Genomic DNA, 56,691 nt, shown 5'->3' with positions numbered 1-56,691 from the left:
AACAATTCTGCTTTCTCCATTCCTGAGGCGACAGGCCGTAGCATTTTTTGAAAGCTTGGGAGAAATAGAGTTGATTGGGATAACCGCATTGATCGGTTATTATTTTAATAGGCAGATCGGTGAATCGCATCAACTCTGTTGCATTCGTCAGGCGCTGATGAATCAGGAATTCCTGAGGAGAACAGCCCATCACTTTTTTAAATTTTCGGCTGAAATGATTTCGGTTCAGTTTGCAAAAGTCGGCTACCTCATCAATCGTCAGTTTACGGTTATAGTTTTGCTGGATATAAACGACGGCTTCATTGATATAAAAATCCTTCTGTCCTTTTTCTGCAAAATTCTGTCGGCTGGATGAAAATTCGATTAATTCGTCCAGGAACAGGTATAATTGCCCTATCAGATGGATGGGGGATTTCGCAGAGTTTTCATAAAAGTAAAGCATCCGATCCCGCAAGCGTTCTCCATGTTCTATACTCTGCGGAAGATAAATGGGCGGATCCCACTCAAGGCCGGCATGAAGCAGGCATTCTTCTGCATGAATTCCGTCAAATTCTATCCAGACATATTTCCATGGCTCCTTCTCATCGGCGGTATACATGTTAACCTGTCCGGGGCAGATCAGGAATGCCTGGTTGGCCGCCAGATTATACTCATGTATCTTGCCGTTGGTGGAGTGTGAGTATAGCATTCCCCGCCCGCTGATGATATAGTGAAGCAAATAGTGGTTACGCACAAAAGGACCGAAAGAGTGGAGGGGCTTGCATTCCTCCCAACCGTATTGATAGGGCCGTATATCCAAAAAATGCTCGTCGGGAAAAAGCGAGATGTGGTTTGTTTCCATAAATACGCAGCTCCTTCTAAACACCAAAAATTTTGGATATATTTAATCAGGCTGTTGGTCAAAACGTCTGTCTTTAAAATAATACTCTTCATCCCGTTCGTTGATTTCTCGGTATACTTTGCATGGGCTTCCAAATGCGACCACATTGTCCGGAATATCCTTTGTTACGACCGAGCCTGCCCCTATCACAGAATTTTCTCCGATTGTAACGCCTGGAAGAATGATTACATTTGCCCCAATCCATACATTATCTTTCACGGTAATTGGAAATGAATACATGCCGTCTGCCCGGCGCTTCGGATGGATGGGATGCCCGGTCGTGCTGAATGTTACGTTAGGGCCAATGAGGACATGTTTTCCGATGGTTATTTTCCAGTCGTCAATCAAAGTCAGGTTCATATTAGCATAGGTTCCCTCTCCAATGGACACATATTTCCCGACCGCAGCCGTAAGCGGCGGGACAATCCATACATTTTCGCCAACGTATCCAAAAATATCCGTAAGGAGAGCGGCGCGTCCTTCCATATCTTCCGGCGGCAAATTGTTGAACTGATTCACCAGACCCTTCGTATGGGCCTGCAAAGCCATATTTTCTTCATCATCGCCCCAAAGGTATCCCTTTTTCATTTTTTCTTGTTCTGTCATTATGTACCTCCCAAAATTAAGTTTTATCTATTGTAACATAAAAACGTGATTTTATCACGGAAGGATTTTCTGGAATCGGCTATGATAAATCCATCAAAAAGATTTGAGGTGATGAGATGAATTTTTTCAATTTATTCCAAAAGCCGGATATTGACCAAGGCATCCGGGAATATGAGTCTGCGTCCGGGGCAATTCTTCTGGATGTGCGTACCTCCAAGGAATATCAGGAGGGGCATATTTCCGGCAGCAAAAATGTTCCTCTCCAATCTCTTGACGGGATAGGGGCGGTTGCAGGCCAAAAGGACGCTCCTATTTTTGTCTATTGTTATTCTGGAAGCAGAAGCCGTCAGGCGGTAAGCATTCTTCAAAGGATGGGGTATAATAATGTGAAAAACATAGGCGGAATTGCCTCTTATACTGGAAAGGTGGTGCGGTAAATGAAAGTTGTTATTGTCGGAGGGGTAGCGGGCGGCGCTACTGCGGCTGCCCGTATCCGCAGGCTGGACGAAAAGGCAGAAATCGTAGTTTTTGAACGGTCAGGTTATATTTCCTATGCCAACTGCGGTCTTCCCTATTATATCGGCGGAGTGATTACCGACCCGGACGAATTGACCTTGCAGACGCCCCAGAGTTTCTTTTCCCGTTTTCACATAGAAATGAAAGTTCACCATGAAGTTACTGCTGTTCACCCGGACAGAAAGACGGTTTCCGTAAAGAATACAGAATCAGGAGAAGAATTTGAGGAAAACTATGACAAACTGATTCTTTCGCCGGGAGCAAAGCCTTTAAAACCCCGCCTGCCGGGTGTGGAAAGTGACAAACTCTTTACTTTGCGGACCATGGAAGATACTTTCCGGATAAAACAGTATATTGATAAAAACCATCCAAAGTCTGCTGTACTGGCAGGCGGCGGTTTTATCGGACTGGAACTGGCGGAGAATCTGCGCAAGCTCGGAATGGACGTCACTATTGTCCAGCGTCCGAAACAGCTTATGAGGCCCTTTGATTCGGATATGGCGGCTATGATTCATGGCGAAATGAGAAAGCATGGCGTGAGGCTTATGCTGGGATATACTGTGGAGGGATTCCTGGAAAAAGATAATGGCGTGGAGGTACTGCTAAAGGACGAAGCGCCGCTTTGTGCCGATATGGTAGTGCTGGCCATTGGCGTTGCCCCAGATACCAGCCTTGCAAGGGAAGCGGGACTTGAACTGGGAATCAAAGGCAGCATTGTAGTGAATGACAGAATGGAAACATCTGTTCCGGATATCTATGCTGTGGGAGATGCAGTACAGGTGAAACACTATGTCACTGGGGAAGATGCGCTTATTTCACTGGCAGGCCCAGCAAACAAACAGGGCCGTATTGCGGCTGATAATATATGCGGCGGCGACAGCCATTACCTGGGCAGCCAGGGAAGTTCTGTTATTAAAGTATTTGACATAACAGCGGCCACGACCGGCCTCAATGAGTCAAATGCTCGGAAAGCGGGGGTGGATGCGGATAAAGTCATTCTATCGCCTATGAGTCATGCGGGTTATTACCCTGGCGGCAGGCTGATGACAATGAAGATTATCTTTGAAAAAAACACCTATCGGCTGTTGGGTGCGCAAATCATAGGGTATGAAGGCGTTGATAAGCGTATTGACGTACTGTCTGCCGCAATCCATGCAGGAATGTCGGCAATTCAGCTAAAAGACCTTGATTTGGCATATGCGCCGCCATATTCTTCGGCAAAAGACCCGGTGAATATGGCCGGATTTATGGTGGAAAATATTGCGGCAGGTATTTTAAAGCAGTTCCATATGGAGGATATTGCCGAGCTGCCCCGTGACGGCAGTATAACTTTGCTGGATGTCCGTACCGAATGGGAATATCGCCGCGGGCATATAGAAAGCTTTGTGAATATCCCGGTGGATGAACTCAGGGAGAGGCTGGATGAAATCGAAAAGGAAAAACCAGTATATGTCATCTGTCAGAGCGGGCTGCGCAGCTATATTGCATGCAGAATTCTGAACGGATACGGCATAGAAGCGTACAATTTTTCCGGAGGATTCCGGTTCTATGAGGCAGCCGCACAGGACAGAAGCCTGGCAGAATCTTCTGCCGCATGCGGCATGGACAGATAACAAAAGGGGGAAGGGGTGTCTGAAAATTTCATTTCCCGACAACCCCTCTGCTGCGTATGTACGAAATTCAGGAATCGCAGATTGCGTTTAATTTTGGGATATCCGTAACTTCGACAACACCGCGGGCTAACCTAAGTATTCCCTCCTTCTGGAAATAGTGGAGCATCCGGGTAACGACCTCGCGGTGTGTACCCAGATGGCAGGCAATGCTTTCATGGGTGATTTTCAGCTCGTTCGTACCTTCAATAGCGGTTTCCTCCAGAAGAAAGGCGGCAATGCGTTTGTCCATACTTTTCCACATAATCTGTTCCATGAGCCACATGACCTCAGAAAACCGGGCTGCCATAATTTCGTTTGTATAGTTTGCTGCCGGGGCCGAAGTTTCCATGATTTGTTTATAGATTTCTGCCGGAATGATCCAAAACTTGGTATCCTTTTCCGCCTCAATCGTAATATCGAACTGGATACTGCGTATCATGCAGGAGGCGGAGAGCAGGCAGATATCTAAATCAAACAGGCGGTAAATGGTCACTTCCCGCCCCTCGTCAGAAAGGATGTATGCCCGAAACTGCCCGGATTTTATGACAATAAGGCCGGTACAATCCATTCCGCCGCTATGTATGGTTTCTCCCTTTTTTACAGAGCGGCGGATAAGGCTTTTGTCGATTGTATTTTGCTGTGAAGGTGTCAGTTTCTTCCATATTGGAAAACAGTCTTGAAATTCCATCTGCTTTGCTCCTCCTGTCATATATGATACTCTGTCTATACGACGGCATCAATGATAAGTTTATCACCGATGACAATATTTTCAAGAATACGCCGCATATTCAGATGGCCGTCTAGGATGAACTATACCGTAGTTTTGCCGAACGGTCTTCCGCGGTTTATTGGAAAATATGAGCCTTCATCGACCATGCCTCATTTTAACATAGAGAATTAGGATAAACAAGTCTGCCATTCTTAAAATGCTCATTGGCGTTTTACACCCGTTACAATTCACACCCACATCAATCAACAGTGTGATTGGCGTAGGTGTGAAAAGTAACTTGCACGCCATTACTTTTTGAGCTGTAAACCGTCTTTGAAGGCTTCGCCTACTCTTTCAGCCACTTTGTAATAGCCGTGGGTATAAGGGTCAAAAGCGATAGCGTTTACCAGATTCATATCAATCTTATCGCCCGCCATAACACGTTCATCTGCCGTAATATTTACAACTTTACCAATCACGCCGCAGCCATATGCATTGTTCTGATATTCGATAAATTTACATTCTAAGCAGAGCGGAAATTCATTGATAACCGGTGCGTCCAACAGTTCGGATTTGGATGCCGTAAGACCACTGTTTTCAAACTTATTTGCAACCCGGTTGCCAGACTCGACGCCAAAATAATCTGCTTCAACTACATGGGCGGCATCGGCAATACTTACGGTAAAAGCGCCTCTTGCCTTGATGTTCTTCACTGTTTTATGTGTTTCTGTTAAATTGAGAGCTACATTGCCTCTCTCCTGCATAGTTCCCCAGGCGGCGTTCATAACATTGACGCTGCCGTCTTCGTTGTAAGTTGCAACCATTAAAACGGGCATTGGGAAAATACCTTCGGTTAAGTTTAGTTTTTTTCTCATTGTCATTACCTCTTTTCTTATATGGAATTGACAGTACTTGTATCTGCATATATAATTATAGACGGTAACAGAAAAAGAACAAGTACTGTCTTATAAGAAAGGTACTATTATTTAAGAAAGTATAAAATGATAAAGAATTATATTGAAAATGCAAATTTTGAAGATACAGGATTTAGTTATACATTATCGCTGATATCCGGCAAGCACAAGATGGTAATCCTCTATTGCCTGATGGAATTTGAAGTTGTGAGATTTAATGAATTAAAGCGATATCTCAAAAATGTGACGGATAAGACGCTCAGCAATAATTTGAAAGAATTGGAAGCAGACCATCTTATTGTTAGAAAAGAATATCCCCAGATTCCGCCAAAAGTGGAATACAGTCTTAGTGGCAAAGGAAAATCTTTGATGGTTATTTTAGATCAGTTATGTGTTTGGGGTGAAAATAATAGAGAGGAGAAAAACATATAGCAGAGGTTTTCTGAATCCAAGGTATTGGCTGTATTCATGGGACTGGAATTGCCAGAAGGCGTATCTGTGCAGACGCAGATTATTCCTGATGTAGACCGGGTTTTAGGGAAGAGGGAGGGTGTGATTAGTGGAGATGCTATTATTTTAAACCGCTGTGAGAACTAGCTGAACATTATGCCTGCAATTGTGGAAAAGATGGCGTCTCATTCCCGATTTTTTTCATAGCGCCGGCGGGAAGGTTCGCGACGCGGATATTTTTCTTTACAAATCCCTCAAGGCTTTCCAGATAACAGTATGCCAGACAGACGCAGAACTCCGATGCAAGGATTCCCAGCATCAGATACAGAAGTCCGTGGCGGCCAAAAGTAAGCAGGTATAGATACATGCCTGCGGGAAACAGGCAGTACAGTACTCTGGGAGCATCGAGAAGAGTCGGTACTTCCCACATCTCTTGATCTTCCTGCGCGCCAGCCTCGTTTGGCATTTCCTTCATCTTCCTTCGGATTTCACCTTGTTTCATCTTCACATAAAAACGGAAAAGGAAGACAAAAACAGTGAGCCAAGTGGTAATCATATTTCCGCTGAGCGTGTGCATTCCCCAGACCATGATTAGGGAAAATGCGAGGAAAATCCAAAGGCTCCGGCATTTATATATGATGATATAGGAAAGGCTCACCGGAAAAATCATAAAAAGCCCATTCAAAAGGAAAACAATTACTTCCTGTCCCCGGATGTTCCATATGGCGATTGCAAGCACATAGATTCCCTCAAAAAGCAGGATATCGTGTATCCAGGAAAGCAGAATCATTGCGCGGCTTTTTTCTTTCATTATCCATTCATCTCCCATTTAAAAATATTGACGCCCCTTATGTTTTCGGGCGTATTTTCCGTAGATACCTGCACAGGTATTACCCACAAGACCGGGCATCCGTTCTCTGCCATGGCGGCAACGGCTTTCACGGTCTCCGGATCTTGGTTCATGGAAATAACGACGTAGACGACTCCTGACTGGATTTTTTCTTTTTCCTGCTTCAATGTCTCGAAGAGCCGCTTCGCAGGCATGCGGATATCAATACGGGAAAGTTCCTGATACAACGTCTGTATCTGTCCGGCGCCATCCTTTAAGTAGATTGGCTGCATTCCATTTCCAATGACCGTAAGTTCCATCTTCTGTTTCACGATGCGGGACGCCAGAGACGCCGCGATGCGTATTCCCTCCTCCGTTAACTCCTCGCAGCGGACGATGCCGGAATCCTCTGTGTCCAGAATCATCCTCATCCGGATATTCGTCGTGGAGTCGAATTGATTTACCAGAAGCCCCTGTCCTTTCGCAGAAGCCTTCCAGTTGATATGGTGCATCGGGTCGGAAGGGTGGTAATCCCGGATTCCCGAAAAACAGAACGGGTCGGGAAACAGCCGGTTCTGCGTGATGATCATGCCGGACACAGCCTTGCAAAGCAAGTCGAGCCGATGGGTATCTAAAAGCCTGGGATACACATATAGGGCAGTCGCTACCTTCCGGTCGTCGTGGAAGCTTCGGCGGAAAAAGAAATCATATCCGATTACATCGGCTTTTGTAATCTCGTAATAACCCCGCTTTTCACACACGAACGGAAGCCTCCGGATAACGCGCTGGCGCATAAAAAGAGAGAAGATGTCTCTGCGGTAACTCTGGTCAGTGACATTTGCATTTTCTTTCGCCTCACCGGAAAATTGTAGCGCCCGGTCCATGGCAAGGTTGACCTCCAGCGCGGGCAGGGGGAGGGGCTTATCGTTGGTGATTTCTTCCCTGAGATAAGAGACATCCCCTTCATAGGCGGAACGCGCTTCAAATTCAGCTTCAATGCCAAGCCCGGTATTCCAGTATTTCTTGTAAATAATGTGCTGGAGCAGATAAAATGCCCCGGCTCCGGCAAACAGTAATAACAGCATAATCGAAAGTCTCCTTTACCGTTTTTCCCAATCTTCCACCGGAACCGGTACAAGGCTTAGGACTTCCCGTATGATTTCTTCCTCATATCTTACGCCCTCGGCGGGAACGGACAGGGTGAGCCGGTGGGAGAGGACCGGAACCGCCACATTCTTAATATCTTCCGGTACGACATACTCCCGCCCTTCCGTCATGGCGAAACCCTGTGCGGCACGTACAAAAGCCAACGTACCTCTGGGGCTTACGCCCTGCATAATCTTAGGATGCTTTCTGGTGGCGTGGACTGTCTCGATCATGTATTTCAGCAAATCTCTGTGGATATAAATCTCACGGCACTGTGCCTGAAGCTTCACAAGTTCCTCTTTCCCGCACACGCTCTCAAGCGCTGCGAGAGGCTCGTCTACAAGAAAACGTTCTACCATGGAAAACTCTTGGCTCGGTGTCATATCCTCCATGCTGATCCGCATCAGGAAACGGTCCATCTGCGCCTCCGGAAGGGGAAATGTACCCAATGTTTCCAGCGGGTTCTGCGTCGCAATGACAAAGAAAGGCGCTTCTAATCCCCTGGTCTTTCCGTCTACCGTTACCTGGCTCTCTGCCATGCACTCGAGCAGGCTGCTCTGTGTCTTAGGTGTGGCCCGGTTGATTTCATCCGCAAGCAAAATGTTGCAGAAAACAGGACCTTCCCGGAATACAAATTCGCCTTTTTTAGAATCAAAATAGTTTAGCCCTGTCACGTCTGACGGGAGCAGGTCGGGGGTGAACTGAACTCTTCCGAACTGTGCGCAGACAGACTTGGCAAGGGATTTGGCAAGTACGGTCTTGCCGGTTCCAGGGACGTCCTCCAAAAGGACGTGGCCTTTTGCAAGAATGGCGGTTAGGATGAGTTTCAGCGTTCTTTCGTTTCCAATCATGACTCTGGAAATATTGTTCTGTAGAGTTTCGAGTAATTCAAGGTTCATCTTTCGTTTATCCTCCTGTTTCAGAAATGTATGCATTCCCCTTTTATTAATATAATTGTAACGCTTTTATTGTCACATTTCAATTAGTACTTTGGCCATAGATTTACTGTTGAAATGCTGTTTAATGTAATTAGCAGCAATAATAAGTTGATTAAAATGTGAATTTCTGTATTAAAGTTGACTTACGTTTGCAGATAAGGTATACTATGATTAGAAAAGGGAAAGAATTATGATAGAAGATAACGGAGTGATGTGTATGAAAAGGAAGATAACAGACCGGCTCGTAAAATGGAGGAACACCGCTGCTTCACGTCTGCCTTTGTTACTCTATGGAGCGCGTCAGGTAGGAAAAACTTACGTTATGCAAGAACTGGGCGCAGACTATTTTAAAAATACCGTTTATGTGAACTTTGAAGCGGACCGTAAAATCGGGGATTTTTTTGAAAATGAAATCCACGCGGAAGCGGTTCTTGGAATTTTAGAGAGATATTATCACACGAGAATCATTCCGGACGAGACGTTAATTATATTTGACGAGATACAGATGTGCGAAAGGGCGCTTGCCTCTCTCAAATATTTTGCGGAAGAGGCGCCAGAATATCATGTGATTGCTGCCGGAAGCCTGTTAGGTGTGGCATTGAAGCGGGAGCAGTTCTCCTTCCCTGTGGGCAAGATTCAGATGGAGAATATGTATCCAATGGATTTTGAAGAGTATCTGTGGGCAAAGGGCAAAGAATTGCTTGCTGATATGATTCGTACCCACTATGAGAAGAATCAGGCATTAGGAGAGGGAATGCACAAGGAGGCATTGGCAGAGTATTATAATTACTGTATTATAGGCGGTATGCCCGCTGCGATAGCGGCTGAGACTATGCCTTATGCAACACTGACACAAGAAGAAATCAGGCATATGCTGCTGGATTCTTATATTGCGGATATGGCAAAATACGCATTGCCAAGTGAAACGGTCAAGATATTTGCCACCTATGATTCACTGCCGTCTCAGCTTGCGAAAGATTCCAAGAAGTTCCAGTACAAACTGATAAAGAGCGGGGCACGCGCATCCCAGTACGGAGACTCTATAGACTGGCTGATTCGTGCGGGCATTGTGAATAAATGCGTAAAATGTACGCAAGGCTTTATGCCGCCCTCTGCATTCTTGGACTTGACAGCATTTAAGCTATATTATAGCGATACGGGCATTATGTCGGCAAGGACGGGCATGAATCTGGTGAGGTTGATGGGTGAGGAGGCAGAGCGGTTCCGGGGGATATTTGCGGAGAATTATGTTGCCTGTGTTCTAAGGGCCAATGGGTATGAACTGCTTTACTGGGAATCTGAGGGCACTGCAGAAGTTGATTTCCTGATTATCAAAGATGACCATGTGATTCCGGTGGAGTGTAAATCAGGAAACCATGTAAAATCCAGAAGCCTTGCGGTCTATCGGGAAAAATATCATCCTGCGTACAGCATCCGCATATCTGCAAGGAATTTCGGGATGGCGGACGAGATAAAATCAGTGCCATTGTATGCGGCGTTCTGCATATAGAAAAGAAGGAGGCAGAGTATGGGCATTTATGTAAATCCAGGGAATCGGTTGTTTGAGGAAGCAGTGCATTCTCCAATCTATGTGGATAAGAGTGGGCTGATCGATTATACAAATAGCATACTGAAAACACAGAGAAAAAATATTTGCGTCAGCCGTCCACGGCGTTTTGGCAAGTCGATGGCGGCAGATATGCTGGCGGCATATTACAGCAAGGGCTGTGATTCAAAAGGATTGTTTGAGAATCTGGAAGTATCGGATGAAAATAGGGATGTTTCAGCCGGGGAGCAGGCAGCGAAACGGCTAGAGTCATATAAGGCAAACTTAAACCGGCATAACGTGATTCGTTTTGACGTCCAGAGATTTCTATTTGACGAATCACACGTACCTGTTTTTATCAAGAGGATACAGGATGTAATTATCAGAGAATTACGGGATGAGTTTGGCGGGTGCTTCGACGGTGGGGATGAGTTATATGGTATGCCGGGAGTATTAGAGCAGATTTATGCACATACGGGCCAGGGATTCGTTTTTATAATTGATGAGTGGGACTGTGTATTCCGACTTGCAAAAGAGGATGTGGAGATACAGAAGAAATATCTTGACTTTTTAAGAGGTCTTTTTAAAGGCTCTGAATATGTGGATTTGGCATATATGACCGGAATCCTTCCTATAAAAAAGTATGGGGAACATTCTGCAATTAACATGTTTGACGAGTATTCTGTGACGGATTCCAAAGGTCTTGGAGCGTATTTTGGATTTACGGAAAAAGAAGTACGGGAACAATGTGCAAAATACGACGTTGTTTTTCAAGAGATGAAAAAGTGGTATGACGGGTATACTTTGGGAGATTACCATATCTATAATCCGAAATCGGTCACAGATGCATTAACATGGAGAAAGTTCCAAAGTTATTGGACAGGTACGGAGACGTATGAAGCATTGAAGGTTTATATTGAGAGGAATTTTGACGGGCTTAAAGAGGCGGTTGTGGAGATGTTAGGCGGCGGTCAGTGTAAACTGGATACAACCATATTTCAAAATGATATGACCACATTTTATACGAAGGATGACGTGCTGACCCTCTTGGTTCATCTGGGATATCTGACATATGACGAGCAGACGGGCAAGGTTTCTATTCCCAATCAGGAAATATCGCAGGAGTTTGTTAGGGCGATAAAAGTTGGTGGATGGGGCAGTCTCATGGAGGCTCTAAACCGTTCGGAGGAACTTTTGAAAAGTACGTGGGCAATGGACGCTGCCGCAGTGGCGAAGGGAGTGGAACAGGCACGTAGGGATACGGCTTCGATTATTCAATATAATGATGAGAATTCGTTGGCTTGTGCGGTCTATGCGGCATACTTTAGCGCGCAGGTTTATTATATGAAACCGATTAGGGAGCTTCCGAGCGGGAGAGGATTTGCCGATGTGGTTTATCTTCCCCAAAGGGGTGTGGACAGACCGGCGCTGTTGATTGAATTAAAATGGGATAAGTCTGCTCAGGGGGCAATCGCTCAGATTAAGGATAGAAAATATGCAGATTGGGTCAAGGGTTATACTGGGAATATTCTACTTGTAGCGATTAATTATGAAAGGAAGAAAGATGTGCATGAGTGTATTATTGAGAAATACGATGACAGTACAGGAAATTATGAAAAAAATGGTTCTTTATTCTAAGGAGAATATACATGACATTAATCATTTCATTAAAGTATACGGTTATGCAAAGATGATTGGTGAATGTGAGCATTTGGCTTCTAAGGAACAGAAGATTCTTGAGATTGCAGCAATTCTGCACGATATTGCCTGCCCGCTGTGCCGAGAAAAATATGGGAATACAGACGGAAAGAGGCAGGAAGAAGAGGGGATTCCTCTTGTATACGATTTTCTGAAAGAAACCGGAATAGAACCAGAAACGGTGGATCGGGTTGCCTATCTGGTGGGACATCACCATACTTTGACGGATATTGACGGGTTGGATTACCAGATTTTGATAGAAGCAGATTATCTGGTGAATGTGGAAGAAAACGGTTATTCAGAAGAGAATATAAGGAATATGTTGAAAAATATTTTTAAGACAGAAACGGGCCGGATGCTTTTGGAGGCGATTTATTTGCCGTAATTTAACGAAAGAATATATATATTTGATATGGGAATGTGGCAGAGAGGAGGAAGTTATGAGAAAGACTTTGCTATTATGGGCAGTGTCAGCGATAATCATTATGTTAGTATTACCTTGGATGGCGGTGAATTTTGTAAGCGCCCAGGCGGGGCTGACGGTGTGTTTTCTTCTGTTCTTTATTGTGAACCCGATTTACGCCGTGACTGTAGGCGTAGCTGCAGGAAGAAATATAAAGAGTCTGTGGTATCAGCCAGCCGTGACATCGGTATTATTCTTGATTGGCATAGGGGTGTTTTTTGAAACGATTGACAGTGCATTCATTATGTATGCATTCAGTTATCTTGTTTTGGGGATGCTTGCGGCAGTGATTTCAGGGGTTGTCAGAAAAAGAGCTCATTAACGGCAGGATAAGGCGAAGGGACTCTGGGAATTGTCAGCTTTCCCGGAAGCCCCTTTTTAGTGCGTCTTATTACTTTTTAAACAGTATTTTGCGGTTTATACAAAAATAAAAGAATGTATAGCTGATTGTTATACAACAGCTTCTATTAACAACTTATTTCCTAATATAACTTCTTTTACTCCGACAGTTTTCTTCTTATTAAAATTAAAGCTCAGCATGTATCCCTTTTTCAAATGAAAATAATCAAGGTAATCTGATAACTGTTGCTCGCCCCGTTCGTTATAGGCATTACCTCTCCACACCTTTAGCTCGATGATGAATTGTTCGCCGCGGTATGCTTTCGGAAAATTCTTCTGAAATAAAAAGATTATATAGTACAGATTCAAAAATCCGGTTAGAAATAACAGCGGTTCCATTATCATTTCTTATAAAACCAAGCATTGCGGCAACGTCAATATATGGGTTCTGCGGAACATATGGAATAGGTTTGCCTGTGAATAGGAGTTCGTATATTACGGAGCGAAGCTGCGGATAATCTGTTAGTTTTCCGGTAAGTGACTGGAATAAAGGATTATTTTCCGTTGTGAGCAGCTTCTCTGCTTCAATTACCCCGTCTTTTGTCCAAGCTTGTTTTCTGTCAGGGAAATCTGCTGTCCCGCAGATTTCTTCGTCAAGATATTTACATAAACCGGAAACCAGATAGGGATACCCGGAAGTGCGGTTATAAATGGCTTCTGCCAGTTCTTGGATATCCATTCCCGTGAGATGGTCTTGCTCATATTCTTCCAACATTCCAGCGATTTCCCCAGAAGAAAACCCCATATCAACGCGGAAACTGGCCGCAATGTTCCAAGGGCTGTTGGTTCTAAGGGCTGCTTTTGTCTCATGTTTTCCCCTAATATTACGGATATCATAGACACTTGCAAGGATTACCGACTGGAATGTTGGGGTTACGTCGTTATCCAGATAGGCGGCCCGAAGCTGTGCAAGAAAATCAAGGAATACTTGGTTATTTGTTGCAGTATCGGCTTCGTCGATAAGAAGGACGATTGGTTTTGGGGAACATCCGCACCAGTCGCAGAAACAATCGAATATTTCCGCAAGTCTGGTTTTGTGGGGAGTCCCGCCAGCCGCCAGTTCAAGTAATTTCATTTTGGTGTCGTCTGGTACGTCGCCCATTCTTTGGATACGCCTGCTGATTTCTCTTGCAAGTGCATTGACAAAAGCAGACTCGTTCTCGAAATCAAGGGAACTCATCCTTTGGAAGTCGAGGCTTATTACCGTATAATCGGTCTTTAAATAGTCCGCTAACGCACGTAATGTGGTAGTCTTACCGTGCTGCCTTGCCCTGTTGATGGTAAAATATTGCCCGTTTTCTATCATTGTACGGATTTCTTTCAGTTTTGGTTCGAGATTAACCATATAATGTATGCCCGGCCGGCAGGCGCCGTTCACATTAAAATATTTTGCCATTCTATACCATGTAATCCTTTCCGAAGCGGTTGCTTCAAAACCTTTCAGCGTCTCTGTAAAAAATTATATCATAAGTTATGAGAAAAGTCATTTGCTTCAACTTGATTTTTCTAATAAATTATGAGATGCATTAGATTGATTGTAGGGGAGGTTTCTGCTATATTAATTGAAAAGAGAAAGTGGATTTAAGCATAATTGAAGGAAAAGGATGGGAGGGGAGGTATGGTATGCTGCCGACAAGAGAAAATGCCGAAACGCTGCTCAAAGAAGCGGAACAATGTAATCCGGGTCCATGGGGAAACCATAGCCGCATAGCTGCCCATTGTGCGGAAAAGATTGGGAAGGAGTGTGTGGAGCTTAATTCCGACAAGGCATATATATTAGGTTTACTGCATGATATTGGCAGGAGGTTTGGCGTAAGGCATCTGGGACATGTGTCAGACGGTTATTCATACATGATGTCTCTGGGATATGACGAAGTTGCCCGAGTTTGCCTGACTCATTCCTTTCATGACCAGACTACGGATGGGTATATCGGAAGATTCGATACGACAGAGGAAGAGCTGGGGATAATCAGGGATGCTCTGCAGACGATTGTACCGGATGAATATGACAGGCTGATTCAGTTATGCGATGCTTTGGCAGGTTCGGAAAGTGTGTTGGATATTGAGGAACGCATGAATGACGTAAAGCAGCGTTACGGATATTATCCTCAGGAAAAATGGGATAATAATATAAGGCTGAAACAGCATTTTGAAGAGAAGATGGGAAAAGAGATCTATGCTGTTGTGGGGAAGGATGAGTTTAAGATATGAAACGATTTAATACGACAGGGCCGTGTATCCCGGAAAAGCATTATATGGTAGATTTAAAAGAACGTCTGGAGCAGATTCGCGAGTTGGTCGATGATGGCGCGTATTTTACAATAAACTGTGCGAGACAGTATGGGAAGACCACGACTCTGGCGGCGTTGGCCAAGCAGCTTTCTAAGGAAATTCTGGTTGTAAGCATAGATTTTCAGAGGTTCAGCCAGTCGTGTTTTGAAAATGAATGGAAATTTTGCTATGCGTTTGCGGCGGCATTTGCCAGTGAAATCAACAGAATCCTCCCGGAAACGGCAGAGGGAAGGCAACAACTGGAAGAGTTATCCATACAGAAGAAAGACGGCAATTTTAATCTAATGCGGATGTTTGAAATATTGTGGCAGTTTTGCGGCAGTCTGGACAAGCCTGTAGTTTTGATGATTGATGAAGTAGACAGTGCGTCGAATAACCAAGTGTTTCTGGATTTTTTGTCGCAGCTTAGGAATGGTTATCTGGACAGGGAATTGAAGGCTCTTACTGTATTTCAGTCAGTTATCCTAGCCGGGGTTTATGATGTCAGGACGCTTAGGCGAAAAATCCGGCCGCTGGAGGAACACAAGCTTAACAGCCCGTGGAATATTGCGGCAGATTTTGATGTAAATATGAGCCTTTCAAGCGAGGGGATTGCCGGGATGCTCCGGGAATATGAGGACGACTATGGCGTGGGAATGAATATTGAGGAGACGGCGGCTCTGCTGTATGATTATACGTCCGGATATCCTTATCTGGTGTCCAGACTGTGTAAACTGATTGATGAGAAGGTTGCAAAGAAAGATTCATTCCCGGGAAAGAAGGCGGCATGGACGCGAGACGGGTTTTACGAGGCTGTACGCCTGATTGTGACAGAAGAAAATACTTTGTTTGATTCATTGACCGGGAAATTGGCAGACTATCCTGAATTGAACCGTATACTGAGCTCTCTTTTGTTTTCGGGAGAGAATACGGGATATAATTCCGATAATCTGGCAATCCGTGACGCCGCTATGTTTGGATTTGTAAAAAATAGACAGGGAATGGTGGCGATTGCAAACCGCATTTTTGAGACAAGGCTTTATAATTATTACCTCTCTAATTCAGAAATCGAAGGGTTGGATATATGCAGGCTGTCCAAACAAGAAAAAAATCTGTTTGTGGTGGACGGGCGTTTGGATATGAAAAGGGTTCTTGAAAAATTCGTGGTGCATTTCCATGAATTGTATCAGGATTGTGATGAGTCATTTGTTGAGGATGAGGGGAGAAAATATTTTCTGCTTTATCTCCGCCCAATTATTAACGGAACAGGGAATTACTATATTGAATCAAGGACAAGAAGCATGGGGCGGACGGATGTGATTGTAGATTACCGTGGGGAGCAGTTTGTGATTGAGATGAAAATATGGAGAGGAAATGAATACCATATGCGCGGTGAGGAACAGCTCGTCAGATACTTGGATGATTATCACATAAATAAAGGATATATGCTCAGTTTTAATTTCAATAAGAAGAAACAGATTGGCGTCCGTGAGATTGCGGCGGGAGATAAGGTGTTAGTTGAGGCAGTTGTATAAGGTAGGAAATGAGAAAATACAAGGGAGAAAGAATATGCTTGGAGATAAAAGAGGAAGAAAAATCGATAAATACGTTGGAGATTATGTTGTCTTTGACTTGGAAACGACAGGGACTAGCTGGGCAAGCGACGCGGTAGTCGAGATTTCCGCAATTAAAGTGGAGAAAGGCAAGGTTGTGGATACCTTTTCCACCCTGGTAAACCCGGAAAGACCTATTCCTTTTCGGGCGTCGGAGGTGAATCACATCTATGACGACATGGTAAAAGACGCGCCTGTGTTTAAGAAGGCGCTGGCGGATTTTGATGCATTTGTTGGCGAAGGATTTTTGGTAGGGCATAATATCCATACCTTTGACATGAAATTTATCTGGAGGGATGCAGAGTATTACTGGGGAAGGACGATTGCAAATGACTACATAGACACATTATCCCTTGCCAGACAATGTCTACCCCAGCTATCCCATTATAAGCTGGTGGATTTGGCGTCGCATTATCATATTTCCACAGACGGGGCGCATCGTGCCCTTGCAGACTGCAGCATGAACCAGAAGGTGTTTGAGAAGCTGGGAGAAGAATTGGCGAATCCGGCGGTTACGGCGAATATGAAGGTCTGTCCCAGATGCGGGCAGTTTCTAAAGAAACGCAGCGGAAAATTTGGAGAATTCTGGGGATGCAGCGGGTATCCGGCGTGCAGGTATACGGAGAATATTTAGGGAAAAGAATTATTTAAAAAATACTTTTTTTAAATAGGAATCTGTGATAGAATGGTGAGGAAATAACATAAATGATTCAAGATCAAGGAGTGAAAAACATGAAGGAGCGGAAAAAACAGCTAAAGCGGTTACTGGCTGTGGCGTTATCCCTTGTGGTGATTGGAGGTTCAGTGAATTTGCCTGTTCTGACGTCGCTTGCGGAGGATGATACAGACAGCAGCGGGGCTACGGTCGCAGGGACGAATGATCCGAGTGGTCAGGGAACCGAGCAGGACACGCCGGATGAGCCGGGAACCGAGCCGGGGACACCGGGTACACCGGGTGCGCCAGACGGACAGGGAACCGAGCCGGGTGGCGGAGAGAATCAGGATGATGCAGGCCCGGCGGAGAGAAGTCAGGAATTCACCGTAGAGGTGAAGAATCTGGATGAAGATCTTCCGGATAGTGACGAATTATTTGCGGGTTACGTAGAGCAGCTTTTCTACGAAGGTTTCAACGATGGAATTGCGACGCTTGGAAATGTCGGCGCGGACAAGCTGACAGACCCGAAACTGAAAACTGCATATACAGAGTTGAAGAAGGTCATTGAAGAAGTGGCGGCAGGAACGAGAACGTCTACGAAAGATATTGCCGTGCCGTATGCTATGACATGGACTACGGCCGAGCTGGGATCTGATTTTAAGGTGGCTGCAGATATTGCGGGAGATAAGATTTTAGAAGCTGTAGATCCTGTGATATCTTATCTGTTGATGGATTGCCCCTATGAATTATACTGGTTTGATAAGACCATAGGTTATCAATTCAGTTATGATTTTGTTCAGCGGGGAGAAACCTATAGCATCAGCCGGTTGTCATTCCAGTTTGTAGTTGCGTCAGAGTATCGTGCGGCAGATATGTTCACGGTTGATGCTGCAAAAGTCGGCGGTGTGAAAAAGGCGGCTGATAATGCAAAAGCTATTGTAACAAAACATGAAGGAAAATCAGACTATGAGAAACTTGCCGCATATTGTCAAGAGATTTGTGATCTGGTATCTTACTACGACGAGGCGGCTGAAGACGCTTATATGCCTTACGGCAATCCATGGCAGATGGTCTGGGTGTTTGACGGCGATCCGACAACGAACGTTGTATGTGAAGGCTATGCAAAGGCATTCCAATATTTGTGTGATATGTCAACCTTCAAAGACGCAGTTTGTTATACTATATGCGGAGAGATGGGCGGCGGAACCGGCGCCGGCGGCCATATGTGGAATATTGTTACATTAGAGGGTAAGAATTATCTGGTTGACGTGACGAACAGTGACGAAGGTACAATTGGTTCTGGTGGCGAACTGTTTTTGGCAGGAACAAAAGCGAATACAGATGGAAGCTACACATTTAATATTTGGGGCGAAGATATTAATTTCATCTATGATGATGATCAGTGGAGTCTGTTTGGCAAGGATGTCCTGACTCTGTCAGAGACAAATTACATCCAGAAAGAAAAGCTTACGATTACCGCGCCGGCTATCAGCGTTACATATGGCGATAAAGTAAGCAATGAGTTATTAGCGGCCGTAACGGCGGCAGATAAGAATGGGAATCCGGTTGCCGGTAAGGTTGGCTGGGCGATTGAGGGTGATTCCTATGGAGCTGCCGGGAAAAATACATTGAAGGCTCTATTCGTACCAACTGATTTAGAAACATATGCGGTACAAGCATTTACGGTAGAAGTCAATGTAAAACGTAAACCGATTACGATTACAACTCAGTCAGCCGAGAAAGAGTACGGTCAGGATGATCCGGAGTTTAAGGTTATTGTTGACAGCAGTACACCTCTGGTTGCGGGTGAAACTCTTGCGGGTGCATTAGGGCGTGAAGCAGGTGAAAACGTGAAAGAGGGCGGATATGCGATCAATGTAGGAACATTGCCGGAGTCCAATCCGAATTATGAGATTACATTCGCTTTAGGCAGCGTCCTTACGATTAAGCCGACAGATAAGTACATGGTCAGCGCAGTGGCTGAGCAGAACGTCGTAGCCGAAATCGGAAAGTTTACGGAGCCTGTATTTACCGGAATGAATGATGAAGTAATTTCTGGTTCTGTTGCTTATACCTACAACAATGTTACCGGTATGAAATATGACGAGGTAGTGGCTGAGCTTGCGAAGCTGGTCGTAGGCGACACCGGAGAGATTGGCTATACGTTTGTTCCGGGCAGCGGAAACTATATTGGCAGACAAGGTACTATCAAATTTACGGTCAGAGATATTGAATTTGTCGTAGGCGATGCACAGGCTACTCTTGATAACGCAGTAACAGTTAAGCAGAACCCGACATACGGCGATACATGGGCTGACATTGTGAAGATTGCGAAGATTACGGCAAAAGTCGGTGACGAGAGCGACAACGACGCAAGCCATTTTACGCTTGACGTCAGCGGTATGCCGCTGGCAGGAGAAGGACAGGCATTCCGTGTATTATACAACGGAACCGTGGGCGGCAAGGAATTTAAGGATCAGGTCGTTTGCAGCGGCGTTGTGACGGTTGCTAAGAAGGCGTTGACATGGGATGTCAGCGGTTTAGAGGCAGTAGACAGCGAGCAGAGCCTGAATGGCGGCAACAATGCGACTCTTTACGGAGAGTTACGGGTAGCCGGTATTCTTCCGGCCGACGCAGCCGACGTACGGTTTATGCCAGAGAGCAAGTTAGTCGGAACCTATGGGGCGACTACGCCAGGCGAGCAGAAGGTAACACTTGCATGGGAAGACCCGAATTATGTAGCAGTTCTTACCGGAACCAAGATTGATAATTACACAATGCCCGCAGCATTACCGGTTCTTACCGGAAGAATCAATGCGGTAAGCGTACAGCCGAATGTACCGGAATCAACGGCTGAGGTAGAGTACAGGCTGGAATTTGAGAACGGAATCTCCGTAGTTCCGGAAACATTGGCTCAGATTGGATTAAACACTCCGTCAAAGATTGAAGGAAAGATGGAGAATGAGATTCAGAAGAAGCTGCCGAACGGAAGCAATAGCTTTGAAGTTTACGACGTAGTCCTGAAGGTTAAGGATGAAAACGGAAACTGGGTTAAGGTAGATAAGGATAATTTCCCTAAGGGTGGAATTACTGTTACCATGTCATACCCGGAAGGAACCGGAAAAGATACTCACGATTTCGAGGTAGTGCATATGTTTACCGAGGAAATGAATGGGTATAAGCCAGGAGATATCGAATATCCGGCTGCAGTAAAGGGTGATGCAATTCAGTTTAAGGTAACTAGCCTGTCGCCAATCGCTTTGGGCTGGAAAGAAGTGAAAAAGACAGAAGGCGGAACAACGGGTGAGAATACTGAGTCAGGCTCTTTCCCGAAAAAATCCACAGCGCCTAAGACTGGCGACGCAAATACAATGATGCTCTATGTTCTCTTTATGATGTTGGGAGTTGCAGGCATTGGATATAGTGTGAAGCGCAGGACAATGCGGTAAAAAACAGAGGAGCTTTAAGCTCCTCTGTTTTTTGAATCTGTTATATTTATGTGTATTTGCATAGTATGATATTGTATAAAGCAAGACGTTGACAAATGCTTTACGAAAACATATACTTTATTTAACAAAGAAATATGTTTGCTACGAAAGTCAGCAGAGAAAAACGAATACCATTTGAGATAAATGCAGACCCATTTTATTCAGAAAGTAATATGAAATATCTAGATATCAGAGCTTAAAAGCGGCAAGGCAAAACTGGTAGAGCATGATTTGATAGAGGATTAGCTGATGTGGCAAGTAAATCTGAATGAAAGGAGAATAATACAATGGAGGTAACGGAACAGATGAATGAAAACGAGCAAAAGAAAGTAGCTATTGATAAGTACATGAATCTTTTAAGGATTGAAAGGTATGGAAAGGAAGAATTTAATTTCCAGAAGAGAGCCGCAAAGGTAGAGCTTCAGATTCTCGGCATACCAACGGAAGAACTGGAAGCCGAACCAAACGAATAGAAAATATCAATAATTACCTCCTATACATGAGAAAAAGTGATTGGAATTCACAGCCCAGGACAGATATACTTAAATCAGTATCTACAACAGAAAGAGGAGGTAATCACAATGTCTATTACAGCGGAAACCGCGAAAGCCCATGCGAACGACCCGGCAGTCCTGTGCTGCAGGGCAGAAGGAGGAATCACCATCGAGGCAGCGAATCTGGAAGATCCGGCAATCTTCGATGAACTGGTGGATTCCGGATTATTGAACCTTGACGGATGCCTGACAATCGGACAGGTATTGGGGGCAAAACTTACGAAGACCAGCGATTCACTCTGTCCACTGACCGTTGACAATGTGGAGGGGTTCAAGGACGCATCTGAGAGTGCGCCAGAGGAGCCGGCAGAAGGGGAAAAGGAAGCTAAAGCCGCGGCAGTCGAGATGAACGTGCAGGGCGCGGTGACAACGGTTAAGAGCGGCAAGGTAGTCATTTCCATCAAAGAAGGAAAAGACATCTATCTGGAACTTCCCATATAGGGGGCTTATCTGTTACATGAATAAGGCAGAGGAACTAAAATTCCTCTGCCTCTATTTTCTTCAATATCTTTTCCACAAATACTTTTGCATGTTCCAAATCAAGGCTGTCGGGGTGGGTCAGCGCCTCGTCGAAATTCCGCAGGCACAAATTAATCTGCGCGGCATTCTCTTTCGTCCTGATAGCCTCGTATTTTTGGCGCACACGCTGAGGCATCTTGCCCTGGCAGATAAATGCTCCCAGATATTCATTGTCAGACTCAATCCACACATTTGCGCTGTGTTCAATCGCACTGTAATATTCCGGGGAGTTGCCCATGCCGCATGTCCCGAACAAGGCAATCCGTTTTCCGCTCAAATCGTTCAGAAAATCGCTGACTGCCATGCTGCATGAACCTTGATGCACACAGAACCCTATGAAATAAATATGGGCTTCCGGAATCCGCTTGTCCGTCATAATGTCGATTAAATCCTTGGAAGTCCCGGGAAGGTGGGAAAAGATGGTTGCAGCTATCTTCTTCGTATTCCCAGACTCGCTTTGATATAATACGAGATATTCCAGCATGGATGACGCCTCCTTTCTTGAACGTTATATATATCCGCCGGGTATTCCGCCTCCTCCACAGCAGAAACCACTGCCGCAGCACATATTGCAGATAATGTTTGCGATGCACAGCTTCGTACACCAGTCTCCTCCGCCCATAAACGTAGTCTGATAAGACCCTTGCTGCTGCTGATACCATGTTCCGCCGCTCTCGAAACGACGGACAAGAAACTGATATTGCAGGTTATCGGGTTCAAGGCGGAGGGCTTCCTGTGCATGTTGGAAGGCAATCGCATTGTTCCCGGCGCCGGAGTTGGCAAGGGCGCTGTAATAATACCAACGGGCGTTCCGCCCGCGGATACTGTTCAGAAGGTTCAGCGCCTCCTGATAATGGCGGCTGTTAATAAAGTTTGAAGCAGCTTTCATGTGGAGGTCTTCTTCCGTCTCGCCGCCGGACGCCGCCTGCTGGTACTGTGCGTTAAAACCACGGAAATTCCCGAAACCGCCGTAAGAACCGGAATCCTGATATTCCCGTTCCTGCATAATCTGCTGATAAGCCTGCTGTACCTCTTTGAAGCGGGCTTCCGCCTGGTCTTTGTTGGGATTGTTGATATTCGCATCCGGATGATATTTCCGGCTCAGGGTGCGGTATGCTTTCTTTATCTCTTCGTCAGATGCGCTCTGTGGGATGCCAAGAACGCCGTATGGATCTGTCATTTTTCTTCTCCTGAATCTGAATTAGTATTGTCTGTGTAACGCTGCCAGACACCAGAATATAGTATATTACGAAGAATGTCAGTATGCAAGAGGATTGGCAGTTTTTCAAATTCACGGGAACATTCCGCCATCATCAGTGTCATCACTTTCCGGCAGTTTTCTGAAAATTGGGAATCATTTTGGTATGCATCCTTGAAAGGATTGTAATTATGGGTTCGGATATCCTCGGCCACATCCGTAAAGGCATCCATCAGGTAAATGAATTTGCCTAGAAAGAAACCGATCTTCCTAAGGGACGCTTCCCATTCATCCTTACGGTATGCGAATAGCTCTGCCATGATATTGCCGAAAAGCCCTGCCACCAGGTCAATGTTCTGTTCATTTTCCCGCTCCAGGACAGAAAGACGTCTTAGATTGGAAGAAACGGCGGCGACCTTGGAAGGATACTGCCGGCAGATGTCCTTCATCTTAGGAGTAAGAAGTTTTGCCGCGATATAGCTCTTACGCTTGTGGTCGTCCTCCCAGTCATCTTTGCATTTATAGTAGGACAAAATGAGGTTGACGGCAGCGGCGTACTCTGTAAATTCATTCGTCCGGGCAATATGTTTTTCCAGAGGGTGCGCAATACAGTTCACCACTTCCTTCTCTTCCAAAGGCTCGTAAAGACCGGTCAGGAGGACGATTAAAAATGTCATGTCGAAGGACAGCGTCACCTGCCCGCGGATGCCGTAACGCTCTTTCAGGCATTTGCAAAGACCGCAGTAGTAAGAGTGGTACATCTCATAATCTTTGAATTTCATCTCTGCCTTGTTGATTGCAATATATCCAAACATTAGAAACCTCGTCTTTAACTGTTCTTAATAAATGTTGCGCTGCATTTCGGACACCGGATTTCAATCCGTCCCTTGCCCCGGGGAATGCGGATTTTCTGGCGGCAGGCAGGACACTTATAAATATGGTGGGTCTTGCGCTGCGCCATCAGGTTTTTCTGTTTGTAAAAAGCAGTCCGCAGCTTGTAAGTCTTATTCAGATACCACTGGTTTTCCGAAGAACGTTTGTAGACGTTTCTGGAAAACATACGGAAGTAAGTGTAAATGATGCATGCCCAGGACACAAGGGAAAGGATCAGGTTGTTGTTCCAGCCGGCAAGAATCATGGCGATAAGCCCGGCGATAATCGTAAATTTTCCCAGAGAATCCATACCGTAACGGCCGTACATAAATCGGATAAATTTTTCTTTCACGTATATCAACCTCCTAAATATATGTTCCATCATACGCTGTATAGAGGGAAAGTCAATAAATTGCCGATTAAAAATATATAAAGTTTTTAATCCTGTTTTTTTAAATGCTTTCATAGAAGGCAGGTTCGTGATATAATATGCTATTAGATGAGAGATGATATTGTTTTGAAGATTCGTCCGGACAGGGGAGAATACAGAAAATGAATGAATTGACCAGATTGATAAAAGAAGATATGAGGCCGGCTCTTGGCGTCACGGAGCCGGGGGCGATTGCGTTTGCGGTCGCCAGCGCCAGGGCGCATGTGCAGGGCGAGGTCAGGAAGGTGCGGGTGGCTTTGAACTCAGGGATGTACAAGAATGCTTATACCTGCGGAATACCGAATTCGTCGAATTTCGGGAATCTGTATGCGGCGGCGTTAGGCGCGGCTGCGGCAGACGCCGAGAAGGGGCTGGAATCCCTGAGGGATATCACGCCTGAGGATGATGCAAAAGCGGCGGCGATGGTGGAGAGTGGCATGGTGGAGGCGGTTCTGGATCATATCGGCTCTGAGATTACGATAGACGCAACGGTCCAGACGGAACAGGACATTTGTACCGTACATATCCGGGACAGCCATACGCATATTGTCTCCATAGAGAAGAATGGCGTACAGATCTATGCGGATGAAGCATATTTGCGCCAAATGGATAATGGGGGCGGTGATGCCAGTGGAGACGGTGAGATTCCTGTGGTACATCAATACTCGCTGCATGAAATTATGGAATATGTCCGGGAGGTTCCAAAGGAGGAGATTTCTTTTATCAGAGAAGCTTTTTCGATGAATATGGAACTTTTGGAGGAAGGAATGGCATCCGAACGGGCAGTGATAACGAAACTTTTATTGGGAGAGAACGGCGGCAAGGTCATTTCAGATAATGTGCTAAAAACGGCGCAGTTATTGTGCAACGGGGCGATTGAGGCCAGGGTGCTTGGGCTTTCACGGCCGGCAATGAGCATTACCGGGAGCGGGGCCCATGGAATTATTGCGACGATGCCGCTGATGGCCCAGTTTCGTGCAGAAGGAAGTGAAGGGGATGAGACGCGTCTGTTGAGGGCGGCGGCGCTTAGTTACCTGATTACCATGTATATCAAGGAATACTCGGGAAGGCTGTCGGCATTCTGTGGCTGTGGGATTGCGGCAGGAACAGGAATGGCCTGCGGGCTTGCATTTATGAAAGGTGCAGATGAGGAGACGATGGGCAGGGTGATTCAGAATATGGCAAGCGGGCTGACAGGGATGATCTGTGACGGCGGAAACCATGGCTGTACCATGAAAGGAATTGTTGCTGTGGATGCGGCATTCCGTGCCGTCTATATGGCGATGGAAGGCGTGTGTATTGATGGAATCCACGGAATCAATGGGAGAACGCCGGAGGATACCATGCGGCATATGGGGATGATTGCCTCCCCGGGGATGACCGGGACGGAGAAGACGATTGTGGAGATTATGGAGCAGAAGTGAGGCGGCAGGAGATTTTAATATAGAGGAGCGAGGTATGGAAGAAATTAAGAATAAAGGCAGCAGAAGCGCAGGAAGCAGAAGGCCGGACGGCAAAAGTATCAGCCGCCAAAGCGGTACGGAAAGGGCGTCTGACGGGAAGAGCATCCGAAGCAGAAGTTCGGACGGCACAGGCGGCAGGAGCGTTAGAAGAAGCGGCAGTGCGGGCCGGGAAAGCGCAGGCCAAAGGGACGCAGACGGCGGGAAAATCCGCAGCAGAAGACCGGACGGCGGAAAGAACGCAAGCCAAAGGAGCACGGATGGAAAGAGCATAAGCCAGAGGGGTGCGGACGGAAAAAGTATAAGCCAGAGGGGGGCGGACGGAAAGAGTATTCATCACCGGCGGCCGCCTCGTGAAGAAGAGGGCGGCGGCGGTGAGACAAGGCCTGGAGGCAGACGTGGAGGACGCAGAAGAAAGAAGAAACAGAAGAATAGCCTTCTGACGAATATTATTCTGGTGGTGGCGGTTGCCGTATTCTGCGTATCCGCTTTCCAGTTGTTCCGTATCGGTAAGGGTTACTATGACGGCAGAAGCGAGTATGAAAAAATCCGGGAACTTGCGATTTCAGAGGATACGAAAGACGGCCCCAGATTCCAGGTGAATTTTGACGAGCTGCGCGCGCTGAATCCGGACACCATCGCATGGTTAAGGTTCGACCCCGAACCCAAAGTCATTAATTACCCGGTGGTGCAGGGAAAGGATAATGACGAATATCTCCACAAGACGTTTTCTGCAAATGAGAATACGCTGGGGACCATTTTCCTGAATGTGGATAACAATGCGAATTTCCTGGATGAGAATTCCATCCTGTACGGGCATTATATGAACGACGGCTCTATGTTCCGCCATTTGGAGGATTATAAAGACAAGGCGTTCTGGGAGGCGAATCCGTATTTTTACATCTACACGCCGGACGGACAGGAATTGGTTTACCATATCTATTCTGTGGGAGAGGTGCTGGATACGTCGGATACGTATCTGACAGATTTCCCGACTAATGACGATTACCAGAAGTTCCTGAACATGACGAAAGAAGTTGCAATGTATGACACGGGAATCGAGGTGACGACAGGCGACACCATCGTTACCCTGTCTACCTGTACAAGTGCGAATAATGACCATCGGTTTGTAGTCCGGGGCGTGAAGGTGAGGGAGTAAAGGGATGAGAAATGATTATGTATACGAAGTCGGTGATATCGTGACGCTCAAGAAACAGCATCCCTGCGGAAGCAAGGAGTGGGAGATCTTACGGGTGGGGGCGGATTTCCGCCTCAAATGCCTTGGCTGCGGGCATCAGATTATGATTGCCCGTAAGCTTGTCGAAAAAAACACGAAGGATTTGCGGAAAAAGGCTTGAAACAAGCCGTGGATTATGATATCATAGTAATCCGTGATACAATGAATCTGCCGGTTTGAGACGGCAGATATCCTTGCTCCCGTAAAGGGACGGGGGCCAAAAGACCAGAAGGAGGTGCAGAGACGACATGAACAAGTATGAATTAGCTGTTGTTGTCAGTGCAAAGATCGAAGATGACGAGAGAGCACAGGTAGTCGAGAAGGTAAAGGCGTTAGTAGAGCGCTTCGGCGGCCAGATCTCCGATGTCGATGAATGGGGTAAGAGAAGGTTAGCTTACGAGATTCAGAAGATGAGAGAAGCATACTACTATTTCATCCACTTCGATGCCGAAGCTGATGTTCCGGGCGAGATTGAACAGAGAATCCGCATTATGGACAACGTAATCCGGTATTTGTGCGTTAGACAGGAAGCATAAGCAGGAAGTAGAGGTAATTATATGAATAAAGTAATTTTGATGGGACGCTTAACAAGAGATCCGGAAGTGAGATACTCTCAGGGAGAGAACTCATTGGCGATTGCGAGATATACGCTTGCCGTTGACCGCAGATTTAAGAGGGACGGGGAAGCGACTGCCGACTTTATCAACTGCGTGGCATTTGGGAAGGCGGCAGAGCATGCCGAGAGGTTTTACCGTCAGGGTCTTAAAGTCGTAATCACCGGACGTATTCAGACGGGAAGTTATACGAACAAGGACGGCGTGAAGGTCTATACGACGGAGGTTGTGGTTGAAGAGCAGGAATTTGCCGAGAGCAAGGCTGTGAGCGACGCCAACGCCGGAAGTTACCGTCAGGCTCCCTCACCGGCGCCAGCTCCGGCTCCTGTATCGGATGCGGGTGACGGCTTCATGAATATTCCAGATGGAATCGATGAAGAATTACCGTTTAACTAGGGATTGAAAGGAGAGGAATATCATGGCTTACGATAAAGGCAATCGTCCGGAAGGCGGCTTCAAGAGAAGAGGCGGCGGACGCAGAAGAAAGAAAGTATGTGTATTCTGCGGCAAGGAGAATAACGAGATTGACTACAAGGATGTAGCGAAGTTAAGGAAGTATATCTCTGAGAGAGGGAAGATTCTCCCGAGAAGGATTACCGGTAACTGTGCAAAGCACCAGAGGGCTCTTACAGTAGCAATCAAGAGAGCGCGTCATATTGCTTTGATGCCGTATGTGCAGGAGTAATCGTTCATAGATATGAGTATAATAGGCTGTCGTACTAGCTGATGGATATTGGCTGTTCGGCAGCCTTTTTAGCGGTATGGATATGGAGAGGAATGTGCCGGATATAATTGTTGATTTTTCTTGTATTATTGTATATTTGCATATACATAACCTTGCTTTCCCACCCTTTTTTTGGTACATTATGTATAGGGATTACGATAGGCGGCAAGAAATGTGTATGTGTGTGGAGTTCGCTAAGTTATCCGGGCATTTCCGTATTGGGGAAACGGACTGCCCGCAGGAGAATGGCAGGATGGTATACGAAAGGATTATTTATGGTAGTTGAAGTGATTGGGAGTCAGCTGGAGCTGGAAGAGGTGGAACCGTTTTTTGTGGAAGAGCTTCTGTGGGGGACGAAATCTATTCCAAAGACGTATGGATATCTGGGATTTGTCCCAAAGGAGGGGTTTTATCTGAAAATGGTATGCGAGGAGGAAGAACCTCTCCGTACCTATGAGAATGTTCTGGACCCGGTCTACCGGGACAGTGCGATGGAGGCTTTTTTTCAGTTTGAGCCGGAGCGGGAAGGCCGCGGGTCGGCGGTTTACCTGAATTTCGAGGTGAATGCCAACGGTGCGCTGCTGGCGGAATATGGGAGCGGGCGGGCATTTCGGACACAATTTAACAGGGAAGAGCTGGACGCATTTGGATGCGCTGCCGCAGTAGAAGAGGGGCAGTGGAGTTTTCAGATGCATATACCGCTGTGGGTGTTGGATGAGGTCTATGGGACTTTGGATATGAAACGGGGAAGCAGGTTTACCTGTAATTTTTATAAAATATCCGAGTCGAAGGAGATTGAACATTACGCGGCATGTTTTCCTATCCGCTCAGAAATTCCAAGTTTTCATATGCCGGAGTACTTTGGGGAGGCAGTGATTGCTGGCGGAGAAAGCGTCTGAACGCACACCTTGGAAGGAGTGTGTAAAAGGCAGGTATATTATGGTGTATATTTCCCTCGGCAGAGGGTAGATATAAAGATAAAAAGATGATCAGGAGGTATTTCGATGAAGATTTACAAAGCAGCAGACTACAATGAGATGAGCAGGAAGGCGGCAAATGTGATTGCGGCGCAGGTGATCATGAAACCGGATTGTGTTCTGGGGCTGGCGACGGGGTCAACGCCGATTGGTACTTATGAACAGCTGGTTGAGAAGTATAAGGCGGGGGATCTGGATTTTTCTGCCGTGAAGTCTGTGAATCTGGACGAGTATAAGGGACTTCCACGCACCAATGATCAGAGTTATTATTATTTCATGCATGAACATCTTTTTGACAAGGTGAATATTGATTCGGAGAATACACATCTGCCGGATGGGACGAAGGAAGACAGTGTGAAAGAGTGTGCGGAGTATGAGGAAGTAATCCGCTCTCTCGGCGGGGTTGATCTGCAGCTTTTAGGGCTGGGGCACAACGGGCATATCGGTTTCAATGAGCCGGCGGATGCATTTGACAAGGAGACGCACTGTGTAGACTTGCAGGAGAGCACGATTGAGGCGAATAAGAGATTTTTTGCTTCTGCGGATGATGTGCCTAAGCAGGCGTATACCATGGGAATCGGTACGATTATGCGGGCGAAGAAGGTTCTGGTTGTCGTAAGCGGGGAAGATAAGGCGGATATTGTGGCGAAGGCATTCTTTGGGCCGGTAACGCCGTCTGTTCCGGCGTCTATTCTTCAGATGCATAATGATGTGACCATTGTAGCGGATGCAGCCGCTCTGTCTAAGATTCCACAGTAATTTGGAGATGGGGGCGGACGGACTGTCGTCCAATCGTATGAGGAGAAAAATATGAGCGATCGTTTGAGAGGTCGGGTTACAATCCCGACGGATGTAGATGTAGTTCCGGAGACTCTTGAGCTTGTGAGACGCTGGGGGGCGGACGCAATCCGGGACTGTGACGGGACGGAGTACCCGGAAGAATTGAGGAATGTGGATGCGAAGGTTTATTCCACGTACTATACGACCAGGAAAGACAATGAGTGGGCGAAGGCGCACCCGGAAGAGATCCAGCAGATGTATATCATGACTCCGTTCTACAATGCCACGGAGGAGAATCTGCGGATTCATTTGATGAACCATCTATATCCGGATATGCTTGCCGTGAATTCCAGAGACAACATTAAGAAATGGTGGGAAGTCATTGACCGTACCACTGGGGATGTGGTGCCTGCGCAAGGAGCTTGCTGCGGAGGCAGAGAGGGAGAGCTTATCCAGGAAGAAGAGTGGTATTATGAAGAGGAAGCCGGCGACGTGGTGATTACGGGCGCGAAGGCGTTCCATGATTATACGGTGAGTTTCCTTGCCTATATTATGTGGGACCCGGTGCATATGTACAATGCGGTAACGAACGACTGGAAGGGTGTGGAGAAGCAGATTACCTTCGATGTACGTCAGCCTAAGACGAGAGAGTTCTCCATGGAGCGTCTGCGGAAATATATTGCGGCGAACCCGCATATTGACGTAATCCGTTACACCACGTTTTTCCATCAGTTTACCCTGATTTTTGACGAGTTTGCCCGTGAAAAGTATGTGGACTGGTACGGATACTCTGCTTCCGTAAGCCCCTATATTTTAGAGCAGTTCGAGCGGGAAGTGGGATACCCGTTCCGTCCGGAGTATATCATTGACCAGGGATATATGAATAATACCTACCGCGTGCCGTCGAAAGAGTTCCGTGATTTCCAGAATTTCCAGAGAAGGGAAGTTGCGAAACTGGCGAAAGAGATGGTGGATATCACCCATGAGTGCGGGAAAGAAGCGATGATGTTCCTTGGGGATCACTGGATTGGCATGGAGCCGTTTATGGATGAATTCAAGAGTATCGGGCTGGACGCGGTGGTCGGAAGTGTGGGCAATGGGGCCACCCTTAGGCTGATCAGTGATATTGAAGGGGTTAAATACACGGAAGGGCGTTTCCTGCCTTATTTCTTCCCGGATACGTTCCATGAGGGAGGCGATCCGGTGAAAGAGGCGAAGGTGAATTGGGTGACGGCGAGACGCGCAATCCTGCGCAAGCCGATTGACCGGATTGGCTACGGCGGGTATCTGAAGCTGGCCATGGAGTTCCCGGAGTTTATCGATTATGTGGAGGAGGTCTGTCAGGAATTCCGTGTCCTGTACGAGAATATCAAGGGGACGACGCCTCACTGCGTCAAGAAGGTAGCGGTTCTGAACAGTTGGGGACGCATGCGGGCATGGGGCAACCATATGGTCCATCATGCTTTGTATTATAAGCAGAATTATTCTTATGCGGGGATTATTGAGGCGTTGAGCGGCGCGCCCTTTGACGTGAAGTTCATTAGTTTTGACGATATCCGGACGAACCCGGCTGTGCTGGATGATATAGATGTAATCCTGAATGTTGGGGACGCATATACTGCGTACACGGGCGGAGAGAATTGGAAGGATGAAAGAATCCTGACGGCTGTGAAGCGGTTTGTACATCAAGGAGGCGGTTTCATCGGAGTCGGTGAACCGGCGGCGTACCAGTGGCAGGGAAGATTCTTCCAGTTGTCGGGAGTCCTTGGCGTGGAGGAAGAGACGGGATTTACGCTGAATGTGGATAAGTATAACTGGGACGAGCATGCCCATTTTATTACCGAGGACTGTAAGGGGCGGATTGACTTTGGCGAGGGCAAGAAGAATATCTTCGCATTGGACGGGACAACCGTAATCTGCCAGCGGGATAAGGAAGTACAGCTTGCGGCGAATACCTTCGGCAAAGGGCGCGGCGTGTATATCAGCGGGCTTCCGTACAGTTTCGAGAACAGCAGGCTTTTGTATCGGGCGATTTTGTGGGCTTCTGGTGCGGAAGATGAATTGAAGCAATGGTTTTCCAGTAATTATAACGTGGAGGTTCATGCTTATATTAAGAACGGGAAGTACTGCGTGGTGAATAATACTTATGAGCCTCAGAGTACAACGGTGTATAAGGGCGACGGGTCAAGTTTTGAACTTGACATGCAGGCAAATGAGATTATCTGGTATGAGATTTAATTGATTCAATTACAATGTGAAGGAGGGGAGCTTAGAAGCTCCCCTCTGCCATTGCTTTGATTGACAAGGCATATTCAGAGGGAGTCATACCGGTTGATTTCTTAAACTGCCGTGAAAAATAGTGGATGGAGGAATACCCTAACTGCTCAGAAATCTGTGTGAAGTTCAGGTGTCCCGTCCGTATCATTTCTTTTGCAGCGTTGATCTTCAGCAGGGTAAAATATTCGATAATTCCCATGCCGCACCGTTCTTTGAAAATCTTCTGCAGCTGTGACCTCCCAACCAGATTGTCCCGGCAAATCTGTTCGATGGAGACGGCGGCGTTAATCCTAAGGGCAAGATAGTCGGTCACACGGCTGAATATCTCGGCGTCGCTCTTGCTCTTGGTGGACTTGAGGGGGGCGGCCTTCGCAATTTCCTTGGGAATGGCAAGGGGATTGGAGTAGCGGCGGACCAGGTGGATTAAGAGCTGTTCCAGATAGAGACAGATTAACTGTTCGGCGCCGAACATGTCCGGTTCTTTGCGCGGCATATTCTGGAGATAGGGGTCGTCCAGCCGGCAGTCGAAACAGCGTCTTGCCTCAATAATGATGCTGGCAAGAATATTGCGCTCTGTCTCGTCGATTTTGAGCGTCTTCTTGCGAAAAAATGTCATGGCTTCGTCTTCGCAGTGGAAGGAAATTACGACCAGATTCGGGGCAATCTTTCCGGTTGCCTGTACGCTGTGAAACTCATTTGGCTGGTGAAATGCGATATCTCCCCGTTTCAGTACGGTAGTCTCACTGCCTGCGGTTACGTTCACTTCTCCTTTGTCTACGCAGATAAACTCCCAGAAATCATGGGTTTCTCCCTCAAAAGAAAAATTGCTCATATATTCAAAATAGTGAATGCTGTATATTTTGTTGATTGATATTGATTTTTTTAAAATAACTCCGTTGTAGCCCATAACTTAACCTCTGTATACTTAGTCTATAAGATATTTTATCGTATATTTCGGAAAAAGAAAAGAGCGTAAATGACGATTGTGCAAATCAAGAATCATATAGTACAAAGATTTTCCGGCCTTGTTGTACTACAATAAATACAGATGAAGCAATCAATATACGGATATCAGAATTATGGAGGTAAGAAAATGGATAAACCGGTATTAGTAATCATGGCGGCAGGAATGGGGAGCCGTTATGGAGGTCTCAAGCAGATTGACCCAGTGGATGACGAAGGTCATATTATCATGGATTTTTCCCTGTATGATGCCAGGAAGGCAGGTTTTGAGAAAGTAATCTTTATCATTAAGCGGGAAAATGAAGCCGATTTCAGAGAAGCGATTGGCGACCGTGTAGAGAAATATATGGAGGTTTCCTATGCATTTCAGGAGATTGGAAATATCCCGGAGGGATACTCTGTTCCGGAAGGCCGTGTGAAGCCATGGGGAACGGCCCATGCGGTGCTTAGCTGTATCGACCAGGTTGACGGTCCCTTTGCAGTAATCAATGCAGACGATTACTATGGAAGGGAAGCGTTTGAGCTGATATACAACTATCTGGCGGCGCATCAGGATGATGAGAAGTATCGTTATACGATGGTGGGCTACCTGCTTGCCAACACCGTGACGGACAATGGACATGTGGCGCGGGGAATCTGTGAGATGAACAAGGAGGGCGAACTGGTCGGCATTACCGAGAGAACCAAGATTGAGAAGCGCGACGGCGGGATTGCATTCACGGAGGATGACGGCGAGACATGGACGCCTGTTGCCAGTGACACCACCGTTTCCATGAACATGTGGGGATTCACACACAGCATTTTGAAAGAGATCCGCGACCGTTTTCCTGCGTTTTTGGACCAGGGAATTAAGAGCAATCCGATGAAATGTGAGTATTTCCTTCCTGCGGTTGTGAGCGATCTTTTAGGAGAGGGACGTGCGACTGTGGCTGTTCTTAAATCTGCGGATAAATGGTATGGAGTAACTTATAAAGAGGATAAGCCGGTGGTTGTAGCGGCAATTCAGAAAATGAAAGAAGAAGGGCTCTATCCGGAGCACCTGTGGGAGGAAGTATAATGGGAGAAGCATCACCAATTCAGATAGCAGAAGTAATTGGAAATTTTCAGTATAACGGAAGACTTATGAGAGGCTGCGCCTATGGAAACGGGCATATTAACGACACATATCTTCTGACATTCCAGATTTCTGGTATGGGTAACATCAAGGTAATTTTGCAGAAGATGAACAAAGATGTATTTAAGCAGCCAACGGAACTGATGGAGAATGTCATGGGTGTTACGGCGTATCTCAGGGAGCAGATCATTAAGAATGGCGGAGATCCGGAGCGGGAGACGCTGAATGTGATTCCTGCATATGATGGCAAGCCATATTACCGTGATTCTTATGGAGACTATTGGCGTTCTTATAAGTTTATTACGGATGCTACCAGTTATGATGTGGTAGAGAAGCCGGAGCATTTTTACCAGAGCGCAGTTGCATTCGGTAATTTCCAGTGTATGCTGGCGGATTATCCGGCGGATACGCTGAATGAGACAATTGTTGGATTTCATGACACGCGTGCAAGGTTTGGCGTATTTAAGAAAGCAGTGGAAGAGGATATATTGGGAAGAGCTGCTTCTGTAAAAGAAGAGATTCAGTTTGTGCTGGATAGGGAAGATGTTGCCAATTATTTCTCCGAGCTTCAGGATAAGGGAGAACTGCCGCTTCGCGTTACCCACAATGATACGAAGCTGAATAATATCATGATTGACAATAAGACGGGAAAAGGAATCTGCGTAATCGATCTGGATACGGTTATGCCAGGGCTTGCAATGAATGATTTCGGCGATTCTATCCGTTTCGGCGCCAGCACTGCGGCGGAGGATGAGAAAGATTTATCCAAGGTATCTTGCAGTATGGACTTGTTTGACTTGTATGCAAAGGGATTTATTGAAGGATGTGCGGGAAGGCTGACCAGTAAAGAGATTGAATTGCTTCCGATGGGGGCAAAGGTTATGACCTTTGAGTGCGGTATGCGTTTCCTTACGGATTATCTCCAGGGGGATCGGTATTTCAAGATTCACAGGGAAGGACATAATCTTGACCGATGCCGTACACAGTTTAAGCTGGTTGCGGATATGGAAACAAAATGGGAGACGATGCAGGGGATTGTTAAGAAATACCAGGGAATCGGCTAGAAGCTTGGTTTGACGCCCATTCATAGGCCCGTCCATAGACGGTGGCGAATATATAACGGAACGAATGAACTCCCTTCCGGATAGACAAGTATACCCAAGGGTACACTTGTCTATCCGGAAGGGAGTTCATTTGGCGAGGGTTATACTAGATTTCCCACCTCCCGGAAGCACCGCAAGGAAGGCATAGCCCTGTGCGGCTGACGGGAAGCCCAATCTCCTGGGAGGCCACTGCGCCGCCGTACTTTTTAAGTTCCGTACTCAGCATATAAGTCAGCACGGCAGGGGCAAGCCCGGTAGTGTAGGAGTTGACCAGGAAAAATAGTGGTTCATCCGACAAAATCCCTGCACACAGCTTGATTAGCGGATGGATGGAGTCCTCAATCTTCCAGATCTCGCCCTTAGGTCCACGTCCGTAAGAAGGAGGGTCCATAATCACGGCGTCGTAATGGTTTCCGCGGCGGATTTCACGTTCTACAAATTTGACACAGTCGTCTACCAGCCAGCGGATTGGCTTGTCCGACAGCCCGGAAGAAGCGGCGTTTTCTTTCGCCCAGGCGACCATGCCCTTTGAGGCGTCTACATGGGTAACGTTTGCCCCGGCTTCTGCGGCGGCTAGGGTGGCTCCGCCTGTATAGGCAAACAGGTTTAGCACCTTTATCGGTCTTTTCGCATTGCGGATTTTTTCTGAGAACCAGTCCCAGTTTGCCGCCTGCTCTGGGAACAGCCCCGTATGTTTGAAGCTGAAAGGTTTTAGGTTAAACGTAAGGCTTTGGTAATGGATCTGCCACTGCTTGGGCAACTGGAAGAACTCCCATTCCCCGCCGCCCTTTTTGCTCCGGTGGTAATGTCCGTTCCTGTGCGTCCAGCCGTCGTCAGTTCTGGGGGTATCCCAGATGACCTGGGGGTCTGGGCGAACCAAGAGGTAACTGCCCCACCGTTCTAATTTCTCGCCTTTGCTGCAATCTATGATTTCATAATCTTTCCATTTATCTGCAATCCACATGTCTGAAATTCCTTTCTTATCTGAACCTTCTTAATTACTGATTTAGTATATCTATTTTAGTAGACAAAATCAAGTGAAAAAGTCAAGAAGAAATCGCTTGAAATCATATATAGAATGGACTATAATGATTCTGCAAAATAAATGAGTTCTTCGGGGGAGGGTGTTATGAATATGGATACAGTAACGCCTGCAAATGCAAGGCAAAAGACGAATGTAAGGCGGATGGCGCAGATGGGGATGCTTGCTGCTATATCGGTGGTGCTGATGCTTTTTGAGATCCCTCTGCCTTTTGCACCGGCATTTTACGAGATTGATTTCAGTGAAGTCCCAGTTATGGTGGGATGTTTTACCATGGGGCCTGCTGCGGGAGCAGTGATAGAGTTTCTGAAAATCCTGCTGAACTTTGCTATTAACGGGACAGACACGGCAGGAGTCGGGGAATTTGCGAATTTCCTGATTGGCTGTTCCATGGTGGTTCCGGCGGCAATAATCTATAAGAAGAAACGGACCAAATCCGGGGCGGTTTTAGGGATGGTTATCGGGACGTTATTTATGACGGCCGTGGGGTGCTTTTTAAATGCGTTCGTGCTGCTTCCTGCCTATGCAAAAGCCTTTGGGATGCCGATGGATGCGCTGATTGGGATGGGTTCGGCTGTGAACAGCCATATTACGGGGCTTGGAACATTTGCCGTATTTGCGGTGGCGCCTTTTAACCTGCTGAAAGGATTTTTGGTATCTGTGATTGTGCTTCTGATTTATAAGAAGATTAGTCCAATTCTGAAACATGGCATGTAATGCCCGATGGAGAAAAGAATTCTTTTAAGCAGCTTATATCTGTTGTGCTAAAAAAGCGGAGAATGAAGTCGGAGGGAGCAAATGGACAGACCTATTACAACACTATTTATGCTAATGTCTGTTGATGGTAAAATCAGCACTGGAGCATCAGATCATTTAGATGTGGATAAGGATTTTCCTAAAATTGCAGGAGTTAAAGAAGGATTGCATCAATATTATGAAATAGAACAGACAACAGATTTATGGTCGCTTAATTCTGGAAGAGTGCAAGCCAAAATCGGTATTAACTCAGCGGACATGCCAAATAAAACGCCCGTCTCTTTTGTTGTAATTGATAATAGTCATTTAAAAGAACATGGGGTACGTTATCTTTGTGCTTTATCAAAACAATTTGTGTTGGTTACATCCAACGCAAAACATCCGGCATTTGAAATAGAAGAAGATAATCTCCATATCATTTATCAAAATGAACAACTATCGTTGAAAGATGTTCTTACAAAACTCAAATCACAATATAGTTGTGAGAGAATAACGATACAAACTGGCGGTACATTAAATGAACTGTTTCTCCGTGAAAAGCTGATAGATTATCTTGATATTGTTGTAGCGCCTGTATTAGTTGGCGGTAAAGATACCTCTACTTTAATTGATGGAAAATCCTTATTGTCAGAAAGCGAATTATCAAGATTAGGTGTGTTGAAATTGCAAGAATGTGTAGTTTTGGAAAACTCGTATCTTAGATTGCGTTATAGGGTAATTCACTGACGATTTGCGAGAACTTTGAGAAGAACCGGACTGATATCAAGCACCAAATAAGGCGTCCACCCTTTAAAACGGGGGAAACGCCTTATTATTTTTGTATCAAATGTGACGTGGTTACTTGGCGGGGATGTCAGGAAGCTGCCCTGCGCTTTATACGTTTAGCCAGACGGACAAAGCTTATCTTGCATACATGTTTATTCAGCCGGACAGATTTCAATCCAGTATCCGTCAGGGTCATTGATGAAATAAATACCCATCTCGGGATTCTCGAAGCATACGCAGTCCATTTCTTTGTGGAGCGCCAGAGCAGCGTCCATATCGTCTACCCGCATTGCAAGATGGGATTCGTTGTCCCCAAGGTTATAGGGCCTGTCCATGTCCCTAAGCCACGTGAGCTCTAAAAGGTGCGGGGTTGTCCCGTCGCCAAGAAACGCCAGTTTGAAACTGCCGTCTTCGGATTCCACCTTTTTTGTGACCGTAAGCCCGAGCGCTTTTTTGTAGAATTCGATTGATTTTCCAAGATCCAGTACATTGATATTGTTGTGGTAAAATGTAAATTTCATGTAGACTTCCTCCTTTGAGTATGTTTGCAAAATAAGTATATCATGAGTAGCGAAAGAAGAAAAGATATGTTATAATGACGGGGCGGCGGGAAGAAATGCCGGGATATAGAAGGAGAGAATATCGGGGAGAGTTTCTATGGAGACAGAAGCGAATAGGGAGAAAGTTCTTGAGGAGACAAAAGCGAATAGAGAGGAAGCTCTTGTAGTGACTGAGACGAAAGCCGAACGTGAAACCTATGAACTGGGTGTTCGGATGGGAAAGCGCTCTTTGGCAGGACAGGTGTATACGCTGGTGGGAGATCTTGGAGTCGGGAAGACTGTATTTACCCAAGGGTTTGCCGCAGGACTTGGAATTATGGAACCTGTCAGCAGCCCTACGTTTACCATTGTGCAGGTTTACGAGGAGGGGCGGCTGCCCTTTTACCATTTTGACGTATACCGAATTGGGGACGCAGAAGAGATGGAGGAGATTGGCTTTGAGGATTATATTTACGGCGGGGGCGTGAGCCTGATTGAGTGGGCGGATTTAATCCGGGAGATTCTGCCGGAACATTATACGGAGATTAAGATTGAGAAGGATTTGGAGAAGGGATTCGATTATCGGAGGATTAGCATATGCGAATACTAGCAATGGACAGCTCCGGGCTTGTGGCAAGCGTAGCGGTAGTGGAGACAGGGGCGATTGAGGAAGTGACGGTTGCGGAGTATACGGTGAATTATAAGAAGACCCATTCCCAGACGCTGCTTCCCATGCTGGATGATGTGGCGAAGATGATAGAGCTTGATTTGGATACCATAGATGCGATTGCGGTAGCGGCAGGGCCAGGTTCGTTTACCGGGCTGAGGATTGGGTCGGCTACGGCGAAGGGGCTAGGGCTTGCACTCTCAAAACCGTTAATCCATGTGCCTACTCTACACGGGCTTGCGTACAATCTATGCGGCTCGGACAAGATTGTCTGCCCAATCATGGATGCAAGAAGAGGGCAGGTCTATACGGGGATTTATGAGTTTGAGGGAAATGAACTTGTGGTCATAGAGGATCAGATGGCGGTCAGTATCGAGGAGCTGGGCGGGAAACTCTGTGCGTATGACAGGGAGGTCGTATTTTTAGGCGACGGCGTACCGGTATTTTGTGAAGCCCTTGTGGAGCGGATTATGGCGGGGGTTAGGATATCGTTTGCACCGGCGCACATGAACCGGCAGAGGGCGGCGGCAATCGGCACCCTTGCTATCCAGTATTACCGGGCGGGAAAGATGGAGTCTGCGGCGGAGCATCAGCCGGACTATCTCCGAGTTTCCCAGGCGGAACGTGAGAGAAGGGAGAGATTAGGGAATGATTCGATTTGAATGTGATTATCTGGAGGGAGCGCATCCTCTGATTTTAAAGAGGTTGGGAGAGACAAATCTCCTACAGACGGCAGGGTACGGAGAAGATCCGTTCTGCGCCGGGGCCAGGGAGAAGATTCGTGCGGCGTGCGGCGGCGCGGATGTGGAGGTACATTTCCTTGTGGGCGGCACACAGACCAATTTTACCGTTATCAGCGCCATGCTCCGTCCCCATCAGGGCGTTCTGGCAGCGTCTACCGGGCATATCAATGTCCATGAGACAGGGGCGGTTGAGGCGGTAGGTCATAAGGTGCTTCCGCTTCCAAGCGAGGACGGCAAGATTCGTGCGGGTCAGGTGCGTATGGCTTATGAGGCCCATTGGAATGATAAGGATCACGAGCATATGGTACAGCCGGGGATGGTGTACATTTCCCAGCCGACGGAGAATGGGACGCTTTACAGTAAGGAAGAGCTTCAGGCGCTGCATGACGTGTGCCGGGAATTGTCGCTGCCTCTGTTTCTGGACGGTGCGAGGATGGGATATGGATTGATGTCGGAGGCGAACGACCTTACGCTTGAAGACATTGCAAAGCTTACGGATGTGTTTTATATTGGCGGGACGAAAGTCGGTGCGCTGTTCGGAGAGGCGGTGGTGATTGCGAATCCGATGTTTCGGAAGGATTTCCGGTATTTTATCAAACAGCATGGAGGAATGCTTGCCAAGGGACGGCTTTTGGGGATTCAGTTCGATACCCTTTTTACGGACGGGCTGTATTTTGAGATTGCGAAACGGGCGGACGGGCTTGCCATGCGGTTAAAGGATGCATTTACAAAGAAAGGGTACGGGCTTAGGTTCGATTCGTATACGAACCAGCAGTTCCCGATTCTGCCCAATGGCCATATGGAGAGGTTAAAGGAGAAGTATACCTTTGCATTTTGGGAGGCAGTGGATGATTCCCATAGCGCGGTGCGTTTCTGTACCAGCTGGGCGACGCAGGAGTCGGCAGTGGAGGAGCTGATCCGTGATATTGAGGAGTTATGAGAGGTAATGAGAATTCAAGAGGAGCGGTATGGGCAGGAGAAGGAGAACCTGCGCAGGATTCAGGATAAATCGGTAGAATGGCGCATCTGTGAGATTCAATATGGGCAGGAGAAGGAAATCTCCGATTTGGCGGCTTTGGAGGGACGGATATTTTCAGATGCATGGACGGAAAACGGAATCCGTGAGACATTGCGCCAGAACCATACGTTGGCGCTTGGCATATGGAAAGGAGAATCCTTCGCCGGATATGTGATTCTGTATTACGTGTTGGATGAGGGGGAAATCGCAAGGATTGCCGTAGATTCGGCATATCGCCGCCAAGGGGCTGCCCGTGCTCTGTTCGGGCAGCTGGCGGTGATATGCAAGGAAAAAGGGATTGGCAGGCTGATGCTTGAGGTCAGGCAGGGCAATCAGGCGGCGGTTTCTTTCTACCGGAAATGTGGATTTACGGTGGATGGAATCCGCAAGGCTTATTATACGGAGCCTTGCGAAGACGCGGTCCTGATGAGTAAGGACATGTAAGAAGATTTTTGGAGTTATGGAAGAACCATGGCAGGTATGACAGTAGTTCCCACTGGAAAGCAGATTGGGAAGACGTTATAATATAGGCGTAACAAGAAAGAAGAAGTATCTGGGATTATTTCGCAGATCGCAGGATACCGACAGGAGGAATTGTATGCGCCAGTATAGGATAGAGTTAGAGAGAACAAAGAACGTTGAGAAGATTATTTGTAATAAATGTGGTAAGGAAATTCTGGTACAAAGAGGGGTTCCCCAGGAGGATGTACTGGAAGTGGAGAAGCGCTGGGGATATCATTCCAGAAAGGACAACCAGGTAGACCAGTTCGATCTGTGCGAGGATTGCTACGACGAGCTGGTGAGAAGCTTTCTGATTAAGATATGAGGTAGGATATGTTAGATGTATGTTTGTTAGGGACAGGAGGAATGATGCCGCTGCCGTATCGGTGGCTCACTGCGCTCATGATACGGTATAATGGCAGCAGTGTGTTGATTGACTGCGGGGAAGGGACGCAGATTGCGATTAAGGAGAAGGGATGGAGTTTTAAGCCGATTGACGTGATTTGCTTTACCCATTATCACGGCGACCATGTCAGCGGCCTTCCGGGGCTTTTGCTTACGATGGGAAATGCAGAGCGGACGGAGCCGCTGACGCTGATTGGCCCTAAGGGGCTGGAACGTGTGGTGAAGGCGCTAAGGGTGATTGCCCCGGAGCTGCCTTTCCCTATCAAATATTTGGAGATTACCGAGCCGGAGCAGACATTCGAGATGAATGGCTACCGGCTTAAAGCATTTCGGGTCAACCATAATGTTTTATGCTACGGCTATACGCTGGAGATTGACCGGGCGGGGAGGTTCGACGTGGAGCGCGCCAATGCAGCCGGGATTCCTAAGAGATACTGGGGGACTCTGCAGAAGGGCGGGACGGTGGAGATTGAAGGCAATCTTTATACGCCGGACATGGTGCTTGGACCTGCGAGAAAAGGGCTGAAAATTGCATATTGTACGGATACAAGGCCGACGGATTCCATCCGGGAAAATGCCATGGGTTCTGATTTGTTCGTCTGCGAGGGTATGTACGGGGAGAAGGATAAGCAGAAGAAGGCGAAGGAATATAAGCATATGACATTTTATGAGGCGGCGCAGCTTGCGAAGGAAGCGGAGGTGGGCGAGATGTGGCTGACCCATTACAGCCCGTCTCTTACGAAACCGGAAGAGTATATGGACGAGGTACGTCAGATTTTCCCGCAGTCGGTGGCGGCGAAGGACGGCAGGTCGGTGGAGCTGGTTTTCTCGGAGTGAGATATGAAGGCGGGTATGAAAGAAGAATTATCAAAAGAATAGAAAGAGGGGATAGCTATGTGCGGAAAAGAAGATATCCTGATTCTGGCGATTGAGAGTTCCTGCGATGAGACGGCGGCAGCAGTCGTTAAGAATGGGCGTGAAGTAAAATCGAATATCATTTCTTCACAGATTGCACTCCACACGCTCTATGGGGGCGTTGTCCCGGAAATCGCATCCAGAAAGCATATTGAGAAGATTAATCAGGTAATCGAGGCTGCGCTGGCAGAAGCAGAGGTCATGCTTAACGAAATCGACGCTGTAGGCGTTACCTATGGGCCGGGCCTGGTGGGCGCGCTCCTTGTAGGCGTTGCAGAGGCGAAGGCAATCGCCTATGCGGCGAAGAAGCCATTGATTGGAGTCCATCACATCGAGGGGCATATTGCGGCAAATTTTATTGAGCATCCGGATTTGGAGCCGCCGTTCTTCTGTTTGGTGGTATCCGGGGGACATACCCATCTTGTGCGGGTGAAGGATTACGGGAAGTTCGATATCATCGGGCGTACAAGGGACGACGCTGCCGGGGAAGCATTTGACAAGGTGGCCCGGGCAATCGGGCTTGGATACCCCGGGGGCCCTAAGATTGACAAAGTTTCAAAGGAAGGCAATCCGGATGCGGTTGTGTTCCCGCGGGCCCATGTGGCGGACGCCCCGTATGATTTCAGTTTCAGCGGAGTAAAGTCCGCGGTGCTGAATTATATCAACGGATGCCGGATGAAGGGGGAAGAATACAGCCAGGCGGACGTGGCGGCGTCATTTCAGAAGGCGGTTACGGAAGTGTTGGTGGAACATGCGATGCATGCCGTGGAAGAGTACCATGTGGACAGGTTTGCGATTGCGGGGGGCGTTGCATCTAACAGTGCGCTGCGCTTGGCGATGAAGGATGCATGCGAAAAAAGAGGCGTCCGGTTCTATTACCCGTCGCCGGTGTACTGTACGGATAATGCGGCGATGATCGGGGCTGCGGCTTATTATGAATACATCAATGGTACGAGGCATGGGTGGGATTTGAACGCCGTGCCGAACCTGAAACTGGGGGAAAGATAGATGGCAGATGGGAAGGATAAGAAGCGGTGTGGGGCAGTTGTCCTTGCGGCGGGACAGGGAAAGCGGATGGGAACCTCTGTCAGCAAGCAGTATATTGAGCTTGGCGGAAAACCGATGATTTACTATGCGCTGTGTGCTTTTGAGGAATCGGAGATTGTGGACACAGTGGCGCTCGTGGTGGGAGAAGGACAGATTTCATATGCGGAACAGGAAATTGTCAGGAAATATGGCTTTTCCAAAGTGTGTACGGTTGTTGAGGGCGGGAAAGAACGCTATGATTCTGTATGGCGTGGCTTAAAGGCGGTCACATCGGTCCAGGAGATTGATTATATATTTATTCATGACGGGGCGCGTCCGTTTGTGGACGGGGCAATCCTGCGGCGGGGATATGAGACGGTAAAGGAATTCCGGGCGTGCGTCGCGGGCATGCCCAGTAAGGATACCGTCAAGGTGGTAGATGAGGGTGGTTTTGCAGTAAACACGCCGAAACGCAGAAATGTGTGGGTTGTCCAGACGCCGCAGATTTTTGAAAAATCTCTGATTATGGAGGCGTATGACAGAATGATGGAGACAGAACATGGGGACGTGACGGATGATGCGATGGCTGTGGAGCGGATGATGAACGTCCCGGTCAGGATGTTTGAAGGCTCTTATCAGAATATGAAGATTACAACGCCGGAGGATTTGGAGATTGCAAAGGTGTTTTTGGGGATTCAAGATTCTTATGACATTCAGGGCAACGAATTGCGCAGTCTTTAATTGATGAGAGAAAGGGAGGACGCCGATATGCTGGAAGTGAAGAACCTGACGTTCAAGGTGAATGAAAATGGAATAGAAAAAAGTATTGTTAAAAATATCAGCTTCCGTGTGGAAGACGGAGAGATGCTCGTAATTACGGGGCCAAACGGCGGCGGGAAGTCAACGCTTGCCAAGGTGCTGATGGGAATCGAGGCGGCGGACGAGGGACAGATTCTACTGGATGGGGAAGATATCACGGCTTATGATATCAACCACCGTGCAAATGCGGGGATTGGCTTTGCGTTCCAGCAGCCCCCCAGATTCAAAGGAATGACGGTGATCCGGCTGTTATCTCTGGCGGCAGGGCGGAAGCTTTTGGAATCGGAATGCTGCGGCCTGTTGAGCAGGGTTGGGTTATGCGCCCAGGAGTATGTGAACAGAGAAGTGGACGGAACGCTTTCCGGCGGGGAAATGAAACGGCTTGAGATTGCCACAGTGTTGGCAAAGTCCCACAAGCTCTGTATCTTCGACGAGCCGGAGGCGGGGATTGACCTGTGGAGCTTTTCGATGCTGATTCAGGAGTTTGAGAAGATTCACAGTAAAAAAGCGGAAAGCCTGATTTTGATTTCCCATCAGGAGAGGATTATCGGGATGGCGGACAGAATTATGGTGATTGAGGACGGGACGATTGGAGCGGTTGGCGTAAGAGATGAGATTTTGCCCAAGTTGTTGGATAAGGGCGGAAGCTGTACCTGTATGAACCGGGAGTAGGAAGGGGCGCGAAACGATGGGAGAAGTGTTGGACAGGATTACGGAAAAGATTTTAAGGCAGATTGACGGCGCAGGATTTGAGCAGAAGGGCGCGTTTAACCTGCGTCATAACGGCATTGCGCTCTGCCATGGCGACAGCGAGCATGTGAAGATTAAGAAGAAGGAAGAAAAACAGGGAATTGATATTTTCATAGACGGTGAGACGAAGGGGGAGCAGGTGCATATTCCGGTGGTGGTGGACGCCTCCGGGATGATGGATGTGGTCTATAATGATTTTTATATCGCTGACGGCGCGGATGTGACGATTGTTGCGGGGTGCGGAATCCACAACAGCGGGTGTAACGAGAGCCGCCATGACGGGATACATTCCTTCCATGTGGGTAAGGGCGCGAACGTCCGCTATGAGGAGAAGCATTACGGGGAAGGAGAAGGAACCGGCGCCAAGGTGCTGAATCCGGTCACGAAGATTTATTTGGATGAGGATGCGGTATTTACTCTGGATACGGCGCAGATTAAAGGGGTGGATTCGACCCTTCGGGAAACGGATGTGGAGATGGGACGTAATTCTAAACTGTATGTGGTGGAGAAGCTGATGACCCATGATGCTCAGACGGCAGAGTCTAATATGGAAGTCCGGATGAACGGGGAGGGAAGCTCGGCGCAGATTATATCAAGGTCGGTGGCGAAAGGGCGTTCCCGGCAGGTGTTCCATCCAAAGGCCGTGGGGAATGCGGGATGCCATGCGCATGTGCAGTGTGACTCGATTATTATGGATCATGCTGAGGTAAGCTCTATCCCGGAGATCAATGCAAGGCATCTGGATGCTGCCATTATCCATGAAGCGGCGATTGGGAGGATTAATGACGAGCAGTTGGTGAAGCTTAGGACGTTGGGCATGACGGAGGAAGAGGCGGAAGGTGTTATTATTGATAATTTTTTGAATTAGTAAGATTCCATATGGGATGATTGGGGAGAAGAACCACAGGAGTTATGATTGTGACTAATTCATAAAAGGGAGAAGTGTTATGATTAAGGTGCTTTTTATCTGTCTGGGAAACATCTGCCGTTCCCCTATGGCGGAGTTTGTGTTCCGTGACATGGTCCAGAAACGGGGGCTGGCAGACCGCTTCCACATAGCGTCCGCTGCCACGAGCAGCGAGGAGCTGGGCAACCCGGTTCATCGCGGAACGACAGAAAAACTAAAGGAATATGGGATCAGTACGAAAGGTAAATATGCCGTCCAGCTCAAAAAGAAGGACTATCAGGAATATGATTACCTGATTGGCATGGAGTACCGGAACATCCGGGGCATTCAACGGATCATCGGCTCTGATTCGGAGCATAAGGTGTCCATGCTCCTTGATTTTACCGGGAATCCGAGAGATATTGCAGATCCATGGTATACAGGGAATTTTGACAAGACGTATGACGATATCCTGGAAGGATGCGAGGGATTCCTGAATTATCTGGAGAGCCAGAATCTATTGTAATTATCCAGACATTGAGCGTCGCTTGCGGATGCAGTATCCGGACGGATGGCCAGAGTTTCAAATATTCGAGGAGGAAGAGAAATGTCAATGAAGATAAACCATGAACTGCCGGCTCCAGAGGCGTTGAAGGCGCAATATCCGCTTTCGGAACAGATTCGGGAGATGAAGCGGAAACGGGATGAAGAAATCCGGGATATATTTATGGGAAAATCGGATAAATTCGTTGTTCTTGTAGGACCGTGTTCTGCGGACAATGAAGAGTCCGTATGTGAATATGTGAGACGTCTCAAAACGGTGGCAGATGAGGTATCAGACCGCCTGATGGTGATACCGAGGGTCTACACGAACAAGCCAAGGACGACGGGAGAGGGGTACAAGGGGATGCTGCACCAGCCTGACCCGGAGAAAGAACCAGACCTTCTGGCGGGTATCATTGCAATCCGTAAGATGCATATAAGGGTGATGGAGGAAACCGGCCTGTCTGCGGCAGACGAGATGCTGTACCCGGAAAACCGGAGTTATCTGGATGATGTGTTGTCATACGAGGCTGTGGGCGCCAGGTCGGTAGAGAATCAGCAACACCGCCTGACGGCGAGCGGCATGGACATCCCAGTGGGAATGAAGAACCCCACCAGCGGCGACTTGTCGGTAATGCTGAATTCCGTGACGGCGGCGCAGCACCCCCACCGATTCATATACCGGGGCTGCGACGTGGAAACCCAGGGAAATGAGCTTGCCCATACGATTTTGAGGGGCGGCGTGGACAAGTACGGGAAGAATATCCCGAACTACCACTATGAGGATCTTGCCCGACTTGCGGAAATGTATGGAAAATGGGAACTTAGGAATCCTGCGGTGGTCGTGGATGTGAACCATTCTAATTCCAGCAAGCAGTACAAAGAGCAGATACGTATTGTCAGCGAGGTTATGCACAGCAGGAACTATAACCCGGAGCTTAGGAAACTGGTGAAGGGCGTCATGATTGAAAGCTATCTGGTGGAAGGAAGGCAGGATATTACGGAGAACCTGACCTATGGGCAGTCTATTACAGACCCGTGCATTGGGTGGGAGGATACAAAAAGGCTGTTGTATGACATTGCACAGAAATGTTAAAGATAAATAGTATAACTACGGCTGCAAACGAGGCGGGAAGGACTGAACTTTAGTCCTTCTCTTTTTATGCACAGCTCTGTGCAGAGGAAATATGCCGATAAGGCGGCGCACGGGGCGCGCGGCGAGTTTTCCCCTACTCGATTTTCTCCTGGCACAACTGAAACGATTGTTTTTGGGAAATGGATTGTGGGATAGAGGGGGATAGGGTACTACGTCCAAGGAGATTTGGAAAGACGTTGAATTTGAGTACGCTCCGATATTTTTTTGAAGATACTGGGCATGAAAAAAGAAATGAACAGAATAAAAGTCTGTTTCAGGGAATGAAGATTATAGAAGCAGGAGATAATTATACAAGTCAGATGGGAATGTATCCTGTATTTGAACTGACATTGAAGTCAGCAAAGCAGGAAGACTATGATATGGCATATTATATGATTGAGAATGCAGTTATCATAGAATATGAACGGCACAGAGACACGATAGAAAGGGGAAAAGAACGTCTGACATCCAGAGAATATGAATGGTATACTGCTATTGCAGATGGAAAGGCAGAGGAAAAAAATATAAGAAATTCGCTGCAGCTTTTCTGTCAATGTATGTATAAGATAACAGGAAAGAATACAGTTATTTTAATTGATGAGTATGATGTGCCTTTAGAAAATGCATATTTTAGAGGTTTTTATGAAAAGATGGTGGGATTTATCCGTTCATTGTTTGAAGCAGGGTTAAAGACAAACCAGTATCTGCAGTTTGCTGTAATTACAGGGTGCCTGAGGATTTCAAAGGAGAGTATATTTACCGGGCTGAATCATTTGAAAATTGTATCTATACTTGACCAGAGATATAGTGAACATTTTGGTTTCACAGCAGCGGAAGTGCGGCAGATGATAGTGTACTATGGCGTAGAGAGTCGTTTCCCGACGATGAAAGAATGGTATGATGGGTATGCATTTGGCGGCACAGAGGTCTATAATCCATGGAGTGTCATTAATTTTATGTATGATTTATATGCGGATGTCAATGCTTTCCCACACCCATATTGGATTAACACCAGTTCCAATGACATTATAAAGGATTTGATAGCCAGAGCAGACAGGGAAACGAAAAAGCAGATTGAAACATTGTTAGGCGGTGGGACTTTAGACATTCAGGTTCATGAAGAAGTTACCTATGGGGATATGCACAGTAATGGGGAGAATCTGTGGAATTTTCTTTATTTTACGGGATATCTGACAAAAGAGAGTGAATATTTTAAAGGAAAGTATATATTTTTAAAGGTTCGTATTCCCAATATAGAAGTTATGACTATCTATGAGAGCACAATTTTAAATTGGCTGAAAGATATGATAAAGAAAGAGGATTTTCATGACTTGTACCGTGCAATGGAGGATGGAAATGCCCAGAGGATGACGGATATATTAAATGGCCAACTTTTCCGGACGATTAGTTTTTATGACAGTGCAGAAAACTTCTATCACGGTTTTTTGACAGGAATCTTGAGCCAGAGTGAGAATTATCTGGTGAAATCGAATCGTGAATCAGGGAATGGGCGTTCCGACATTATGGTGAAAAGCCCGTCGCTGCGGGGCAGGTCGTTTATTGTGGAAGTGAAGGTTTCGGATTCGATAGATGATTTGGAAAATGACGCCCAAAAGGCGTTGCAGCAAATATATGATAAAAGATATATGGAAGAACTGCGTACGGAAGGGTATAAGAAGATTGATTGTTACGGAATAGCGTTCTATCGGAAGGATTGTGAGGTTCGGTTTGGGAAGGGCAGAGACAAAACCTACTAAATGCTATTGGTAATTTGGAAAATGAAGTATAGATTTGGTCAGGTAGTAAGATGAGGCTATGAAGCAGTGAAAAAAGGAATATGAAAATAGACCTCTGCATACATTGTAAAAACAATGAGTGCAGGGGTTTATAAATGAAGGATTATATTGAGGAAAGGGCAGTAGAGATTGCGTATTATATTATTGAAAATAAGGCGACGGTGAGGCAGACGGCGAAGGCGTTTGGAGTTAGTAAGAGTACTATACATACGGTTGTAACAAAATAGAACGGTTGATATGGAGAATCAAATAGATATCATAAGCCATCTCTGGGAATACGGAAGGTATTCTTAGAGGTGGCTTTGCTGCTGTTCAATGGAAATTAATTGTGAAACAGAGGGAGATAGGGTATAATATGTGAAACAGTATCGGAAGGAGGCAGAGCAATGAAAAAAGCGTTACCAATTGGGGTAGAAAACTTTAAGGATATCATGGAATCTGGTTATTACTATATAGATAAATCATTGTTTATAAAAGAATTATTGGATATGAAAGGAAAAGTGAACTTATTTATCCGTCCAAGGCGTTTTGGAAAGACGCTAAATCTTAGTATGCTTAGATACTTTTATGAGGATACGGGAGATATGAAGAAAAATGAAGAGCACAAATCACTTTTCCATGGCTTGAAGATTATGGAACAAGGTGAAACATATACGGAACATATGGGAAACTATCCGGTTATTAACCTGACACTGAAATCAGCGAAGCAGCCTAGTTTTGAATCCGCATATAGTAAGCTTAGGAAAGCAATCGCAGACGAATTCCAAAGACATCAATATATACTGGCGAACGGAAAAATAAATGAAGAAGATAAGAAGCTATATCAAAAGATTGCTGACCGGAAGGCGGAATATGATGATTATTCAGGGGCGTTGGAGTTTTTGAGTAAATGTCTTTATCAGGCGACGGAGAAAAAGACGGTTATCTTGATAGACGAGTATGACGTGCCGCTGGAAAGCTCTTATTTTCGAGGATTTTATGAGGAGATGGTAGATTTCATCCGGTCATTATTTGAATCTGCGTTAAAGACGAATGATTATCTGCAGTTTGCAGTTATTACAGGATGTCTGAGGATTTCAAAGGAGAGTATATTTACCGGGCTGAATCATCTGAAAATTGTATCTATACTTGACCAGAGATATAGCGAACATTTTGGTTTCACAGAAGCGGAAGTGCGGCAGATGATGGCTTACTATGGCGTAGAGAGTCGTTTCCCGACGATGAAAGAATGGTATGATGGGTATGCATTTGGCGACACAGAGGTTTATAATCCATGGAGTGTCATTAATTTTATGTATGATTTATATGCGGATGTCAATGCTTTCCCACACCCATATTGGATTAACACCAGTTCCAATGACATTATAAAGGATTTAATAGCCAGAGCAGACAGGGAAACGAAAAGACAGATTGAAACATTGTTAGACGGTGGGACTTTAGACATTCAGGTTCATGAAGAAGTTACCTATGGGGATATGCACAGTAATGGGGAGAATCTGTGGAATTTTCTTTATTTTACGGGATATCTGACGAAAGAGAGTGAATATTTTAAAGGAAAGTATATATTTTTAAAGGTTCGTATTCCCAATATAGAAGTAATGACTATCTATGAGAGCACAATTTTAAATTGGCTGAAAGATATGATAAAGAAAGAGGATTTTCATGATTTGTACCGTGCAATGGAGGATGGAAATGCCCAGAGGATGACGGATATATTAAATGGCCAACTTTTCCGGACGATTAGTTTTTATGACAGTGCAGAAAACTTCTATCATGGTTTTTTGACAGGAATCTTGAGCCAGAGTGAGAATTATCTGGTGAAATCGAATCGTGAATCAGGGAATGGGCGTTCCGACATAATGGTGAAAAGCCCATCGCTGCGGGGCAGGTCATTTATCGTGGAAGTGAAGGTTTCGGATTCGATAGATGATTTGGAAAATGACGCCCAAAAGGCGTTGCAGCAAATATATGATAAAAGATATATGGAAGAACTGCGTACAGAAGGGTATCGGAAGATTGATTGTTATGGGATATCATTTTTCCGTAAGGATTGCGAGGTTCGGTTTGGGGAAGGGCAGAAGTAAAGAGTTCTGAATTAGATGGAGGGATGATAATGAAGAAACCATTGCCAATCGGTGTTGATAATTTTGAAAAAATAATAAAAGAAGGTTACTGCTATATAGATAAGACTATGTTTATCAAGGAACTGCTGGATTTGAAAGGAGAAGTAAATCTGTTTCTTCGTCCAAGAAGATTTGGAAAGACATTGAATTTGAGTATGCTCCGATATTTTTTTGAAGATACTGGGCATGAAAAAAGAAATGAACAGAATAAAAGTCTGTTTCAGGGAATGAAGATTATAGAAGCAGGAGAAAATTATACAAGTCAGATGGGAATGTATCCTGTATTTGAACTGACATTGAAGTCAGCAAAGCAGGAAGACTATGATATGGCATATTATATGATTGAGAATGCGGTTATCATGGAATTTGAACGGCACAGAAACACGATAGAAAGGGGAAAAGAACGTCTGACATCCAGAGAATATGAATGGTATACTGCTATTGCAGATGGAAAGGCAGAGGAAAAAAATATAAGAAATTCGCTGCAGCTTTTCTGTCAATGTATGTATAAGATTACAGGAAAGAATACAGTTATTTTAATTGATGAGTATGATGTGCCTTTAGAAAATGCATATTTTAGAGGTTTTTATGAAAAGATGGTGGGATTTATCCGTTCATTGTTTGAGGCTGCGCTGAAAACGAATGATTATCTGCAGTTTGCAGTAATTACGGGGTGTCTGAGGATTTCAAAGGAGAGTATATTTACCGGATTGAATCATCTCAATATTATATCTGTACTTGACCAGAGATATAGTGAACATTTTGGTTTTACAGAAGCGGAAGTGCGGCAAATGATGGCTTACTATGGTGTAGAGAGCCGTTTCCCGGTTATGAAAGAATGGTATGACGGATACACATTTGGCGGCACGGCGGTCTATAACCCGTGGAGTGTCATTAATTTTCTGTATGATTTATATGCAGATGTCAATGCCTTCCCACACTCATATTGGATTAATACTAGTTCTAATGATATTATAAAGGATTTAATTGCCAGGGCAGACCGGGAAACAAAAGGGCAGATTGAAACACTTTTAGGCGGTGGAACTTTAGACGTTCAGGTTCATGAAGAAGTTACCTATGGGGATATGTACAGTAATGGGGAGAACCTGTGGAATTTTCTCTATTTTACAGGGTATCTGACGAAAGATAGTGAATACTTTAGAGGGAAGTATATATTTTTAAAGGTGCGTATCCCTAACACAGAAGTTATGACCATCTATGAAAATACGATTCTGAACTGGATGAAAGCCGCTATAAAGAAGGAGGATTTTCATGACTTGTACCGTGCAATGGAGGAGGGGGACGCCCAGAGGATGACGGATATATTAAACGGCCAGCTTTTCCGGACCATTAGTTTTTATGACAGCGCGGAAAACTTTTATCATGGTTTTCTGACAGGGATATTGAGCCAGAGTGAGAATTATCTGGTGAAATCGAATCGTGAATCGGGGAATGGGCGTTTAGACATAATGGTGAAAAGCCCGTCGCTGCGGGGCAGGTCGTTTATTGTGGAAGTGAAGGTTTCGGATTCTGTGGACGAGTTGGAAAATGACGCCCAAAAGGCGTTGCAGCAAATATATGATAAAAGATATATGGAAGAATTGCGTACAGAAGGGTATCGGAAGATTGATTGTTACGGAATAGCGTTCTATCGGAAGGATTGTGAGGTTCGGTTTGGGAAGGGCAGAGACAAAACCTACTAAATGCTATTGGTAATTTGGAAAATGAAGTATAGATTTGGTCAGGTAGTAAGATGAGGCTATGAAGCAGTGAAAAAAGGAATATGAAAATAGACCTCTGCATACATTGTAAAAACAATGAGTGCAGGGGTTTATAAATGAAGGATTATATTGAGGAAAGGGCAGTAGAGATTGCGTATTATATTATTGAAAATAAGGCGACGGTGAGGCAGACGGCGAAGGCGTTTGGAGTTAGTAAGAGTACTATACATACGGTAGTAATAAAATAGAACGGTTGATATGGAGAATCAAATAGATATCATGAGCCAGCTCTGAGAATACGGAAGGTATTCTTAGAGCTGGCTTTGTTGCTGTTCAATGAAACGGATTGTGAAATGTAAAGGGATAGGTTATAATATGAAAAATAGTATCAGATGGGGGCGATAGTGATGAAGAAGGCATTACCTGTTGGTGTTGAAAATTTTGAAGATATAGTAAAATCAGAATATTACTATGTAGATAAGACAATGTTTATAAAAGAATTACTGGACTTAAAGGGGAAAGTAAATTTGTTTACGCGTCCAAGAAGATTTGGAAAGACATTGAACCTAAGTATGCTTCGATATTTTTTTGAAGATACCGGGCATGAAAAAAGAAATGAGCAGAATAAAAGTCTGTTTCAGGGAATGAAGATTATAGAAGCAGGAGAAAACTATACAAATCATATGGGTTTGTATCCTGTGCTTGAACTGACATTGAAGTCAGCAAAGCAGGAAGATTACGATACGGCTTATTACATGATACAAAATGCAGTCAGCATGGAATTTGAACGGCACAGAGGTATTGTAGAAAGCAAGAAAGAAATGCTTTCGTTCAAAGAATATAAACAGTATACCGCTATTGCGGAAGGAGAGGCAGAGGATAAAATTGTAAGAAATTCGCTACAGCTTTTCTGCCAATGTATGTATAAGATTACAGGAAAGAATACAGTTATTTTAATTGATGAGTATGATGTGCCTTTAGAAAATGCATATTTTAGAGGTTTTTATGAAAAGATGGTTGGATTTATCCGTTCATTGTTTGAAGCGGCGCTAAAGACGAACCAGTATCTACAATTTGCGGTTATTACGGGGTGTCTGAGGATTTCAAAGGAGAGCATATTTACCGGATTGAATCATCTCAATATTATATCGGTGCTTGATAAAAAATACAGTGAGCATTTTGGCTTTACAGAGCAAGAAGTTCTTCAGATGATGTCTTACTATGAAGTGGAAAGTCGTTTTTCGACAATGAAAGAATGGTATGACGGGTATTTGTTTGGAGATACGGAAGTTTATAACCCTTGGAGTGTGATTAAATTTTTATATGATTTATATTCAGATGTAGAAGCATATCCGCACCCATATTGGATTAACACCAGTTCCAATGACATTATAAAGGATTTGATAGCCAGGGCAGACAGGGAAACGAAAGGACAGATAGAAACACTTTTAGTTGGCGGCATTTTAGATATTCAGGTTCATGAAGAAGTTACCTATGGGGATATGCACAGTAATGGTGAGAACTTATGGAATTTTCTTTACTTTACAGGGTATCTTACAAAAGAGAGTGAGTATTTTAAAGAATCTTCTATCTTTTTACGGGCGCGTATACCGAATATAGAAGTAAAAACGATTTATCAGAATACGATTCTGAATTGGATGAAAGCCGCTATAAAGAAAGAGGATTTTCATGATTTGTACCGAGCAATGGAGGAGGGAAATGCCCAGAGGATGACGGATATATTAAACGGCCAGCTTATTCGGACGATTAGTTTTTATGACAGTGCAGAAAACTTCTATCATGGTTTTCTGACAGGGATATTGAGCCAGAGCGAGAATTATCTGGTGAAGTCTAACCGTGAAACCGGAAATGGGCGTTCTGACATTATGGTGAAAAGCCCATCGCTACGGGGAAGGTCGTTTATTGTGGAAGTGAAGGTTTCGGATTCGATAGATGATTTGGAAAAGGATGCGGAAAAGGCATTGCAGCAAATATATGACAAAAGATATATGGAAGAACTGCGTGCAGAAGGATATCGAAAGATTGACTGTTATGGGATATCATTTTTCCGGAAGGATTGCGAGGTTCGATTTGAGAGGGAAGAAATATGATATATTTTAGAAATATAGATGTGTTAAAGGAGTTTTGAATGACAATATGGAACGTAAAGGCTTTATATAATGGTAAAGGTAAGATATATCAAGTATTACCATATGATTTATATGGAGTAATATCAGTTTGTCTATGCATGAAGATGGGAATTGGATGTTTATATATGTTTATGAAGAATTCTCGATTTTCACAGAAGAAAGCAGAAAAGTTAGCAGATAAATATAATAAAAAGTGTACCATTTAGAGACAAAAATATGAAGAAAAATGTAGAGTTATGTAAAAGGAATCCTCAGAGGCGGTATGTCTCTGAGGATTTTTGATTCAATTTGATTGGGTATATAAAGGTATGTCAGATTATTTTTATTGACTAATACCTTGTCATTAAATAAGTCCAGACTGTTCATAAATAAACTGCTCTACGGCAACCTTGCTTATTTTCCAGATTGAGCCAATCCGGAAACCTTTGATAGCCCCGGTATTCAAGAGTTCATAGGCTCTGTTCTTCCCTATGCCTAAATATTCTGCCAGTTCATTAACGGTCATTAATGCCGGTTCTGCTTCATTATCTGTAGAGAAATATGGTTTTAAGATACCTGTCATTGTTAAAGTCTCCTTCTTGATTAGATATTTTATTATGATGTTCCAATGGACTATTTTTATAGTTTTGAATTGATGATGTGTAGAGTCGATATTTCATTGTAGTCAGGGAAAGTTCAACGTAGTTAGGGAAAGTTTAAGAATGGGAATATTATTTTAATCAGAAATAAAAAAGAATAAGAGAGATAACAATTAAATAAAGGGTTACCACGGTAACGGACAACAACAGACAAAAA

At 45.7% G+C, this 56,691-nt stretch carries 58 protein-coding genes and 3 pseudogenes (1 of these 61 only partly in view); 45 read left to right on the top strand and 16 right to left on the bottom strand.

From position 1 onward, the window contains the following. Together AC6I3O_RS23450 and AC6I3O_RS23445 are read right to left on the bottom strand one after the other, a co-directional pair. Nucleotides 1–841, bottom strand: partial view of an AraC family transcriptional regulator gene (locus AC6I3O_RS23450; RefSeq protein WP_497852935.1) — the 5' portion only. It extends 17 nt beyond the left edge of the window; only the first 841 of its 858 coding nucleotides appear in the window; its start codon is at nt 839–841; the stop codon falls past the left edge of the window. 42 nt (nt 842–883) lie between these two features. After that, nucleotides 884–1,486: a sugar O-acetyltransferase gene (locus AC6I3O_RS23445; protein WP_497852934.1), complete on the bottom strand. Its 603-nt coding sequence runs from the start codon at nt 1,484–1,486 to the stop codon at nt 884–886. Between the two features lie 116 nt (nt 1,487–1,602). On the opposite strand from AC6I3O_RS23445, the gene AC6I3O_RS23440 reads away from it, so the two are divergent. Further along, nucleotides 1,603–1,923: a rhodanese-like domain-containing protein gene (locus AC6I3O_RS23440; protein WP_497852933.1), complete on the top strand. Its 321-nt coding sequence runs from the start codon at nt 1,603–1,605 to the stop codon at nt 1,921–1,923. Further along, nucleotides 1,924–3,615 carry an FAD-dependent oxidoreductase gene (locus AC6I3O_RS23435; protein ID WP_497852932.1) on the top strand — a complete coding sequence of 564 codons (1,692 nt, stop codon included), beginning with the start codon at nt 1,924–1,926 and terminating at the stop codon, nt 3,613–3,615. It abuts the gene before it with no gap. A 67-nt stretch (nt 3,616–3,682) separates the two neighbouring features. Here the strand turns inward: AC6I3O_RS23435 and AC6I3O_RS23430 are convergent, their stop codons facing one another. Further along, nucleotides 3,683–4,342, bottom strand: coding sequence for a Crp/Fnr family transcriptional regulator (locus AC6I3O_RS23430; protein WP_497852931.1), 660 nt, complete (start codon nt 4,340–4,342; stop codon nt 3,683–3,685). Between the two features lie 329 nt (nt 4,343–4,671). Beyond that, nucleotides 4,672–5,238 (bottom strand): flavin reductase family protein, encoded by a 567-nt coding sequence (locus AC6I3O_RS23425; protein WP_497852930.1) that lies wholly within the window; start codon nt 5,236–5,238, stop codon nt 4,672–4,674. 126 nt (nt 5,239–5,364) lie between these two features. On the opposite strand from AC6I3O_RS23425, the gene AC6I3O_RS23420 reads away from it, so the two are divergent. Together AC6I3O_RS23420 and AC6I3O_RS23415 are read left to right on the top strand one after the other, a co-directional pair. Further along, complete coding sequence (locus AC6I3O_RS23420) at nt 5,365–5,709, top strand: winged helix-turn-helix transcriptional regulator (protein WP_497852929.1); 345 nt, start codon at nt 5,365–5,367, stop codon at nt 5,707–5,709. 36 nt (nt 5,710–5,745) lie between these two features. Continuing rightward, the gene (locus AC6I3O_RS23415; RefSeq protein WP_497852928.1) at nt 5,746–5,874 is read left to right on the top strand and encodes a hypothetical protein; all 129 of its coding nucleotides are present in this window, start codon (nt 5,746–5,748) and stop codon (nt 5,872–5,874) included. Nucleotides 5,875–5,881: 7 nt separating this feature from the next. Here the strand turns inward: AC6I3O_RS23415 and AC6I3O_RS23410 are convergent, their stop codons facing one another. From AC6I3O_RS23410 to AC6I3O_RS23400, 3 genes are read right to left on the bottom strand one after another with little or no spacing between them, the layout of a single operon-like run. Further along, nucleotides 5,882–6,538, bottom strand: a complete 657-nt coding sequence (locus AC6I3O_RS23410) for a hypothetical protein (protein WP_497852927.1) — start codon at nt 6,536–6,538, stop codon at nt 5,882–5,884. Continuing rightward, nucleotides 6,538–7,641 (bottom strand): DUF58 domain-containing protein, encoded by a 1,104-nt coding sequence (locus AC6I3O_RS23405; protein WP_497852926.1) that lies wholly within the window; start codon nt 7,639–7,641, stop codon nt 6,538–6,540. The genes AC6I3O_RS23410 and AC6I3O_RS23405 overlap by 1 nt, the downstream gene beginning before the upstream one ends. A 15-nt stretch (nt 7,642–7,656) precedes the next feature. Further along, nucleotides 7,657–8,601: an AAA family ATPase gene (locus tag AC6I3O_RS23400; RefSeq protein WP_497852925.1), complete on the bottom strand. Its 945-nt coding sequence runs from the start codon at nt 8,599–8,601 to the stop codon at nt 7,657–7,659. Nucleotides 8,602–8,857: 256 nt separating this feature from the next. Between AC6I3O_RS23400 and AC6I3O_RS23395 the strand changes: the two genes are divergently transcribed. From AC6I3O_RS23395 to AC6I3O_RS23380, 4 genes are read left to right on the top strand one after another with little or no spacing between them, the layout of a single operon-like run. Next, nucleotides 8,858–10,150 (top strand): ATP-binding protein, encoded by a 1,293-nt coding sequence (locus AC6I3O_RS23395; RefSeq protein ID WP_497852924.1) that lies wholly within the window; start codon nt 8,858–8,860, stop codon nt 10,148–10,150. Nucleotides 10,151–10,168: 18 nt separating this feature from the next. Further along, nucleotides 10,169–11,824: an AAA family ATPase gene (locus AC6I3O_RS23390; protein WP_497852923.1), complete on the top strand. Its 1,656-nt coding sequence runs from the start codon at nt 10,169–10,171 to the stop codon at nt 11,822–11,824. Continuing rightward, nucleotides 11,799–12,269, top strand: coding sequence for an HD domain-containing protein (locus AC6I3O_RS23385; RefSeq protein ID WP_497852922.1), 471 nt, complete (start codon nt 11,799–11,801; stop codon nt 12,267–12,269). The genes AC6I3O_RS23390 and AC6I3O_RS23385 overlap by 26 nt, the downstream gene beginning before the upstream one ends. A 55-nt stretch (nt 12,270–12,324) precedes the next feature. Further along, the gene (locus tag AC6I3O_RS23380; protein ID WP_497852921.1) at nt 12,325–12,669 is read left to right on the top strand and encodes a DUF2651 family protein; all 345 of its coding nucleotides are present in this window, start codon (nt 12,325–12,327) and stop codon (nt 12,667–12,669) included. 288 nt (nt 12,670–12,957) lie between these two features. Here the strand turns inward: AC6I3O_RS23380 and AC6I3O_RS23375 are convergent, their stop codons facing one another. Next, entirely contained in the window at nt 12,958–14,142 is a 1,185-nt protein-coding gene (locus tag AC6I3O_RS23375) for an ATP-binding protein (protein WP_497852920.1), read from the bottom strand. A gap of 227 nt (nt 14,143–14,369) precedes the next feature. On the opposite strand from AC6I3O_RS23375, the gene AC6I3O_RS23370 reads away from it, so the two are divergent. The 6 genes and pseudogenes from AC6I3O_RS23370 to AC6I3O_RS23345 form a co-directional block, all read left to right on the top strand. Further along, nucleotides 14,370–14,957: an HD domain-containing protein gene (locus AC6I3O_RS23370; RefSeq protein ID WP_497852919.1), complete on the top strand. Its 588-nt coding sequence runs from the start codon at nt 14,370–14,372 to the stop codon at nt 14,955–14,957. Further along, on the top strand, nt 14,954–16,552 hold the full coding sequence (locus tag AC6I3O_RS23365) for an AAA-like domain-containing protein (protein WP_497852918.1): 1,599 nt from the start codon (nt 14,954–14,956) through the stop codon (nt 16,550–16,552). The genes AC6I3O_RS23370 and AC6I3O_RS23365 overlap by 4 nt, the downstream gene beginning before the upstream one ends. A gap of 34 nt (nt 16,553–16,586) precedes the next feature. After that, entirely contained in the window at nt 16,587–17,264 is a 678-nt protein-coding gene (locus AC6I3O_RS23360) for a 3'-5' exonuclease (protein WP_497852917.1), read from the top strand. A 98-nt stretch (nt 17,265–17,362) separates the two neighbouring features. Beyond that, nucleotides 17,363–20,734, top strand: coding sequence for an MBG domain-containing protein (locus AC6I3O_RS23355; RefSeq protein WP_497852916.1), 3,372 nt, complete (start codon nt 17,363–17,365; stop codon nt 20,732–20,734). A gap of 326 nt (nt 20,735–21,060) precedes the next feature. Further along, nucleotides 21,061–21,246, top strand: a complete 186-nt coding sequence (locus AC6I3O_RS23350; protein WP_497852915.1) for a hypothetical protein — start codon at nt 21,061–21,063, stop codon at nt 21,244–21,246. Between the two features lie 108 nt (nt 21,247–21,354). Then, nucleotides 21,355–21,649: pseudogene (locus AC6I3O_RS23345) on the top strand (sugar transporter); the annotation flags it as partial. A 153-nt stretch (nt 21,650–21,802) separates the two neighbouring features. Here the strand turns inward: AC6I3O_RS23345 and bilS are convergent. Genes bilS through AC6I3O_RS23325 form a run of 4 tightly spaced genes read right to left on the bottom strand, consistent with a single transcriptional unit; the run spans nt 21,803 to nt 24,269 of the window. Beyond that, nucleotides 21,803–22,330, bottom strand: a complete 528-nt coding sequence (gene bilS / locus AC6I3O_RS23340) for a flavodoxin family protein BilS (protein WP_497852914.1) — start codon at nt 22,328–22,330, stop codon at nt 21,803–21,805. Between the two features lie 24 nt (nt 22,331–22,354). Further along, nucleotides 22,355–23,026 carry a J domain-containing protein gene (locus AC6I3O_RS23335; protein ID WP_497852913.1) on the bottom strand — a complete coding sequence of 224 codons (672 nt, stop codon included), beginning with the start codon at nt 23,024–23,026 and terminating at the stop codon, nt 22,355–22,357. Further along, nucleotides 23,023–23,859, bottom strand: a complete 837-nt coding sequence (locus tag AC6I3O_RS23330; protein WP_497852912.1) for a DUF5685 family protein — start codon at nt 23,857–23,859, stop codon at nt 23,023–23,025. The genes AC6I3O_RS23335 and AC6I3O_RS23330 overlap by 4 nt, the downstream gene beginning before the upstream one ends. A gap of 14 nt (nt 23,860–23,873) precedes the next feature. Continuing rightward, complete coding sequence (locus AC6I3O_RS23325) at nt 23,874–24,269, bottom strand: zinc ribbon domain-containing protein (protein ID WP_497852911.1); 396 nt, start codon at nt 24,267–24,269, stop codon at nt 23,874–23,876. A 200-nt stretch (nt 24,270–24,469) separates the two neighbouring features. Between AC6I3O_RS23325 and AC6I3O_RS23320 the strand changes: the two genes are divergently transcribed. The 9 genes from AC6I3O_RS23320 (at nt 24,470) to gnpA (ending at nt 32,377) form a co-directional block, all read left to right on the top strand. Continuing rightward, on the top strand, nt 24,470–25,771 hold the full coding sequence (locus AC6I3O_RS23320; RefSeq protein ID WP_497852910.1) for an L-cysteine desulfidase family protein: 1,302 nt from the start codon (nt 24,470–24,472) through the stop codon (nt 25,769–25,771). Then, complete coding sequence (gene srtB, locus AC6I3O_RS23315) at nt 25,746–26,966, top strand: class B sortase (protein ID WP_497852909.1); 1,221 nt, start codon at nt 25,746–25,748, stop codon at nt 26,964–26,966. The genes AC6I3O_RS23320 and srtB overlap by 26 nt, the downstream gene beginning before the upstream one ends. Nucleotides 26,967–26,970: 4 nt before the next feature. Then, entirely contained in the window at nt 26,971–27,165 is a 195-nt protein-coding gene (locus AC6I3O_RS23310; protein WP_497852908.1) for a DUF951 domain-containing protein, read from the top strand. A 127-nt stretch (nt 27,166–27,292) separates the two neighbouring features. Then, entirely contained in the window at nt 27,293–27,580 is a 288-nt protein-coding gene (rpsF, locus tag AC6I3O_RS23305) for a 30S ribosomal protein S6 (protein ID WP_334637955.1), read from the top strand. Nucleotides 27,581–27,601: 21 nt separating this feature from the next. Further along, nucleotides 27,602–28,054 carry a single-stranded DNA-binding protein gene (locus tag AC6I3O_RS23300; RefSeq protein WP_497852907.1) on the top strand — a complete coding sequence of 151 codons (453 nt, stop codon included), beginning with the start codon at nt 27,602–27,604 and terminating at the stop codon, nt 28,052–28,054. A gap of 22 nt (nt 28,055–28,076) precedes the next feature. Beyond that, complete coding sequence (gene rpsR, locus AC6I3O_RS23295; RefSeq protein WP_016221384.1) at nt 28,077–28,343, top strand: 30S ribosomal protein S18; 267 nt, start codon at nt 28,077–28,079, stop codon at nt 28,341–28,343. Between the two features lie 221 nt (nt 28,344–28,564). Beyond that, the gene (locus AC6I3O_RS23290; RefSeq protein ID WP_497852906.1) at nt 28,565–29,281 is read left to right on the top strand and encodes a carbohydrate-binding family 9-like protein; all 717 of its coding nucleotides are present in this window, start codon (nt 28,565–28,567) and stop codon (nt 29,279–29,281) included. Nucleotides 29,282–29,386: 105 nt separating this feature from the next. Beyond that, nucleotides 29,387–30,118 (top strand): glucosamine-6-phosphate deaminase, encoded by a 732-nt coding sequence (gene nagB / locus AC6I3O_RS23285; protein WP_497852905.1) that lies wholly within the window; start codon nt 29,387–29,389, stop codon nt 30,116–30,118. Between the two features lie 51 nt (nt 30,119–30,169). Beyond that, nucleotides 30,170–32,377: a 1,3-beta-galactosyl-N-acetylhexosamine phosphorylase gene (gnpA, locus tag AC6I3O_RS23280; protein WP_497852904.1), complete on the top strand. Its 2,208-nt coding sequence runs from the start codon at nt 30,170–30,172 to the stop codon at nt 32,375–32,377. A 31-nt stretch (nt 32,378–32,408) separates the two neighbouring features. Here gnpA and AC6I3O_RS23275 read toward each other — a convergent pair whose 3' ends face one another. Then, entirely contained in the window at nt 32,409–33,323 is a 915-nt protein-coding gene (locus AC6I3O_RS23275; RefSeq protein ID WP_497852903.1) for a helix-turn-helix domain-containing protein, read from the bottom strand. Nucleotides 33,324–33,509: 186 nt separating this feature from the next. Between AC6I3O_RS23275 and AC6I3O_RS23270 the strand changes: the two genes are divergently transcribed. Beyond that, nucleotides 33,510–34,436 (top strand): nucleotidyltransferase family protein, encoded by a 927-nt coding sequence (locus AC6I3O_RS23270; protein ID WP_497852902.1) that lies wholly within the window; start codon nt 33,510–33,512, stop codon nt 34,434–34,436. Then, nucleotides 34,436–35,557, top strand: coding sequence for a phosphotransferase enzyme family protein (locus AC6I3O_RS23265; RefSeq protein WP_497852901.1), 1,122 nt, complete (start codon nt 34,436–34,438; stop codon nt 35,555–35,557). The genes AC6I3O_RS23270 and AC6I3O_RS23265 overlap by 1 nt, the downstream gene beginning before the upstream one ends. Before the next feature lie 145 nt (nt 35,558–35,702). Here AC6I3O_RS23265 and AC6I3O_RS23260 read toward each other — a convergent pair whose 3' ends face one another. Next, nucleotides 35,703–36,560, bottom strand: coding sequence for a class I SAM-dependent methyltransferase (locus AC6I3O_RS23260; protein ID WP_497852900.1), 858 nt, complete (start codon nt 36,558–36,560; stop codon nt 35,703–35,705). 165 nt (nt 36,561–36,725) lie between these two features. On the opposite strand from AC6I3O_RS23260, the gene AC6I3O_RS23255 reads away from it, so the two are divergent. After that, nucleotides 36,726–37,355 carry an ECF transporter S component gene (locus AC6I3O_RS23255; RefSeq protein ID WP_497852899.1) on the top strand — a complete coding sequence of 210 codons (630 nt, stop codon included), beginning with the start codon at nt 36,726–36,728 and terminating at the stop codon, nt 37,353–37,355. Nucleotides 37,356–37,436: 81 nt separating this feature from the next. Beyond that, a complete protein-coding gene (locus AC6I3O_RS23250; RefSeq protein WP_497852898.1) occupies nt 37,437–38,120 on the top strand; it encodes a dihydrofolate reductase family protein in 684 nt (227 codons plus the stop codon). 191 nt (nt 38,121–38,311) lie between these two features. Here AC6I3O_RS23250 and AC6I3O_RS23245 read toward each other — a convergent pair whose 3' ends face one another. Then, nucleotides 38,312–38,680, bottom strand: a complete 369-nt coding sequence (locus AC6I3O_RS23245) for a VOC family protein (RefSeq protein ID WP_497852897.1) — start codon at nt 38,678–38,680, stop codon at nt 38,312–38,314. Nucleotides 38,681–38,816: 136 nt separating this feature from the next. Between AC6I3O_RS23245 and tsaE the strand changes: the two genes are divergently transcribed. From tsaE to AC6I3O_RS23155, 18 genes and pseudogenes are all read left to right on the top strand, one after another. Then, nucleotides 38,817–39,308 (top strand): tRNA (adenosine(37)-N6)-threonylcarbamoyltransferase complex ATPase subunit type 1 TsaE, encoded by a 492-nt coding sequence (gene tsaE, locus AC6I3O_RS23240; RefSeq protein ID WP_497852896.1) that lies wholly within the window; start codon nt 38,817–38,819, stop codon nt 39,306–39,308. Continuing rightward, the gene (gene tsaB, locus AC6I3O_RS23235; protein WP_497852895.1) at nt 39,296–40,027 is read left to right on the top strand and encodes a tRNA (adenosine(37)-N6)-threonylcarbamoyltransferase complex dimerization subunit type 1 TsaB; all 732 of its coding nucleotides are present in this window, start codon (nt 39,296–39,298) and stop codon (nt 40,025–40,027) included. The genes tsaE and tsaB overlap by 13 nt, the downstream gene beginning before the upstream one ends. Then, nucleotides 40,014–41,048 (top strand): threonine aldolase family protein, encoded by a 1,035-nt coding sequence (locus tag AC6I3O_RS23230; protein ID WP_497852894.1) that lies wholly within the window; start codon nt 40,014–40,016, stop codon nt 41,046–41,048. The genes tsaB and AC6I3O_RS23230 overlap by 14 nt, the downstream gene beginning before the upstream one ends. Before the next feature lie 6 nt (nt 41,049–41,054). Next, nucleotides 41,055–41,570, top strand: coding sequence for a ribosomal protein S18-alanine N-acetyltransferase (gene rimI / locus AC6I3O_RS23225; RefSeq protein ID WP_497852893.1), 516 nt, complete (start codon nt 41,055–41,057; stop codon nt 41,568–41,570). 154 nt (nt 41,571–41,724) lie between these two features. Further along, on the top strand, nt 41,725–41,952 hold the full coding sequence (locus AC6I3O_RS23220; protein ID WP_497852892.1) for a hypothetical protein: 228 nt from the start codon (nt 41,725–41,727) through the stop codon (nt 41,950–41,952). An 8-nt stretch (nt 41,953–41,960) separates the two neighbouring features. Further along, on the top strand, nt 41,961–42,869 hold the full coding sequence (locus AC6I3O_RS23215) for a ribonuclease Z (protein WP_497852891.1): 909 nt from the start codon (nt 41,961–41,963) through the stop codon (nt 42,867–42,869). 57 nt (nt 42,870–42,926) lie between these two features. Further along, on the top strand, nt 42,927–43,955 hold the full coding sequence (gene tsaD, locus AC6I3O_RS23210; protein WP_497852890.1) for a tRNA (adenosine(37)-N6)-threonylcarbamoyltransferase complex transferase subunit TsaD: 1,029 nt from the start codon (nt 42,927–42,929) through the stop codon (nt 43,953–43,955). Then, a complete protein-coding gene (ispD, locus tag AC6I3O_RS23205; RefSeq protein ID WP_497852889.1) occupies nt 43,956–44,714 on the top strand; it encodes a 2-C-methyl-D-erythritol 4-phosphate cytidylyltransferase in 759 nt (252 codons plus the stop codon). 27 nt (nt 44,715–44,741) lie between these two features. After that, nucleotides 44,742–45,464: an ABC transporter ATP-binding protein gene (locus AC6I3O_RS23200; protein ID WP_497852888.1), complete on the top strand. Its 723-nt coding sequence runs from the start codon at nt 44,742–44,744 to the stop codon at nt 45,462–45,464. Between the two features lie 16 nt (nt 45,465–45,480). Further along, on the top strand, nt 45,481–46,410 hold the full coding sequence (locus AC6I3O_RS23195; RefSeq protein ID WP_497852887.1) for a SufB/SufD family protein: 930 nt from the start codon (nt 45,481–45,483) through the stop codon (nt 46,408–46,410). Nucleotides 46,411–46,489: 79 nt separating this feature from the next. Then, entirely contained in the window at nt 46,490–46,954 is a 465-nt protein-coding gene (locus tag AC6I3O_RS23190; RefSeq protein WP_497852886.1) for a low molecular weight protein-tyrosine-phosphatase, read from the top strand. 81 nt (nt 46,955–47,035) lie between these two features. Beyond that, nucleotides 47,036–48,067 carry a 3-deoxy-7-phosphoheptulonate synthase gene (locus AC6I3O_RS23185; protein ID WP_497852885.1) on the top strand — a complete coding sequence of 344 codons (1,032 nt, stop codon included), beginning with the start codon at nt 47,036–47,038 and terminating at the stop codon, nt 48,065–48,067. Between the two features lie 236 nt (nt 48,068–48,303). Then, nucleotides 48,304–49,863, top strand: coding sequence for an AAA family ATPase (locus AC6I3O_RS23180; RefSeq protein ID WP_497852884.1), 1,560 nt, complete (start codon nt 48,304–48,306; stop codon nt 49,861–49,863). Nucleotides 49,864–49,997: 134 nt separating this feature from the next. Next, nucleotides 49,998–50,126 (top strand): annotated as a pseudogene (locus tag AC6I3O_RS23175) (sporulation transcriptional regulator SpoIIID); the annotation flags it as partial. Between the two features lie 162 nt (nt 50,127–50,288). Continuing rightward, nucleotides 50,289–51,986 (top strand): AAA family ATPase, encoded by a 1,698-nt coding sequence (locus AC6I3O_RS23170; protein WP_334637151.1) that lies wholly within the window; start codon nt 50,289–50,291, stop codon nt 51,984–51,986. A 29-nt stretch (nt 51,987–52,015) separates the two neighbouring features. Further along, nucleotides 52,016–53,728, top strand: coding sequence for an AAA family ATPase (locus AC6I3O_RS23165; protein WP_497852883.1), 1,713 nt, complete (start codon nt 52,016–52,018; stop codon nt 53,726–53,728). A gap of 134 nt (nt 53,729–53,862) precedes the next feature. Further along, nucleotides 53,863–53,976 (top strand): annotated as a pseudogene (locus tag AC6I3O_RS23160) (sporulation transcriptional regulator SpoIIID); the annotation flags it as partial. Between the two features lie 177 nt (nt 53,977–54,153). Beyond that, on the top strand, nt 54,154–55,857 hold the full coding sequence (locus AC6I3O_RS23155; RefSeq protein WP_497852882.1) for an AAA family ATPase: 1,704 nt from the start codon (nt 54,154–54,156) through the stop codon (nt 55,855–55,857). Between the two features lie 382 nt (nt 55,858–56,239). Here the strand turns inward: AC6I3O_RS23155 and AC6I3O_RS23150 are convergent, their stop codons facing one another. Beyond that, a complete protein-coding gene (locus tag AC6I3O_RS23150) occupies nt 56,240–56,458 on the bottom strand; it encodes a helix-turn-helix domain-containing protein (protein WP_159754777.1) in 219 nt (72 codons plus the stop codon). Between the last annotated feature and the right edge of the window lie 233 nt (nt 56,459–56,691).

Source organism: Sporofaciens sp. St.21A7, from assembly GCF_059728535.1.
This window is presented reverse-complemented; position numbering and strand designations above follow the sequence as displayed.

What these genes read in the sequence shown, in the direction of transcription:
- AC6I3O_RS23445 (WP_497852934.1), bottom strand. Translation starts at nt 1,486, where the DNA reads ATGACAGAACAAGAAAAAATGAAAAAGGGATACCTTTGGGGCGATGAT.
- AC6I3O_RS23440 (WP_497852933.1), top strand. Translation starts at nt 1,603, where the DNA reads ATGAATTTTTTCAATTTATTCCAAAAGCCGGATATTGACCAAGGCATC.
- AC6I3O_RS23435 (WP_497852932.1), top strand. Translation starts at nt 1,924, where the DNA reads ATGAAAGTTGTTATTGTCGGAGGGGTAGCGGGCGGCGCTACTGCGGCT.
- AC6I3O_RS23430 (WP_497852931.1), bottom strand. Translation starts at nt 4,342, where the DNA reads ATGGAATTTCAAGACTGTTTTCCAATATGGAAGAAACTGACACCTTCA.
- AC6I3O_RS23425 (WP_497852930.1), bottom strand. Translation starts at nt 5,238, where the DNA reads ATGAGAAAAAAACTAAACTTAACCGAAGGTATTTTCCCAATGCCCGTT.
- AC6I3O_RS23420 (WP_497852929.1), top strand. Translation starts at nt 5,365, where the DNA reads ATGATAAAGAATTATATTGAAAATGCAAATTTTGAAGATACAGGATTT.
- AC6I3O_RS23415 (WP_497852928.1), top strand. Translation starts at nt 5,746, where the DNA reads ATGGGACTGGAATTGCCAGAAGGCGTATCTGTGCAGACGCAGATTATT.
- AC6I3O_RS23410 (WP_497852927.1), bottom strand. Translation starts at nt 6,538, where the DNA reads ATGAAAGAAAAAAGCCGCGCAATGATTCTGCTTTCCTGGATACACGAT.
- AC6I3O_RS23405 (WP_497852926.1), bottom strand. Translation starts at nt 7,641, where the DNA reads ATGCTGTTATTACTGTTTGCCGGAGCCGGGGCATTTTATCTGCTCCAG.
- AC6I3O_RS23400 (WP_497852925.1), bottom strand. Translation starts at nt 8,601, where the DNA reads ATGAACCTTGAATTACTCGAAACTCTACAGAACAATATTTCCAGAGTC.
- AC6I3O_RS23395 (WP_497852924.1), top strand. Translation starts at nt 8,858, where the DNA reads ATGAAAAGGAAGATAACAGACCGGCTCGTAAAATGGAGGAACACCGCT.
- AC6I3O_RS23390 (WP_497852923.1), top strand. Translation starts at nt 10,169, where the DNA reads ATGGGCATTTATGTAAATCCAGGGAATCGGTTGTTTGAGGAAGCAGTG.
- AC6I3O_RS23385 (WP_497852922.1), top strand. Translation starts at nt 11,799, where the DNA reads ATGAAAAAAATGGTTCTTTATTCTAAGGAGAATATACATGACATTAAT.
- AC6I3O_RS23380 (WP_497852921.1), top strand. Translation starts at nt 12,325, where the DNA reads ATGAGAAAGACTTTGCTATTATGGGCAGTGTCAGCGATAATCATTATG.
- AC6I3O_RS23375 (WP_497852920.1), bottom strand. Translation starts at nt 14,142, where the DNA reads ATGGCAAAATATTTTAATGTGAACGGCGCCTGCCGGCCGGGCATACAT.
- AC6I3O_RS23370 (WP_497852919.1), top strand. Translation starts at nt 14,370, where the DNA reads ATGCTGCCGACAAGAGAAAATGCCGAAACGCTGCTCAAAGAAGCGGAA.
- AC6I3O_RS23365 (WP_497852918.1), top strand. Translation starts at nt 14,954, where the DNA reads ATGAAACGATTTAATACGACAGGGCCGTGTATCCCGGAAAAGCATTAT.
- AC6I3O_RS23360 (WP_497852917.1), top strand. Translation starts at nt 16,587, where the DNA reads ATGCTTGGAGATAAAAGAGGAAGAAAAATCGATAAATACGTTGGAGAT.
- AC6I3O_RS23355 (WP_497852916.1), top strand. Translation starts at nt 17,363, where the DNA reads ATGAAGGAGCGGAAAAAACAGCTAAAGCGGTTACTGGCTGTGGCGTTA.
- AC6I3O_RS23350 (WP_497852915.1), top strand. Translation starts at nt 21,061, where the DNA reads ATGGAGGTAACGGAACAGATGAATGAAAACGAGCAAAAGAAAGTAGCT.
- bilS (WP_497852914.1), bottom strand. Translation starts at nt 22,330, where the DNA reads ATGCTGGAATATCTCGTATTATATCAAAGCGAGTCTGGGAATACGAAG.
- AC6I3O_RS23335 (WP_497852913.1), bottom strand. Translation starts at nt 23,026, where the DNA reads ATGACAGATCCATACGGCGTTCTTGGCATCCCACAGAGCGCATCTGAC.
- AC6I3O_RS23330 (WP_497852912.1), bottom strand. Translation starts at nt 23,859, where the DNA reads ATGTTTGGATATATTGCAATCAACAAGGCAGAGATGAAATTCAAAGAT.
- AC6I3O_RS23320 (WP_497852910.1), top strand. Translation starts at nt 24,470, where the DNA reads ATGAATGAATTGACCAGATTGATAAAAGAAGATATGAGGCCGGCTCTT.
- AC6I3O_RS23310 (WP_497852908.1), top strand. Translation starts at nt 26,971, where the DNA reads ATGAGAAATGATTATGTATACGAAGTCGGTGATATCGTGACGCTCAAG.
- rpsF (WP_334637955.1), top strand. Translation starts at nt 27,293, where the DNA reads ATGAACAAGTATGAATTAGCTGTTGTTGTCAGTGCAAAGATCGAAGAT.
- AC6I3O_RS23300 (WP_497852907.1), top strand. Translation starts at nt 27,602, where the DNA reads ATGAATAAAGTAATTTTGATGGGACGCTTAACAAGAGATCCGGAAGTG.
- rpsR (WP_016221384.1), top strand. Translation starts at nt 28,077, where the DNA reads ATGGCTTACGATAAAGGCAATCGTCCGGAAGGCGGCTTCAAGAGAAGA.
- nagB (WP_497852905.1), top strand. Translation starts at nt 29,387, where the DNA reads ATGAAGATTTACAAAGCAGCAGACTACAATGAGATGAGCAGGAAGGCG.
- gnpA (WP_497852904.1), top strand. Translation starts at nt 30,170, where the DNA reads ATGAGCGATCGTTTGAGAGGTCGGGTTACAATCCCGACGGATGTAGAT.
- AC6I3O_RS23275 (WP_497852903.1), bottom strand. Translation starts at nt 33,323, where the DNA reads ATGGGCTACAACGGAGTTATTTTAAAAAAATCAATATCAATCAACAAA.
- AC6I3O_RS23270 (WP_497852902.1), top strand. Translation starts at nt 33,510, where the DNA reads ATGGATAAACCGGTATTAGTAATCATGGCGGCAGGAATGGGGAGCCGT.
- AC6I3O_RS23265 (WP_497852901.1), top strand. Translation starts at nt 34,436, where the DNA reads ATGGGAGAAGCATCACCAATTCAGATAGCAGAAGTAATTGGAAATTTT.
- AC6I3O_RS23260 (WP_497852900.1), bottom strand. Translation starts at nt 36,560, where the DNA reads ATGTGGATTGCAGATAAATGGAAAGATTATGAAATCATAGATTGCAGC.
- AC6I3O_RS23255 (WP_497852899.1), top strand. Translation starts at nt 36,726, where the DNA reads ATGAATATGGATACAGTAACGCCTGCAAATGCAAGGCAAAAGACGAAT.
- AC6I3O_RS23250 (WP_497852898.1), top strand. Translation starts at nt 37,437, where the DNA reads ATGGACAGACCTATTACAACACTATTTATGCTAATGTCTGTTGATGGT.
- AC6I3O_RS23245 (WP_497852897.1), bottom strand. Translation starts at nt 38,680, where the DNA reads ATGAAATTTACATTTTACCACAACAATATCAATGTACTGGATCTTGGA.
- tsaE (WP_497852896.1), top strand. Translation starts at nt 38,817, where the DNA reads ATGGAGACAGAAGCGAATAGGGAGAAAGTTCTTGAGGAGACAAAAGCG.
- tsaB (WP_497852895.1), top strand. Translation starts at nt 39,296, where the DNA reads ATGCGAATACTAGCAATGGACAGCTCCGGGCTTGTGGCAAGCGTAGCG.
- AC6I3O_RS23230 (WP_497852894.1), top strand. Translation starts at nt 40,014, where the DNA reads ATGATTCGATTTGAATGTGATTATCTGGAGGGAGCGCATCCTCTGATT.
- rimI (WP_497852893.1), top strand. Translation starts at nt 41,055, where the DNA reads ATGAGAATTCAAGAGGAGCGGTATGGGCAGGAGAAGGAGAACCTGCGC.
- AC6I3O_RS23220 (WP_497852892.1), top strand. Translation starts at nt 41,725, where the DNA reads ATGCGCCAGTATAGGATAGAGTTAGAGAGAACAAAGAACGTTGAGAAG.
- AC6I3O_RS23215 (WP_497852891.1), top strand. Translation starts at nt 41,961, where the DNA reads ATGTTAGATGTATGTTTGTTAGGGACAGGAGGAATGATGCCGCTGCCG.
- tsaD (WP_497852890.1), top strand. Translation starts at nt 42,927, where the DNA reads ATGTGCGGAAAAGAAGATATCCTGATTCTGGCGATTGAGAGTTCCTGC.
- ispD (WP_497852889.1), top strand. Translation starts at nt 43,956, where the DNA reads ATGGCAGATGGGAAGGATAAGAAGCGGTGTGGGGCAGTTGTCCTTGCG.
- AC6I3O_RS23200 (WP_497852888.1), top strand. Translation starts at nt 44,742, where the DNA reads ATGCTGGAAGTGAAGAACCTGACGTTCAAGGTGAATGAAAATGGAATA.
- AC6I3O_RS23195 (WP_497852887.1), top strand. Translation starts at nt 45,481, where the DNA reads ATGGGAGAAGTGTTGGACAGGATTACGGAAAAGATTTTAAGGCAGATT.
- AC6I3O_RS23190 (WP_497852886.1), top strand. Translation starts at nt 46,490, where the DNA reads ATGATTAAGGTGCTTTTTATCTGTCTGGGAAACATCTGCCGTTCCCCT.
- AC6I3O_RS23185 (WP_497852885.1), top strand. Translation starts at nt 47,036, where the DNA reads ATGTCAATGAAGATAAACCATGAACTGCCGGCTCCAGAGGCGTTGAAG.
- AC6I3O_RS23170 (WP_334637151.1), top strand. Translation starts at nt 50,289, where the DNA reads ATGAAAAAAGCGTTACCAATTGGGGTAGAAAACTTTAAGGATATCATG.
- AC6I3O_RS23165 (WP_497852883.1), top strand. Translation starts at nt 52,016, where the DNA reads ATGAAGAAACCATTGCCAATCGGTGTTGATAATTTTGAAAAAATAATA.
- AC6I3O_RS23155 (WP_497852882.1), top strand. Translation starts at nt 54,154, where the DNA reads ATGAAGAAGGCATTACCTGTTGGTGTTGAAAATTTTGAAGATATAGTA.
- AC6I3O_RS23150 (WP_159754777.1), bottom strand. Translation starts at nt 56,458, where the DNA reads ATGACAGGTATCTTAAAACCATATTTCTCTACAGATAATGAAGCAGAA.